Source organism: Lactobacillus intestinalis, from assembly GCF_024397795.1.
Taxonomy (GTDB): domain Bacteria; phylum Bacillota; class Bacilli; order Lactobacillales; family Lactobacillaceae; genus Lactobacillus; species Lactobacillus intestinalis.
In genome coordinates this window covers 57,672-115,342 of the sequence record NZ_CP072983.1, presented here as the reverse complement: position 1 = coordinate 115,342, position 57,671 = coordinate 57,672, and the positions used below count along the sequence as shown (strand labels likewise).

The following is a 57,671-nucleotide window of genomic DNA, read 5'->3' as shown; positions in this document are numbered from 1 at the left end:
ATATAAGGATAGCGGCGAAACAATTTTATCAAACATTCCACCATCCAAGTGATGCCCATGAAGCAGCAATAATGGCGCTCCTTTACCTAATTTATGATAATAAAGATCTACGCCGTTAACCTTTTCTTTCATTATTGTTCCCTTCACTAATCAAATTTTGATTTGTGTGATCTTGTTTGTGTTCTTTTCTTTGCTCAATTAAACTAGCAAAAATTGTCTTCCAAACATACCAATTGGCTTTTACATTATCTGGCACCATTTTTAGATTAAAGTGGTGAACCATGCTATCCTCACGCTGCCAGTAATGATAAAGAGGCACTGCATTATAATAAAAGCCATTAGTATTAGCAATGTAGTGAACGTTAAATATTTGATCTTCCATAAAAGCCAATCCTTCTACAAAAGTCATATGATATTTACGCACAACGGCAGTCTTATAGCCTTTATTCCATGTATAGCCCTTAACTGGTGAATTAAAGATGTTGGTCATCTTGCCATAAGTTCTCAATTTTGACAATACACCATCATTTGGACTTCCCACTACCTTATTATGCCGATGTGGTGAATCGATAAAATAGCCACAACTTACCATTGCTACATTAGGATGATCATGAAAAGCGCGCACAAAATAAGCGGTATATCCTGGCTCTACCCAATCATCTCCATCATGGAAAGTAAAATATGGCGTATCTACATTTGCCATACCAACATTGCGTGCGTCAGATAAACCACCATTTTTCTTATTTAGAATTCTAAAATAGCGAAATTTATCACGATATTGCTCTGCTACTTCTACTGTTTTATCTTTAGAACCATCATTAACGATCAACAATTTAAAATTAGGATCTTCTTGCTTAGCCAGTTGATCTAATGCCTTAGCTATATATTTTTCCATGTTATATACCGGCATGATGACGGTTAATTCAGGTTGCCCGTTCATAGCTTTCCCCCTTATATTGCTACTATTATAACATGGAACCTATTATTACGGGTTTAGTAAGAAATGCATCTTTTTCTAAACTAAATCTTTACCTTTCTAAACTTGACGTGTTACTTATTCCTACATGTATAATTAAGTAAATAAGGAGAAAAATTATGAAAAAACCGATATTTTTTACTATTTTAGCTACTTTTGTAGCAGGTATTTTTGCAATTAGCCAAAATACGGTCTATGCTGATGAAACTCCTGTAGTTACATTAGGAAGTTCTTTAACTGAATCACAAAAAAGTGGTACTTTAAAAACTCTCACTGCTCCTTTAAATGGAGCAAATTATCAAACTATTACAGTTACTGGAAGTGATTTAGTAAAATACCTCAATCCGTCAGGAGACAACTTTACTACCAATTCTGGTGTCTGGTCCAGCGCAATGATTCAAAAAACCAGCGCTGGTAGTGGAATAAATGTGAAGATTTTGGATTACGATGGCAAAAACAATATTACAACTATTACTGCCAACCAATACAAAAACGCAGCCTTAACTGCTGGAATTTCGGATGCCAATATTTACGTAACCAGTGCTATTCCAATCGATGGATCCGGTGCTTTAGCGGGAGTATATGCAGCCTTTGCCAAAAATGGGGATGCCTTAAACCAAAAACAAGTTAATGCTGCTCAAGACGAAATGAATACCCTTAGTGGCATCACAAGAGAAAACAAATCAAAAGATGGCTACTCAGATGCACAATTAAACAATGCAGTTGCTGGTGCAAAAAGTGATATGGCTAAAATTGGAAACAATATTTCTGATAGCCAAATCCGTGATATTGTTAATAACCAAATTAAAATTAATCACCTGGGAAATACTATTAACAATAACCAGAAAAATCAGATTGTAAATATTTTAATTGAAGTTCGCGATTCAGGTGCTTTAAAGAACAAAAATTTCAAAGCTCAAGCTGCTGAACTTTCTAAACAAATTGAAAAAAATGCTCAAAATATCTTTAATAAGTTCAACACTCCTGAAAACAGAAATTGGTTCCAACAAATTTGGGATAGTGTTGTAAACTTCTTTAGTCATTTATTTGGTACAGTAATTATTTCAAAATAACACTTTTAAAAAGATCTAGTGTGTACAAGCTACACTAGATCTTTTTTTGATTTCTTTTTTATTTTATAGATGTTTTTTATCAAAATTGGTCTAGTAAACTTTTCTTTTGCTTTCAATAACAAGTAATAAGCGTAAATATTTTTTGGTATAGATATTTTTGTGATAAAAATAACTATAGAAGCAAAAATAACACTAGCCATTACTATTTTTAAGACTTAGCAGTTGTTTACTTATTAACTAATATCAATAACATTTTTCCAAAGAAAGGAAATGCTTCTATATAAAGTTTGACAAGCAATGAAAGCGGTTTTATGATGAGCATACATTGTGAGTCTAAATCTATCAATCGAATTGGAAAGAAGGATTTTGAATGGATACTGATCAAAAATACATGGAAGTCGCACTAGAAGAAGCAGAAAAGGGACGCTATAACGCTTGGAAAGATCCTTTAGTTGGTGCAGTCGTAGTCAAAAATGATCAAATATTAAGCAAAAGTTACCATAAATGTTTTGACGGTCGTCATGCAATCATTAATGCTTTTGATAAATTGAATGATGATCAACTGAAAGGCTCTACCCTCTACACCAATTTAATGCCATGTGATGATTATTATCAAAAGCCATCCTGCACTAATCTTATCATCGACAAAGGCATCAAACGCGTCGTAATTGCTCAAAAAGATCCAAATTCTACTGGAAAAAAGAATCTTGATAAATTTAAACAAAATGGAATCGAAGTAACTTTAGGCGTTTTAAAAGATGAGGCAAAAGATTTGAATAAATTCTATAATTACTTCTACGAAAATGGTCGTCCATGGATTACTATTAAACAAATTAACAGTCTAGATCATAAAATTTGCGCCGCGGGTAAAAGAAATAAAATCAATAACCAAGCAGTTTCTGACCGTGTTCATAAAGAAAGAGCTGACTATCAAGCAGTAATGATTGGATCCTCAACTGCAATCATTGATAATCCAAGTCTTTTGATCAATGTTCCTTCTAATTATCCTCCGATTAGAATCGTAATTGATCGCCGTGGCCGTCTTCTCAACCACTCTGGATTAAACTTACTAAATGACAATAAGAGCGAAACTTGGATTTTTACTCAAAACATCAATTTGAAAAAACAACATTTTAATTCTAATGTTCGCGTTTTTGAATTAGACAGCGATGATATTAATGAAGTAATCGAAATTTTAGCTACTGAAGAAATTCAATCAGTGTATGTCGAAGGCGGTCCTACTCTTGAAAAAGTTCTTCTTGATCATGATCTAGTTAATGAGGTGATTAATTATTTAAGTCCAACTTATTTTGGAGATATTGGTCTTGAAGGAGCTGTCCCTTCTCACAATTTGAAACGTCAACTACCCCAGAATTAATTCTGGGGCTTAGTGGCTCGTTAGCTTGCACTAACGAGAACACTATCTTGCTTAGATACAGGCTTGACTTGCCTTGCGGTAGAGGTCGCCCAATTACCAAAGCCTTTTGAGTCCGTGAGTTGCTAACGGACTGCAGCCTTTCTAGACTGCTTTTTTTATTTTAGGATTTTGCCAATTGCCTAATCCTTTTTCTAAGATGTTCACTGCCGCATTCCAATCACGAATATGGTGCGTCTGACAGATTGGACAAGTCCATTCCCGATCCTTAAGGGTTAATTTCTTATAGCTATTTTGTCCCATAATACTGCCACATTGATGGCATCTTTGGGTGGTGTACTTAGGATCAATTGTTATAAATTCTTTGCCATATAGATCTGCCTTATATGCCAGCATGTTTAGAAAACGACGCCAGCCAACATCAGAAATTGCCTGAGACAAGGCATGATTCTTTAACAGGTTCTTGCTTCTTAGTTCCTCGGCAACTACTAAATCGTGGTTTTTGATTAATGCAGTTGAGAGTGCTTGCAAGAAGTCTTCACGCTGTCTGCGAATCTTGTCGTGTAATTTAGCGACTGCTAGTCGCTGTTTTTGATAATTCCTTGCCGTCCCCAAATTTCGTCCTTCTTGCTTAGCACGTCTTTGTCTGCGAGAAAGCACACGTTGAGCGTGAGCAAGCTGTTTTTTAGCTTTACGATAGAAACGTGGATTGGCCACCATTGATCCATTGGATTCCGTTAAGAAATTATCCAGATTAAGGTCAATCCCAATTTGACTGCTGGTTTTGGCATAAGGCTTAACAAAAGCAGTATCGCTGCCTAATTGCATAGACAGGTAGAACTGGTCATCAGCGGTCTTTTTTATCGTGACTGTGCCAATTCTAGTTGGAATCTGCTTAAGCAAGCGCTCTTTAATCAGTTTTCTAAAACCAGCAATGCGGACAATTCCCAGCTTAGGCAATTTAATATGTTTAGCATCAATAAATCTAGCTGTCCCGTTATCAAGATAGGCTTCTGACTGCTTAGGATATTGACAGTTGGTCTGATATGACCAGTCGCTGCGTTTTTTGTGAAAAGTCGGAATTCCGTGTCCCATCTTGCGATAATTTTTCCAAGCCTTGTGATAGTTTTGAATCGCATTGGCAAGAGCGAGACTATCGATTTCTTTAACACGTAAAAAGCTATAAGCATCACGAATATTCTTAGGCTTAGCCAATAATTCATGATTGATGACTACTGTTTCTGCCAGTTGGACTTCATAGCTATTAAGAGCAGAAAAAGCAAATGGCATTGCATTACTTTGCTTAACAGCTAAATAGCGTTTAGCATGATAACTAGTCCGATTGCGTCCTACATAAGAGTTGTAGACAAAGCGCTGCGCATCATAGTTTAGTTTAATGATTTTCTTTTGCTTAGAACTAGGATAAAAGCGAAGCTTAACGCCAAAATGATAGGCTAAACTGCTCATTCTTTTCATGTATTTCACCTCCTTGTATTATTGTAATTTGATTATATCCTATGTATATCTTATAATCAACAGTAAATAGATATATAATAGACGAAAGGATATTAGACTATGAATAAGAAGAGAGACAAAATAAAAGACGCAGGCTATGAAAAACACTACGTCTATAATGCACACTATCATTTAATTTGGTGTACTAAATATCGCAATCCAATCTTTACTAATCAAAACCTGGCACAAGAAATGCAAGGGCTGCTCAAACAAGTAGCCGCAGATAATCAAATCAAAATCGAAAAAATGGAAATAATGTCTGAGCATATTCATTTGCTTATTAGCTTTAGGCCATCAAAATCAGGCTCAAGCGTGGTCAAAGCACTCAAAGGAAGAAGCGCTTTTTTATTCTTCCAGAATCATCCCGAAATCAAACAAAGCAAGATGTGGGGCGGTCATTTATGGTCACCAAGTTATTATTTTGGCAGTGTAGGAAATATGTCTAAAGAAGTAGTAGAAAAGTATATCAATGATCAGATTTACAATGCCGTCAGAGATGGCAAGCCCTATCCATCCCCTCACTAAAGTAAGGGGATTTCCGGGCTGTTTTCATTAAAAAAGCGGCCTCAACCGATAGCAAGTTTTGACTAAAAGAAGCGTCTGGAAATCCAGGCGCTTCTTTTATTACATTTCTTCATCCATATATTGATTAAGCAAACCATCTACGAATTCATTCCCTGGGTGATTAGCATGACCCTTTACCCATTCAAAATGAGCATCAGGGAAATTAGCGAGGAGCTTATCAATTTTTTTCCATTCTTCTACATTAGCAAGTTCACCGCTAGATTTCTTCCAGCCACGTTTCTTCCAGCCTTCAAGCCAGCCTTCAGTAATTGGTTGTAAGACATACTTTGAATCAAGTCTGAACATCAGCTTCTTTTCATTGAAACCAAGTTCGATCAATTTTTCTAAAGCATTGATAAAACCAGTTTGTTCCATCTTATTATTAGTTGCACCGTATTCGCCGCCACTATTTGAAATTCTCTTGCCATCCCATTCGATTAAATATGCCCAAGCAGCCTTATCAGTTGGAGCAACTGAACCACCTTTTACACCAGCTCCAGAATTCCGAGTACCACCATCTGTATAAATGTAGGCAAAATAATCATCTGACTTTGGATTAAATTTGATGATTTTATTTGCGGCTTCATTTAATGCGCTTTCGTCTTTTTCCATAACTCTGTCACGCTCCTCTTTTCCAAAATTCATGTATTCTGTAGCATCAGTTACCTTATCAAAAGATTTATACTCCGCGCCAGAAAAGCCATCAACTTGCTTTTTAGCTTCATCCCAAGTTCGATAAATCCCTGCTTTGCGTCCCTTTTTTACTGCGTAAAATTTCACTCTGATCACCTCATTGAAAAAATTATCTTTGTCCATGATAGAATAGACTTAATAGTTCTATTTTAAGGTGGGGCAACATGTTCTTCAACTCTAAAAAATACACTCAAGAAGCTGAAAAAAATCGACGACATGACTTAAGCGATGAGCCAAGCATGTTTAACATGATTTCATTAGGAATATTAGCTTCATTTATACCTACGCGATTTCTTCTACGTTTACATAAGCAACATATTGAAAATAAAGCTACAATTGAAGAAAAAAGCGGAAGTTTTGAACAGACTCCAATTATTTACTTTCATGGTTTTCGCGGAGGAGATTATACTACCAAGGTCATGATTGAACAGGCCTGCAAAGACAAAGGAAACAATAAATTTTTAAAGGTAACTGTCGATTTATTAGGGAATTTCAAGCTTGAAGGAACTTGGACCGGCGATAAACAACCTATTGTACAAGTCGCATTTAGACAAAGAATTGTGGGAATTTACGGCATAGATTATTACATGAGCTTTTTACTGCCGTTTTTAGCAAAACGCTACCAATTTTCCACTTATACTGCAGTTGCGCACTCTTTAGCTTCTCCATGTATTGTCAGAACGGAAATGAAATATGCAAAAAAGAAAAAATTTCCCCATTTAAATAAATGTGTCTGTATTGCAGGACCTTTTAACGGGGTTACGTATTTAGGGGATATACCTAACGTCAACATTCTTAATGAAAAAGGACGTCCTAATTTGATGAACCCACATTATTTGTATTTACTTTTTAGAAAACGGCGTTTCAATCCTAATATTGCTTTTTTAAATATTTACGGTAATGTTTTAGACAATACCAATACGGATAAGTTTATTTCTGTCACATCCGCAAAAAGCATCCGCTACATCCTAGCTCCTAATGCTCATCTCTATCAGGAAGTTGAGATTCGAGGCAGAGATGCCGAACATAGCTGGATGCATGATAATCCTTTTGTAATTGACATTGTTAATAAATTTATTGGAATAAAGAAATGATGAGGTAATAAGAATGTTTATGCCAATGTTTTACGATCCTTATTTTTGGGTAATATTGATTTCTATAGCAATTAGTAGTTGGGCTTCAATTAATGTTAACTCAACTTTTGGGCGCTATGCTGATGTTAACAATCATAACGACATCACCGGGGCAGAAGCTGCCGAAATGATTTTAGCAAATGCCGGAATTCAAGATGTAAAAATTCAACCAATTTCAGGGCAATTGACAGATAATTATAATCCTCAAACTAAAATTCTTAGTTTGTCAGAACCAGTTTATAATTCAACTTCGATTTCAGCTGTGGGCGTTGCAGCTCACGAAGTAGGACATGCCATCCAAGACCATACTCAATATGCACCGATGACTTTTCGTTCTGCTTTAGTGCCCGTAGTTAACTTGGGTTCAAATTTAGCAATGCCTCTAATTTTAATTGGTTTATTTTTTGGTCTCAATCAAATTTTTATCAAAGCTGGAATTCTTTGCTTTGCGGCAGTCTTAGTTTTTCAATTAGTAACTTTACCCGTTGAATTCAATGCTTCCGCACGTGCTTTAAAGCAATTGAAGATAACTGGAATTCTAGACAATCAGGAGCTTAGTTCTGGTAGAAAAGTTTTAACAGCTGCTGCTTTAACTTATGTAGCGGCGGTAGTTTCATCCTTACTTCAAATATTCCACTTAATTTTGCTATTTGGCAATCATAATCAAGACAACTAAAACTAGGAGGATTTTAGGGTGCTTTGGCTTCACGACATAGCAAGAATCATCATCATTACTAATACCATTTTAGCCTTTTACATCGTCTTTCATAGAAGAAGATCGGTTTCTACAACTTGGGCTTGGCTGATTATTTTACTAGTTTTACCAATTATCGGTTTGATTCTGTATGCCTTTTTTGGACGTGGTATTTCCCAGGAAAATATTTTTGCAATTAATAAACAGCACCACTTGGGACTTCGCAACGTTCAAAAAGCCATCGCCAAAGCTCCTAAAAAAATCAGCCCCTCTGACACTTCTAATAAAGGAAAAATTGCCATTAATTTTTTCAATAAAGATGGCTATTCTCCAGTCACTAAAAATAATCACGTCACTTTGTACAGTGATGGAAAAGAAATGTTTAGGGATATGATCAAAGATATCAAAAATGCCAAAGAAACTATCAATGTGGAATTTTATACTTTCTATAATGATGATATTGGTAATGAGATTCTTGATCTTTTAATAAAAAAGGCTCAAGAAGGCGTCCAAGTGCGTGTAATCTATGATGCGTGGGGTTCTCAAGGAGCGACTAAAACTTGGTTTGATCAATTGCGAAATGTAGGGGGACAAGTTTTACCTTTTATCACTTCACGTAATATGATTACCAGATATCGAATCAACTATCACCTGCACCGAAAAATTGTTATTATTGATGGCCGTATTTCTTGGACTGGCGGCTTTAATATCGGTGATCAATATTTAGGTAGAAAAAAGAAATTTGGTTATTGGCGCGATAGCCAGGTAAGAATCGTAGGTTCGGCCTCCCTTCTACTTCAAGAACGTTTTGTAATGGACTGGAATGCTTCAATTCAAAACGATGAACAAATTATTACTTTTAACGAAATGTTTTTCCCGGATCTTGATGAACATGATATTACACCAGGAGATGTCGCCACTCAAATTATTTCTGATGGACCTGACCGCTATGAACCCTATATGCGAAATGGTATGATGAGATTAATGCTACTGGCTAGAAAAAGACTCTGGATTCAAACTCCTTATCTAATCCCAGATGATGCTATGTTTGCAACTTGGCAGACAATTGCTTCATCGGGTGTTGATGTAAGGATTATGATCCCCTCAATACCAGACCATCCTTTTATTTATCGCGCTACCCAATGGTACGCTAACGAATTAACTCGCTATGGTGTCAAAATTTATATTTATAATAATGGTTTTTTACACGCCAAAACGACAATTATCGATGATAAATATTCCACCGTCGGATCAATGAATCAAGATTATCGTTCATATGACTTAAACTTTGAAGATATCGTCGTCTTTTACGATAAAAAATTTACTCAGGAAATGGCGGAAACTTTTAAAAAAGACATGGAAAGCTCTACCTTATTAACTAAAGAAATGATTGCCAATCAAGGTCGATATTTACGAACTTTACAAAGCTTTTCTCGAATGCTCTCTCCAATCTTATGATAAAGCAGACTTAACAGTCTGCTTTTTAAATAATATTTTGTACTTCTATTCTGGCATCAGAACTTAGACGCTGACGCAAAACCCCAATTACCATATTTACTTCTCCATTAAAGCGTAAGTAATATTGGCGCTCTTTAACAGTTTGCAAAATACAAATTACCGTGGGCTTTTTAGGATTAGGCACACTAATCAAGCGCACAAAGCTAATATCTGAATAGCGAACCGTCCGTTTAAAGTAGCCAGAAACGACTGCCCGTTTATCTGCAAAACCAGTAAAGCCATCGATGATACTAATGAACAAGAATAAAGCCAAAAAGACGTTGATTCCAGGATCCCCTTTTTCAATATAATTCCAAGTAAAGGCTAGCCAAATAAAAATAATTGCCCAAATAATTGATGATAAACGATAGCGTCCTTTTACTTGCAAGCTAGCTTGCCAATACCAGCTATAGCATGCATAAACCAATAATAATAAATCGATAGTATAATAAAAAGTAGATAAGCTAGTCATAATAACCCTCCTTAAATAAAACACTATGTTAATTATAACAAAGGCAATAATCTATAATTGAGTTAGAAGTATTAGAAAGTGTACAAAAAAATGGATAATACAGAAAAAATTATCGAACTAAAAAATGATATCGACAATGCCAATCATATTGCCTTTTTGACTGGAGCCGGCGTGTCAACCCATTCTGGCATCCCTGACTATCGTTCAAAAAATGGAATTTACAATGGTGTAAAAGAAAGTCCTGAAACTATTTTAAGCGAAAACACCCTCTTTAATCGGCCCGAACTTTTCTACAACTTTGTAATGAACAACATGTATTTTCCAAATGCCAAGCCTAATCTAATTCATGAAAAGATTGCTCAAATTTGTAATCAAAAAGGCGATTTAATCACTCAAAATATCGACCAATTAGATAAAAAAGCTGGTAACGAACATGTAGTAGAATTTCATGGAAATTTATATAACATATATTGTACAAAATGCCATCAAACTTTGTCTTATAATGAGTATGCAGACAGTTATATTCATAAAAACTGTGGAGGAATAATTCGACCAGGAATCGTTCTTTACGGGGAAGGAATTAATCCTGAAAATCTATCAAAATCTATCAATATTATGCAAAAATCAGATCTCGTTATTATTTGTGGAACTAGTTTTGTCGTTTATCCTTTTGCGCAACTATTAGCTTACAAAAAGCCAACCGCTAAAGTTTGGGCTATTAACAAAACTGCTATTAACGCCCCTGAAATTAATGAAATCATTGCTGATGCTCTCGATATTTTTAAGAAATTGTAATTGAATTACTTGCGAGATATTGATATTCTTTACATAAGTTTTTATGATGGCCTTTTATACTCAGGTGGTGAAATAACATGACAGAAGTTTTTTACTATGATACTACTACTATTAATGATCAAGAATATTTTTTAGCTGCTACCAATTTAGGAATAGCTTATTTAGGATTAAAAAGTCAAGATAATTCTACCCCTATATTTGGCTTTTATCCGAATAAAATGCTTATTCATGATCCTAAAAGACTGGAACCTTATGTTAAAGAATTAAAAGAATATTTTGCAGGGAAAAGGCGAAAATTTGACGTACCCATTGATATTTCAGAATTCGGGACAGCCTTTCAAAGAAACGTTTTAGAAGTTGTTAAAAAAGTGCCCTATGGCACTACAGTAAGCTATGGGGATATTGCGACTTCTCTAGAAAATGCTCGGTCAGTTCGTGCCGTGGCCCACGCCGTGGCTCTTAATCCTGTCTTGATTTTTATTCCTTGTCATAGAATAATTATGTCAAACGGTAAACCAGGTGGATATCGTTTAGGACCAAAGGAAAAGATTCGTTTAATCAATTTAGAAAAGAGCTATTTACGTGAACATTCTTAAAATGTACGCACCTTTTTTTGATGGAAATAATTGGCTACATGTTTTAACTAGCAGTAACGACTGGGTAATCATTCTTACCCTTATTTTAATGGAATGCTTATTGTCAGTCGACAATGCGGTGGTGTTGGCTGCGCAGACTCAAGTACTTCCTAATAAATCAGAACAACGTAAATCTTTAGTTTATGGACTATGGGGTGCTTATTTGTTTCGTTTCATCGTCATTGGAATTGGAACTTATTTAATCAATTTTTGGGAAATCAAATTACTGGGAAGCATCTATCTATTTTATCTATGTATTAAATTTTTCTACGATCAGCGCCATCCTCAACAAGCTGCAGAACATGAAAAAGAAAAGAAAGCTGAAAGAGCTGCCCATCACAAAAATAAAAAGCCAAAAAAGCACGTACTTTCTTTATTTTGGCGCACAGTTGTCTCCATCGAAGCCATGGATATTGTTTTTTCAATTGACTCAGTTTTAGCAGCATTAGCTGTTTCAGATAATCCAGTTGTTGTTTTAATCGGAGGAATGATTGGAATTTTGTGCATGAGAGGTGTGGCCGAAATTATCATCAAACTGATGGATATTATTCCGGAATTGCAACCTATGGCGTATGTTTTAATTGGAATTATCGCTTTGAAACTGCTCTTGGAACTTCCACCATTCAATATTGAAATTCCTAATGCTGCTTTTGCAGCAATTGTTTTCTCGGTTTTAGGTTTAACGATTGCTTTCCACTTTGTTCGCGTTAAAAAGCACGGTCAAAAACATCTATAAAGAAAAAGTCCCACCTTGAATTATTGTCAAGATGAGGCTTTTTTATTCTCCAAGGATAATTTTCTTGATTTTGAATCAAATTTTAAGTTTTTTCTCTACATATTCTTTCAAAACAACTGCTTGATTGTGCTTCCGATTTTTTGCGCCATACAAAAACAACACATCTTCTGTAGCAAGTTGTGATTTTACATTTTCCACAAATTCAGGTGTAAACTGATTGTGGTTAAGCTCTTCAATGTATTTTTGCTTGAATTCTGGAAATTTCTCATCCTCATGATTGAACCACTTCCGCAATTCATTAGTAGGCCCGATTTCCTTATCCCATTCATTCAAATGGGCTTTAACCTTACTTACTCCGCGAGGCCACATTCGATCAATTAAAATGCGGTAGCCCGTTGGCTGCTCATGGTCATAGATTCTAACTAATTTAATTTCAGACATTTTTCTACCTCTTGAAAGGAAAAACATGGATTACAAAACTTATTTTACTACTCAACCAACCGATAAAATTGCTAAAGATTTGATTGGACGTCCGCTTTATTTTAATAATGGTGAAAAACTGGGTGGCTACATCGTTGAAGCCGAAGCCTACATGGGAAAACGGGATCGTGCAGCCCATTCTTACAACGGTCGGCGCAGCCAAGCAAATGAAGGCCTTTATGGTGCGGGTGGCACTTTATATATTTATTCTCAGCGTCAATATTTTTTCTTTGATGTTGCGTGTCAAGAAAAAGATGAGCCTCAGGGAGTGCTCATTCGTGCTATTGAACCAGTTTGGGGAATTGACACCATGATTAAAAACCGCAACGGTAAAACCGGCCCCCTTTTAACTAACGGTCCCGGTAAAATGATGCAAGCTCTAGGAATTACTAGTCGAAAATGGGATCTTCATTTTCTTACAGACTCTCCTTTTGAGATTGATCTTGATGATAAAAGTAAAAGAATTCCCCAGAAAATTGTTGCTTCAAGTCGCGTTGGGATTAACCAAAGCGATCCGCTTTGGGCCAATAAGCCACTCCGTTATTATGTTAAAGGTAATCCCTATGTTTCTAAAATGAAAAAACGTGATTTTGCTCAAAACAACGGTTGGGCTTGACAAATAGCCCTTTTCCCTTTAAGCTGTGTAACAGTTAAATATTTTCCAATGCAATAGAGGTTGCGACAAGCACAAGGATATTGTGAATACGCGAATATAATGATCAATATTTGAAGGATTGCCGCCGAAACGAGTTTATCTTTCGCGAGTTAAGTTTGTTGGGTTGCAGGAGAAGATCCTGCAGACTGTCTCGGTTCGTCCCCGAGGAGCGCTATAAGATTTGGTTTAATTACTGATGATTACGACCTCGCTGCATATGCGAGGTTTTTATTTACGCTTTTTATTGTATTGGCTTTACTTGAATAATTATTTGGAGGTTTTTTTCTGTGAAGTCAAAATGTAGATGGCTAGCTGCAATAATGGCAGTTGTGCTTAGTTTAATTATTGGAATTTCTACCAATTCTAAGGTTCAAGCAAAAAGTACGTCTGAGCCTTTAAAGATTGGTATGGAAGCCAACTATCCGCCATACAATTGGACTCAAACTACTAGTGCAAATGGTGCGGTTCCAATTGAAGGTTCTCACTCTTATGCAAATGGTTATGATGTTGAAATTGCTAAGAGAATCGGTAAAAGATTACACCGTAAAGTTGTTGTAGAAAAAACTGAATGGGACGGTTTACTTCCAGCATTAACTTCTGGCAAGATCGATTTGATTATTGCTGGTATGAGTCCAACTGCAGCCAGAAGAAAAGCGATTAACTTTTCTGAACCATACAGAAAAAGTACTTTTGTTGTTATCATGAACAAAGACAACAAGTACGCTGCTGCAAAGAAATTAAGCGATTTTAAGGGTGCTAAGTTAACTGCTCAACAAGGGACTTTGCACTATGACTTAATCAAGCAATTAAAGGGTGCTAAGAGAGAACCAGCAATGCGTGACTTCTCAGCTATGAGACAAAGTTTAGCTTCTGGCACTATTGATGGTTACGTTGCTGAAGACATCGAATTTGAAAGTTACCACAATGTTAACCCTAACATCGTTGCCGTTAACTTAAACAAGATGGCTGGTTTTCATGTAGATCACGATGATTCTGTAACTAGTATCGGTGTTAAAAAAGGCAACACTAAACTTTTAAATGAAGTTAATGCGACTTTAAGAAGCATCCCTACTAAAGAACGCGATCAATTGATGTCTAAGGCCATCAGAGAGCAACCAAAGGCTGGTAATAGTGCTAAGAAAGAAAACTGGCTTGTTTCAACTTGGAAGCAATATGGTCATATGATTCTTAGCGGTATCGGCATGACTTTACTTTTAGCTTTAGTTGGTACTATCGTTGGTTTCTTCATTGGTTTGCTCGTGGGTATCGTTCGTACTATTCCAACCCCTACCACTCGTGGCAAGCGTTGGGCTTTAAACTTTGTTAAGTGGTTATTATCAGTTTACGTAGAAATTTTCCGTGGTACTCCTATGATGGTTCAAGCAGCCGTGATCTACTATGGTATTGCTCAATTCTGGCACTTAAACTTGAACCGTACGGTTGCCGCTTTAATTATTGTTTCAATTAATACCGGTGCTTACCTTGCCGAAGTTATTCGTGGTGGCATTATTTCTACACCTGAAGGACAATTCGAAGCCGCTAGTGCACTGGGGATGACTCATAACCAAAGAATGTGGCACATCATTTTACCTCAAGCTATCAAGAACTGTTTACCATCAATTACTAACGAATTTATCGTAAACATTAAGGATACTTCAGTATTGAGTATTATTTCAGTATCTGAATTGTTCTTTGTTGGTACTACAATTGCGAGTCAAACTTTCCAATTCTTCCCAACATACTTAACTATTTCTGTAATTTACTTAATCTTGACCTTCACCATTACTCGTATTTTCAACTTGATTGAAAAGAAGCTTGAAGGCAACAAGAACTACAACTTAATGGCCAACCAAGTTCAAGTTGGTACACCTAAGGATACGGAGGCAAATAACTAATGACTGAAAGCAAGCAAACCATCTTAAGTTTAAAGCATATGCAAAAATCCTACGGTGATCACCAAGTTTTGCGCGACATTTCAGTTGATATTAATAAAGGTGAAATCGTAACGATTATTGGTCCTTCTGGTGGTGGTAAATCAACCACCTTACGTTGCATTAATTTGCTTGAAGAACCAACTGGTGGCGAAATTGATTTTCACGGTGAAAACATCCTTCATCCTGGATACAATCGTAATGAATTTCGTTCTAAGGTCGGCATGGTTTTCCAGCAATTTGACTTATTTGAAAACAAGAACGTTTTACAAAATTGTATGATTGGACAACAATTAGTACTTAAGCGTTCAAAAGAAGAAGCTAAGAAGATTGCTCTTGAAAACCTCAAAAAGGTTGGTATGGAACCATTTGTTAATGCAAAACCAAGCCAATTATCTGGTGGTCAACAACAGCGTGTGGCTATTGCCCGGGCAATTTCAATGGATCCTGAGGTACTTCTCTTCGACGAACCAACAAGTGCCCTTGACCCTGAAATGGTTGGTGAAGTACTTGATGTTATGCAAAAGTTGGCTACTACTGGATTAACGATGGTCATCGTTACGCACGAAATGGGCTTTGCAAAGAGTATTTCTGATAACGTTTTGTTTATTAGCGACGGCGTGATTACTGAACAAGGCCATCCAAAGGATCTCTTTGATAATCCTCAAAACGCCAAGACACAAAAATTCCTAAGAAATTTTAGAAAGATGGATTTCTAAAATAATAAAACACTTAGAAGCTGTAGCTTTTGAGTGTTTTTTGGTACAATGAAGCAAATCAAAGTGGGAGGAATTAGGATGACAAATCAAAATTACTACTTCGTCAAACCATATGACGAAGATTTAGCTAGACCACCTCACGAGAGTCTTGGTCAAATTCTAAATGAAACATACTTGCAGCCTTTTAACTGGAAGGGGCGCACAACTAGAAAATCTTATTGGATCAGCTTTTTAATCAACGCAATTTTAGCTTGTTTAGTAACTGGAATTACCAGCTACGCCTTAAACACTCATATTAACTTAGGGCTAAAATGGATCGATTTAGTTGTAAGTGTAGTCGTTTTAATTTGGATCTTTTTGGCTGGATTGGGACAACGAATTCGTCGTTTGCATGATGTCAACTACAGCGGGTATTGGTATTGGGCAACAATCGTGCCTTATGGTGCTTTATTTGTAAACTTTTACTTGATGATTCAACCATCAGTTCAAAGGCCTGTAAAATGGGGAAATTATCTTTTCTATAATTCAAATTCCCCAAGCAATAATTATTATGACCAAGTTTACAATCCTGAAATGGATCGTTCCAATATACCAGTTCCTACAATCGGTCAAATTCTAAAAGAGCACTTTTTTGATTGCTTCAAATGGAATGCCAGATCCACTAGAACTTCATATTGGGTTGGAAGCGCCGTTAATGTAGTTATCTCAATAATTGGCTTCATAGTTTACTACTTTGTTGCGTTCATGTTTTTCTTAGGAGCGCCATTTACTGAAATATTTAACAATAATCCGTTTCTTTTAACCTTTAGCATTATCTCTCTAATCGTCTTAGCCGCTTTTTGGATTTGGGCTACAATTGCGCAAATTGGTCATACAGTCCGTCGTTTGCATGATGCCGACTTTATCGGTTGGTGGTGGTGGATCGGCGTAATTCCATACATTGGTTCAATTTTGTTACCTCTCCTTCTGTTCCATCCAACAGTCGAAAAAGAAGTAAAATGGAATACTTACTTATTTGAAGAAACAGATAAAATCAAATAACTAAAAACCTCGAGCGTTTGCTCGAGGTTTTTTAAATGACATCTTTTCTTTGATTTAGCTGATATAGTTTCCAACCCGTATTAAAGTGATTCTCACGCGTTTTTCTTAAAGAGTCATAATCGCTCTCAAGACTGTCAATTGCATCTTGTAGCTTCTTATTTTGCTTTCTCATCGCATTTAACTCAGGATCATTGATAACTCCTTTAAGATGAGCCTTAGCAGCTAATTGACGACGACGATTTTCAAATTCTTCCTTCAAACTACCAATGCTATTTTCATAGCGAACCAGCTTTTTATTCACATCTACAATCTGATCGTTAAGCTGTTTAAAAAGTTTATATGGCATGTCAGATTTAATTCGATTACATTCACTACATGACAAGGTTAAATTATCTAAATCATTATTATGCGACAAAGAAACCGGGTCCTTGTGATCGACACTGGTTCCCTTGCGACCGCAATACTGACAGCGATAATGATACTTAGCCCGAATGCGCTCCCGATCAATATAATCAACCTCATTCAGTTGAAAGTTTACTGTAAGACCTAATTTTTCTAAATTATAGGCAAAATCACGCCCCTGATCTGGAATATAATCAATTTTACCTAATTCGCTCTTGATCACAGCATCATTAAATTCTTTACGTGGCAACTGCTGGAGTGCCAAGCGATTACCATCATAATCCTGAATAAAGGCTTCATAACGCTTGCGTAGTTGCTTCGTATTTACTAAATGATCTTCACTATCACCGTCATTATTGTTTCCAACATAGGTATACAAAAGAGCTTGGGCAAAAGTTTTCACAGTCGAATTAGCATAATCCTCAGCATTTTTCCCCATTTGTAAACAAATATCACAAATGCTCGTCAATTTAGGATTAATTAGACCTTCTTGTTTAAAATGAAGGGAATCAATCCGCAATCCACATGAACTACATTGAAATTTCACTTATTTATCCGCATCCCCCATCAACAAAATACTAAAGGCAATTCGCTGCATCTTGTCTTTTCCAGCAAAATCCCCCTTAAACAAATCTGGCAAAATATGCTTGATAAAGTATTGCACGCATACCATATCATCATACTTTTTAATAGTTTCCAAACTTTCCTTAAACATTTGCATAAAGACCGGATTAGGATTACCTAGTTCAATTTCACCATAGGCTTCATAGAGTAGATCCAATTTATCGCAAATTGATAAAATCTTTCCTTCCAAAGTATCATCTTTAGCTTCAGAAAGTCGCTTAGTATAGATAGCTTGGAATTCTTTGGGGATTTCCTCTTTGATAAACTTTTGGGTCATCTTTTCCTCCACTTCACCAATCATCTTTCGCAATTGAGGTGTGGCATACTTAACGGGAGTTTTAATATCACCGATAAAACGCTCGGTATAGTCATGGTTCAAGCTCTTTTCGTATAAAGCTTTCCAATTAACCTTTTGTTTTCCTACAACTTCTTCGATATCTCCCATCATTTGAGCCAATTCAGCGGTTCTATATGAGTGATCAGCCACTGAATGGTGTTGATATTTAAAGTAGCCCGGTGCACGATCGATTGACTCTAAACTATTGAATCCTTGAATATAAGCATTTAATCCCATAATTATCCCCCTTAGTAAAATGTCTAAAATTTTTACTATGTTATCAAAATTCAAAAAGTTATGCAAGACTTCTCTATTTACATTCTACCAGCTAGGGGGATTATGATTGCAAGCAAAAAAGCCAGAGCAAAACGCCCTAGCTTTCAGTTTCTATAATTCAAAGACTACTTGTTTTCGTCTTTTGCGGCCTTGTTAAGAAATTCTACAACAGCTGCTACGTGAGCAACACGCTTCTTAGCATTTCTCTTGTTCTTAGGTCTTTGGTTTGGTTCACAACCAGTGTTGTAATTTTCACCTTTACGCATAGTACTATACTTCCTTTCAGATTTTCGAAAATCTAGTTTAGTTTACCATTTACCCTTTACGAAATCAAGTCCAGTTCTAAACCCTCATATTTTCAAGCATCCCCGGTAGAATAATAGTATAGTTCAAAATCTTATTAGCATAGCTAGAATTATTCTTGAAATCCTTTATTGCCTTTTTAACTTCGGGCACATCATCGGTGATTATGCCATCAACGTGGTCATACATCAACCTTTTTATCAACCCCGACTGATTAACTGTCCAAGCATACACCGGATGATGATTCAGATGAGCTTGCCAAATAAAATCTGAATCCAAAGTTGAGTATTCCATTGAATAGCCTTTTGCGACACTTTCAGGATAAGTGAAATTATAAGGTTGAATATACAAAACTGGCAATTTTGGGTTGATTCGATGCAAATTTTCAACTACCCCATAATCTAACGATTGAACTTGATAATGCTTTTCAATAATTAATTTTCCATATTTTCGATTAAAGTATTCAAGCATCTTTTTTGAATCTTGAGGAGTGGTCTTAATTTCAATCAATAGTTTTTGATGTAGCTTTTTGGCAACTTTCAAATATTGATCAAAGCTTGCAACTTTTCCTTTGGACCCATTTTCTTTAGCAGTTAAATGAGTCAGCTCTTTCAAAGTTAACTCATTTGGCTTTTTATCTACGCCTGTAAGCTTCTTCAAATTTTCATCATGCATGACTACAAATTGCTTATCTTTAGTCTCATGCAAATCAATTTCCACATAATCAGGTTTTAGTCGAACTGTTTTCTTTAAAGCAGGGATAGTATTTTGGACTCCGTTTTCTTTACTTACCCCTCGATGAGAAATAATCAATGGTGCTGAAAAATTTGTTCCTAAATATAAAATATTGCTTATTGCAGCACCCATCACTAAAACAGCGATCATTATACTACTTAAACTAATAATAGCTTTATTAGTTTGCGTGTGACTGGATTTTTCTTGAATTCCAATTGGCTTAAACAAAAAACAAATTGCAATAACCGATGACCATATCAACACCACTTCACTGATAATCTGAATTATCGTTAAGTTAACAACAGCTATTATAAAAGATAATTTCCTAGGAAATATGTCACACGCAAGCTGCAATAAATAAAAACTACAATAAAAACCCAGCAGTATAATCGCAGCCAGTAAGGTTAATTCTCCTAAACGAATTAGTAAAGGACGCCATAATTTACCAGTTAATTTCCAACTTTGCTTCATTGCTGGCCATGTTTTCTGTTGCTTAAAAATCATCAAAGGCAAAGTTAAAATTAATCGCAATCCCAAGACTCCGATTACTAAGTAAAACAAAATTAAAATTAAAGCTAAAATCCAATTTTTAGTCATATAATCTAAGATAAAATCTGGAATTCGAATTTTAGATAAAAGTGGCGTTCTAAATATAATATCGGCAAAAGGAATAATAAATATAAAGTAGGCAATTAAAAGAAGTAGAGAACTAACTCGTAGAGTTTTTAAGCTGATAAAAGTTTCTTTAAAGACACTAGGTAATGTAAATGTAGCCTTTTTTATATTTTTTACACCAATCAATAAAAAGGCGAATTCACTATACACTATCAGCATCAATAAGATAAGCTCAATGATTAAAATTATAAAAATTGAGGTATGAGTGGTAATAATTGTGATCACGTTTTGATAAGAAACAAAGGGAATTGCCCCAGCTTGCAGTACAAAAGTTGTCACATATCGAAATAGCGGAATCACAATAAATTGACTAATTAAATCCAAACTTAAAAACAGTAGTATATACTGCAATAAATGCTTCTTAAATTCGCTAGTATACACTCTAATATCTTCAAATGCGCTTTTCACTTCAATCTTCCTCGCCTTCAAAATTCACCTTCCTTATTTTACAAAAAAAGCGCACTTCAAAGAAGTACGCTTAGATTCGATTTTAGCAAGTTTTGCCTTCTTGCATATCCTTTTCTGTGATTTCAGATGGCTTGAAGTTAACTACTCCAACTGCCCCATCAATAATTCCACTGTCATCAGACAAGCTTAAGGTGGCATTTCTAGCATTTACTACTAAATTATCTTCTAAAAATCCTGTTTCTGCTTTAGCAGTGTAAAGATCAAGACCAGCATTATTTTCAATTTTAATATCATAATCTGGATCTTTTTTGTCTAACACTACAAACTCAAAATTTGCTCCAATCGTACAAGTCCCACCTTGCTTTGAGTATTTAGTAGAACCATCATTCAAAGCCAAGAGAACAACTTGACCATCTTTAACATGCTTTTTGATGATTTCTGCAGCATCATCTTTAATGTTCATTTTTAAATCCATAATTTTACCCCTTCTTAATTAAACATCTTAGGAAAAATATACCAACTAACCCTCATTTGCACAATTTATCTGCTCAAAATACCAAACTATTTACTTTTTCTAAAATTTATTATTGCAAGCACCGCTAAAAAGGCTCAAAATGGTAAATAGAGTTTTTGGACGATTGTAATACGTGAGGGGGACCTTTTATGACCGTCTTAAAGAATATTGCTAAAGACAGAATTTTACAAATTACCGTACTGATAACAGTCGTCAGCCTTTTTTTTGCGCGACCAAGATTTGAAGATATTAACTTTCATACTTTATATTCAGTTGCTGCAATGCTGACGATTATTCAAATCTATGCTTATTTGCATGTGCTTGATGTACTTGCCTATAAACTCACTAGTATCGCTGATAATACTCGAAAGCTAAACATGTTGTTTACTCTTTTGGCAGTAATTTCAGGGATGTTCCTAGGCAATGACATTACAGCCTTAACTTTAATTCCGTTATATTTAAACATTGCAAAAAAATATAAATTACCGCAGATTTTACCAGTTACTTTAATTGGAATGGGAGCCAACATTGGGGCTGCCTTTACTCCGTGGGGAAATCCTCACAACATTTTCCTGGTAAGTAGATACGATGTTAACGCTGTGCAATTTTTTGCATGGTCTGTTCCTTATTTAGTTGCGTCACTAATCATTCTGGGTATCGTCTTTGTCTTTATCCCCAAAGAAAAGATCCCTGTCCAAAAAACTGAAAGCATTAAGATTAGCTGGCGTCCAACTTTAATTACTACTGCTGTATTCATCTTTTTCTTTTTTGGTGTGTTCAGAATCGTTAACATTGTATGGCCAATGCTTATTTCTATTCTTTTGGCCCTCCTTATTAATCCACGCATCATGCTTAAAATTGACTACGCATTGCTATTAACTTTCACTGGATTCTTTATTTTCATCAGTGATATTCAGCAAATTCCAGCAATTGTAGGAGCAATTCATATGATGGTTCATTCAGAAACTTCAACTTACTTTGCTTCTATTCTTTCCAGTCAAATTATGAGTAACGTTCCTTCAACTATTTTAGTTGGTAAGTTTACTACATATGTTGAAGCTTTATTCTTAGGATCAAACATCGGTGGTTTTGGTTCTCCAATCGGCTCAATGGCTAACATGCTAGTTTTGAAAACTTTCAACCAACACGCTAGTGTAAGCAAAGGAAAATTCTTCAAGGAATGGATTGTGATGCAATTCGTTGGATTGATTATCCTAACTGCTGTTGGTTGGCTACTTCTTAAAATCTAATTTTCACTAAAGATGCTGATTTTAGCATCTTTTTTGATTGCGGAAAATTTCTAAAATTAGTAAAATCTAAATAATACTTTTACCGTAACGGAGGGAATGCAATGTCACCATTATTATGGATAATTTTAATTATTGTAGTCTTAGTGATTGCAATTTATATTACAGCTTACAACGGTTTGCAAAGAGCTAAAATCTACACTGAAGAAAGTTGGAGCCAAATCGACGTTCAATTAAAACGCCGTAACGATTTAATTCCTAACTTAGTAGAAACCGTTAAAGGCTATGCCAAACATGAAAGTGAAACTTTTGAAAAGGTTGTTCAATTAAGAAACCAATTAACTCAAATTCCTGCGGATAATCATGAGGAAACTTTGAAGGTTTCTAACGAAATTACCGATTCACTTAAAACTATTTTTGCCTTATCAGAAAACTATCCTGATTTGAAGGCTAACGAAAACTTCTTGAAACTTCAAGAAGAATTAACCAACACCGAAAACAAGATTGCATATTCACGTCAGCTTTACAATTCAAGTGCTGCTCAATACGACCAACGTCTTTTAACTTTTCCATCTAATATCGTGGCTAAAATTCACGGTTTCAAGAAAGTTGATTACCTTGAAACACCTCAAGAAGAAAAAGAAGTGCCAAAGGTTAAGTTTTAAAGATGTTATACCAACAAATTGCACGTAATAAGCGTAAAACTGCGATTATTATGGTTCTTTTTGTGATAATTTTAACCTTAGTTGGGGCTGGACTAGGTTATATGTTTAGTAATTCTCCCTATGGGGGAATTATTATTGCCTTTTTAGGAAGCCTTATCTATTTATTCATTGTTATGCAAAATCCTGCCAATATGGTGATGAGTTTAAATCATGCCCAAGAGATCCATGAACAAGACAATCCAGAGTTATGGCATATTGTCGAAGATATGGCGATGGTAGGACGCGTTCCAATGCCTAGAGTGTTTATTATTGATGATCCTAGTCCTAATGCTTTTGCGACTGGAAGAGACCCAGATCATAGCGCTGTGGCCGTTACAAGCGGCCTGTTGAATATGATGAATCGTGAAGAGCTAGAGGGTGTTTTAGGACACGAAATTTCACATATAAGAAACTATGATATTCGCATTTCAACAATTGCTGTAGTGTTGGTCGGAGTCATTTCTTTTATTTCAGGAATGGCTAGTCGGTGGATTTGGTGGGGTGGCAGTCGAAGCCGCAATGATGACGAAGAAGACAACAACGCTTTTGCAATGATTATTAGAGTAGTCGCAATCTTATTCGTCTTGATTTTAGGACCATTGTCAGCGTCACTAGCTCAAATGGCCCTCTCACGCAATCGAGAATACTTAGCTGATGCTAGTTCAGTAGAATTAACAAGAAATCCACAGGGACTAATTTCTGCTTTAGAAAAAATCGAAGGTAGTCAGCCAATGAAGCAAGCTGATCGTTCAAGTAGTGGGATGTATATTGAAAATCCATTTAAACATAACGGAAGTTTATTTGATACGCATCCCCCAACAGCTGATAGAATTGCACGTCTTGAAAAAATGTAATAGAAAGCACCTAAAGATCTTTATTACCAATTGATCCTTAGGCGCTTTTTATTATTCTTCAATTTTCCTATAAAATTCTATAGATGCAGTTAAATTATCACTATTTACTAATCCTTGTAATTTGCCTATAAGATTCCCACTTTTAAAAAATAATGTTGTTGGAACGATAACCAAATTAAAATATTCGGCAAAGTATTTTACTTCACTTAATTCTACTAATAAATATTGTACCCCGATTTGTATTTTTGATAATCTTTCTTCAAATAATTTGCTTGAAAAATGATTACTGTCTATAACAAAAACAATACAATAATCATTTTTATTTATAAACTCAAGTAGTGACATATTAGCCATTTTGATCATTTGCCTTTCTATATTCTTCAAGTGTTGGTCTATCAAACCTAGTTAAGTTCTTTCTTTTTCCTACCGTGTATAATGCTGTCACTATTTCTTTATCAGGATCTAAATTTAAGTAAGAATCTATTTCTTTATCTTTAAAGGTTCCTATTACTCCTATTCCTAATTCTAAAGCTGACGCTAGCAGGTATAAATTTTGCATTAGAGCACCTGCTTCTAAATAAATTGCCCTATATCCTGCGGCATCTTGATATTTCCACGCTATTCTATCTATTCTTGATGTAGATATTAACATTAAACTTGTTGTTTTTACTTGCTCTTGATTCCCAGCAATATTAAACATTATTTTTCTAAAATTTCCTTTTTTTATTAATTCTAAAGAATTACTTTTTACAGAATAATGAAAAATACCATATGGAATACTATTTACTTCAAAATTTACTAAATATAGTTCACTCGAAGCTCGTCCACCAGGGGTTGGAATATATTTAAATATAGCTTCTCCCATTCCCATATCAAATGCATAGGACGCCTCTCCATTAGAATAATAAAGCAAATTTGATAGAGTTTGTAAGGAAATATCATTATTGTGGAGAGTATATCGTATTGATTGCCGATTAGTTATACTTTTTAAAAGATCACTTGAAAATTCTGTAGGGAAAGGAAGATTGATAGTTTTAGAAGAAGCATAATTTTTATATATTGAAGGCTGTAAATATCTTTTTTTATTTAGTTCCCAAAACTCATTATAAGTAGATTGATAGTTTTCATCTTTATCTTCTTTATTTGCCCAATAAAAATATTGAATTGATTTATTAAATGTATCAATAGAGTAATCATCTTTGGCAAAGTTAACTGGAACTAAAACTCCTTTATTTATAAATTCTTTAGTCACACTTACTAAATTTATTGACTCATCCTCAAGCTCATTAGTATTTAGTTTTTCAATATCTTTAGGAGAACTAAAGTATAACAATACTTTGAAAAACTTTTTATTAATAGCTAATTGTTTATGACTCTTATATAAGTCAAGAATTATCTTAGAATCTTTAAAAAATATAACTATATCATTATTAATTTGAAACAACATCATATTTCCTCCTTCAAAAATCTAATACAGTCTTGACTAATATTTTGCTTACTTTGTACTTCCAACCATCTCCAATCCCCATTTGTATTAACTTCTAAAAAGAACCATTTTCCATTTTCATTAATAAGGTCAATTGTACCTACTTTAAGTCGAGTATAAGATATAAATTTATTTAATAAATCTTGCAATTCATTTGGAATATTATATGGAATAATATTAAATCCATATATACCTTGATTATGCCAATCATCCATTTCTACATTTTTATAGGTTGCCGCTGAAAAATTCGAGCCAAAAAATGTCACTCTGACTTCCTGATTATTAGGTATATAATTTTGAAATATAGATGGAGTTACTTCCAGTTCTTCATCATTAATATTTTCTATCTTTACCTTTTTTCCATAAATCCGATTAATAATATTAGGAGTAATTTCTATATTATGACTCATAACTGCCTTAACAAATTGAACCTTACTAGTTTCAAATTTTTTATTTATTATATTAGTCTTTGGAATCTTCATTCCTATTGAACTTGCAATTTTTAATTGTCTTGGTTTAGGTAAATGTTCCCAAGATCTATATTTGTTTATTATATTTATTCCCCAGTTATTTAAACTTTCAAATATACTATTCCACTGCTCAACCACATATTCTTTCGCAACTTCATCATAATCTTTAGGGAATTGCAAAGACTGTAATGAAAAATGTCTAAACCAAATAGCATCTATTTCATTCAAAGATATTTTTTCACAATAATGTGAAATAAAGCTATCAGACTTTGAATCTGGAACTAAATTTATTACCGTATGTTTCAATAAGTCTTCTATATTTATTCTTAAATAATCTATTTTGTTCTTTAAAAATTCCTTACCTAAGTAATCAATTTCAGGATCATCGTATCGAGTAAAAATTATAATCCTGCGTTCAAACTGGATATCTTTTAATGCACTTTGTCCTAAAATTTTTTGCATATTATATCTATAATCCATATTTTTAGAATTATTACTTATATTTAACACATTATCATTTTCATTATATAAAAACGGTGTTTTCATATTTATTCCCTCGCTACTTTTACTACTTCCAATATAATTAATGCCATTATCAAGGCGACCAACCCGTTTACAAAAAACAATAGTTTGTAATCTACCATTTCAATCAAAGCGCTATAAGTTAGTATTCCCAGAGGAGTAAGAAATTGGACTATAGTATATAAATATGTATTGACCTGACCCAAATTTTCTCTAGGTACTACCGATTGAATATATGTAAAGAATGGGGGATCTGCTAATCCATTTAGCAATCCTAAAACTAATTCAAATATTGCAAAAATAATTATTGTATTTATTGAAGAGAATTTTAAACATATTCCTAAAATAGCTAACGCTCCAAAATTTAAGAAATATATTTTTTTCACTACTTTTAATTGACTCTTAAAAGTAATTAGAGTTATAAAGACTCCTCCTAGAAATACTCCCCAAGAAAAAAGTCCCTGTAAATTTCCACTCACTTCAGTTGATTTATCCAATTTATTCACTATTACGTAGGGAACTCCAATTTGCATTAAGGCATTCATAAAATTTGAAATTATAGCAAAAAAACCAAATATTACTATTTCTCTATAATTTTTGAAAAAATCTATTTTTTGAGTAGACTTAGTAATTCTCTTTACATTCGAGGAATCATTACCAAACGGTGTAATATAGACCATTAATAAAGTTAAAAGCTCCGTAATAATTTCTATACAAATTATGTAATTAAAATCTATTTTTGCTACTAAAACACCAGCAATTGGAGCCGATATAATGCTTGCAACTGAATTACTCATTGTTTGTATGGAATTCAAACGTTGATGGTAATTTTCATCAACCATTTCTGGAGTAGAAGATAAATATGTCAAGGTAAAAAATCGGGCACAAATTTCAGAAAAACTTATAAAAATTACTGCTACAACATATAAATATCTTGTATTTAATTCATTAAATACTATTAAAAATAAGACAATTACTATTATTAATGCAATTTCCGAAAATATAGCTACTTTTTTATGATTACTTCTATCAATTACTCGCCCTGTAATTGGAGATAGCAAGATGCCAATTATAGGGCCTACAAATAAACTCATTCCGTAACTAAAAGCGGAACCCGTAACTTTTAATAGGTAAAGAGATAAGGCATAAACAAAAATTGATGCTCCCAACGCATTTATAAATGATGTTGTCCCAACTTTAAATAATTGTCTTCTATTAATTTTTGCTGAGTACATAGTACCTCCTAATTTTATTAAAAAAGATAAGTCACTTTTGACTTATCTTTTTTAATTAATTATCCTTTTTATCAATAAAATGATGGATTCTTGTTTCGTACTCTGCTTTAAAGTTTTCCCATACTTTTTCAGCTTGCTTTACATCATCTAATTTTTCTTTTTCAGTACTATTCATATGACATTCTCCTTTTCATAATAGTCTAGTATCTAACAGCTTTATTAATTATTAAATTTTATATTATTTAATTATCACATCTCCTTAATGTTTTGTTAATGGTTATAATACTAGACTATTACAAATAAATCTTATTTTGTATTATATATAATACAAAAATTAATAAAATAAAGTGAGACGATAACCACACTGATTTATTATTTTTTCTATTTCTTTACTATCTGCAACCTTATAGTTAAAAAAAGCCTTGTAATAATTGCCTATAAGTTTATATAAAGACATTTTTTCTATAGAGGGTAATTGACACAAATAATTTACAACATCCTTTACTTGTGGAGCCATATCATCAAAAGTTGTATGTCTTTTTTTATAAATAAACAAATAATTATTAAATATGTTCAAATATATTTTTAACAAATAATCCATATTTACATTATTTTTCTTTATATTACTAAGTAATTGATTTATAAAGAAATCTAATCTTTCTTCCTCCCATAAAATCATTGTGCTCTCTAACAACTTCAATGATTGCATATTCATACTCCACTTTTCTGTCTTATGAAACTCTTTCATTAATACATTCTTAAGGGAAGAATCTATCCTACTTAAATTATTATTTAAATATGCAACCATCACTGTAGACCTAATCTTTAATAATTTTGCCTTTGGAAGTTGTAAAATTTTATCATAATAAAATTCGGCTCGGTTTATATCTCTAATGTTAATAGCGTATCCTATTTTCTTATCCAATACTTCTTCTTCAACTAAATACATAGGTTTGTATGTTTTTTTTACTAATTTTTCAAAATGATTCATATCTATTTTATGAATCAGTAATAATTGAATTAACATATTTGCACTAATATAACTTTTATCACTCTCTACCCGTGCATAATAAGATCGACTCATAATATCCCCACACATTTCTTTTTGAGTCAATCCGAGCTCACTTCTTATTTTTTTTAAGGCTTCTCCAATCGTCATATTTTCCTCCTAACAAATAAAGTTCAGCCTATATGCTGAACTACTTACTATCATTTCAAATTAATCTTAGCTTGAGCAAAGAGCTCATCTCGCATTACTGCTGGCGTCATGTGGTAATATTCATTGAACTTCTTATAGAAGAATGACTTACTCGAATATCCTACTCGTGAAATAATCTCCTTCAAGGAAATATCTGGCTGAGCTAACAAGTCCTTAGCTTCACGCATTCGTCTTTCATCAACATGATCCACAAAGCTCTTTCCGGTCTTTTGCTTAACCATATTAGAAAAGTAATTCGGATTAAAACCAAAATAGCGCGCAGTTTTAGCCAAAGTAATATCTACAAAATGATTATCAATATACTCATCTAGAGTCGCTTTTTCAAATTTAGTCTTATCCAGGCTAACTGGCGTAACAAGCTTTTGATTTCTAATTGAGATAATCAACATTACCGTCAGTTCAGCTCCAATTAATGCTCGAATAAAAAGTTCATTTCCAAGATAGCCATCAATGATATGATGCATTACTTGAGTAGGACGTGTCATTGCATTATTCTTCAACCAGAGAACATGCTCATTTTCCAAACTATCAACAAATTGTTCAATAACTGTATTTTCCTGTTTACTTTTAGAAGCGAGATCCTTAAAGAACTTTCTATACTTAAAGCCTGGTTGAAATTTCAATTTAACTAGTACTGCATCACGCGTTTGACGCATCACTTCATACTGATAATTTTCAGTAAGAAGAAGCACATTTCCAACTTTAAGCTCAATTATCTTTTGACCGCTTTTAATTGTGATTTGGCCACTAATCACAAACAAGATAGTTGAAACATCCATCTTATATTGATGGACACCATAGTTATGATTTTCAAGGTAGAGTGTAAACAGATCAAAATTTTCATTACCAGCTTTTAATTTGATCTCACTTTGATTCCCTTTATTGGCTCTTAAAACGCTGGTGAGATATTGATCCAAATCAACTGTTGCCATATGCCCACCTTCCTATTAACATAATGAAAACACTATAATCCTATTATAAAGCAAAAGCGAATATAATTATACGTAAGAGCTTACATTATTGTAAAATAGACATTTAAAAGCTTTTCTTGTAGAATGAAAAGCAATTGGGGTGCTAATTGGCTGAGAAATACCCATCGAACCTGAATCTAGGTAATTCTAGCGCAGAGAAAATGTAATGTTTTGTGCACCTTCTAGGTGCTTTTTTATTTTGGAAATATATTCATGATCACAATCAAAAATCTAACTTTTGCTTATCATACTAAACCAATCATTAAAGATTTAAATTTAACTCTTCCCTCTGGTTTCTCACTTTTCGTGGGACCTACTGGATGTGGGAAATCCACACTATTAAAGCTAATTGCAGGTCTTTATCCTAAATATGCTGGGAAAATTTTAAGTGGAAAAATAGATCTTCATCATCAAAAAACTGCCATGATGTTCCAAAATGCTGGCGAACAATTTACGATGCCCACTCCGCGAGAAGAAATCGTCTTTGCTTTAGAAAATCTTCAATTGTCAAATCCTGAATATAAAAAGCGTTTAGCAATGGCAGTAGATTTCACTCAAATTAATCATCTACTTGATCAAAAAATTTCTACGATGTCTGGCGGAGAAAAGCAACGCGTCGCTTTAGCAGTTTTAATCGCAATGGATGTAGATATTTTAATCCTCGATGAACCCTTTGCTAGTTGCGATCCCGAAAGTCGCCACTTTTTAATCAATAAACTTAAAAAACTTCCCTCTCAAGGCAAAACTATCCTGATCAGTGATCATGTATTAAGCGATTATCGAGGAATTTGTGACTATGTTTATAAATTTGAACACAGCATAGTTAAAGAATTATCTCAGACTGAAGCTGAGGAGCTCTTCACTCCGAAAAATAATTCTTCGCATACATTTTCTTTACCTAAACCCAATGAAGAAGCTATTTTTGAATTTAATAATGTTCAAATTAGCCAAAATCGTCTTCTGTTAGATCAAGCATATTTAAAGATCTTTGCCAATAAAGTCACTCTCTTAACTGGCGCAAACGGTGTTGGAAAAAGTTCTCTCTTTAAAGCATTATCCAAAATGCTCCCGTATACTGGAAGCATTCGTTATCATAAGCGCGAAGTGCAGAAGCTCAATTCACGTAAATATTTACGCCAAGTAGGGCAAATTTTTCAAAATGCAGATGATCAATTTTTAAAAGTGACTGTTCAAGAAGAAATTGAATTAGCTAAGAAAAACCTTCCTAAAAAATACTTTTCTTCTCAAAAAATTAACGATTGGCTAAAATATCTTGAATTAGATTCCCACTTAGATCAAGTTGTTTATACCCTTTCTGGTGGCCAAAAAAAGAAACTCCAAATTCTATTAATGCTTATGAGTGGACAAGAAGTTCTTTTAATAGATGAACCTTTGAGCGGTCTGGATTCTAACTCGATAAAAAAGGTTATCCATTTAATGAAAGAATGTCAAAAAGAACTTGGTCAAACAATCCTAATTATTAGCCATCAAGTTGATGAAATTGCTAGTTGGTGCGATTATCATCTTGAATTTAAAAATAAGCAATTAACTTATCTAGAAAGATAGAAAATAAAAAATGAATCCTAGTTTAGAATTTTTACTCGCCTTTATTATTTCCCTGGAAATCTCAATCAAACCTAGTTTAATTACCAATTTTTTGATAATTACTTTTGCATTAGTTTACTTATTAATTCGAAAAACTAGTTTCAAAAAAATAATTGAATTGATTACTATTCCATTTATTGCCGCCTTTACGATTTTTGCTACCTTGTATTGGTTTTCTACTAAGCCGGATCCTTATTATGCGTGGGATCTTTCCAGTCGTGTCTACGTCTACATTCTCACGATTGCCTGCGTTGCAGCCGATACAACGGCAGTTGAATTTTCTCGTTCTTTAGAACAAAACCTCCATTTACCAAGCAAATTTGCATACGGCGTTTTAGCAGCGCTAGGTATCATCCCGCAAATGAAAAACGCTATCAAGCAAATTCGCACGGCAGCGATGATGCGCGGAGTTTATCTGTCGTTTTGGTCTCCGCAATTATACTTTAAAGCTATCTTAGTTGCACTTAATTCGGCCGAAAATTTAGCACAAGGTATGGAATCACATGGTTTTGTAGAGGATCAAACTAGGTCCACGATTGTAGCAATTTCTATCAAGAAAGGTGATTGGATTGTCTTTTTTACCCTTTTAATCTTAGTAAACATTTCACTATTTTGTTTCAAGTGAGGCTTTTCATGGAAATTTTTGAAAACACTATTCCATTTTTAAATTATCAAACTTATTATCGGACAGTTGGAAAACGTGGTTCTAAGCCCCCTGTAGTTTTACTTCATGGCGGCCCTGGTTCCAGCCATAATTATTTTGAAGTTTTAGATGAACTCGCCGAAAAAGATAATCGGCAAATCATCATGTACGATCAGCTTGGCTGTGGCAATTCTAGCATCCCCGATGATCATCCTGAAATCTACACTCAAGAAACTTGGGTAAAAGAATTAGAAAATTTACGTCAGCGACTGCATTTAAACCAGATTCATCTCTTAGGACAATCTTGGGGCGGAATGTTGGCAATTATCTATATGTGCGATTACCATCCCAAAGGCATTCAAAGCTTGATCCTTTCTTCCACACTTTCCTCTGCTAGCCTTTGGTCAAAAGAATTACACCGTTTGATCAAATATTTACCTATCGAGGAACAAGCTGCCATTCATCGAGCAGAACTTACGCATAATTTTAGTGATGGCGCTTATCTTAAAGCAAACGAACACTTCATGGACCAACACGTATTTAAAATTACAAATGAATCTCCCGAACCTGTTCGGAGAAAAAAGATCGGCGGTACAGTCGCTTATAATATCGCATGGGGCCCCAACGAATACACGCCTGAAGGAAATCTCCATGACTATGAATATACGAAAGCACTTGCCAAAATCACAACTCCAACCTTGATCACAAGTGGCACTGACGATCTATGCACACCTTTAGTGGCTAAAACAATGAATGACAATCTTCCTAACAGCCAATGGGAGTTGTTCGAAAACTGCGGTCACATGCCCTTTGTGCAAAAAACTAACGAATATGTTGATTTACTTATTAATTGGCTTAATTCACGTGATTAACAAAAACCTCAAACTCTTTCAAGTTTGAGGTCTTTTCATTTACGATTTTCTACTAATAGCCATAACCCGACTAATACCGAAATTTCGGGAATAATAAGACTCCTTATTTCAATCGGACGATCCCATAAAGTAACAAAAACAATAATTCCAGCCAGTTCTAAGATAATTCCTAATTCTCTCAAAGCAGATTTGTCGTATTGCCGCGGCACTTTTACTACAAGCGCAATAATCAAAGTGATAATCCCCACGCCAGCCATTAAACTAGCCAAAAATAATAAAGTCGATGCTTCATTAAAATGATCTCTGACAGGAATCGAACTTAAAGTTAAAATTATTCCACAGGCAATAAAATCAACACTCATCGTCCATAAACTAAAACCGAACCCTAATCCCTTTGCACACAAGTATGACACAATCAATCCGATTATGACATTTACAATTACAATCACTGCCATAGTGTAGCCTCTTCTTATAAATAACCCTTCGCTCTTATTTCAATTATAACAAAAAACTACATCTTCTAATTGAAGATATAGTTCTTTACTTATGATATGGGCTACCTGAATTAATCATAAATGCCCGATAAATCTGCTCAATTAATACTACGCGCATCAATTGGTGAGGCATTGTTAATTTTCCAAAACTAATTAAATCATTGGCGCGTTTATTTACTGCTGAACTAGTACCAAGACTTCCACCAATTACAAAAGTAATATCCGAATGACCATAAGTACCTAAATCTTGAATCTCTTTAGCAAATTCTTCACTGCTTCTCTGTTTTCCTTTGATAGCAGTCACATAAACATACTCTTTATCCTTAATCTTAGAAAGAATTCGCTCTCCTTCTATTTCTTTAACCTGCTCATCTTGGGCCGCACTTAACTTTTCGGGTGCTTTTTCATCAGGTACTTGAACAATCTTAACTTTTGCAAATCGGCTGAGTCTTTTCTCATATTCCGCAATTGCATCTTTAAAATACTTTTCTTTTAGCTTTCCAACACATACTATTTTAATATTCATATTTTTAATTATAACTATCTTTCTAAATTACTGCAATTTTGTTATGAATTTATCCACAAGTGGTTTGGATAAAAGTCTAAATATAGTATAAAAGCATTTCATCACTACAATATATTGATATATACTGTAGAGAAAATATTTTTTTACCAACTTTTTACACATTATTATCTGGAAAAGTATCATTCACAAACAATATTTTTATTAAGCTCTAGTTACTTAATATATCTAAACTTATCGAGATTAATTTTATTTGTTAACCAACTATAGTAAAAAATATTTATAAAGAATAAAATTATATTTTTCATATTTTATCCACAATCCACAGGCTTATCCACATTTTTTAGATAAATATTAGTTCTATTTAAAATTTGACATATCAAAAGCCGAACATTTTAGTGTTACACAGATTTTAAATTAAGAAAAAGCATTATAACCTTGCCAAAGCTGATTATAACGCTATTTCTTATTTATTAATCTGTTAATTAATTGCCTTGAAGCTTAACCTTAACAGTCTTTTCACTACCATTTCTGTTAACAGTTACATCAACAGTATCACCGACTTTGTGGCTGTATAAAATCTTGTGTAACGATGCCACATCACTTACTGGCTTATTGTCAACTTTCACAATGACATCTTTAGTACGCAAGCCTGCTTTAGCAGCTGAACCACCACTCTCAATTTGAGCAATATAGATACCATTCTTCAACTTAGAATCAATATTCATTCGGCTTCTATATGCTTCGGGCACTCCGTCAAGTGCAATTACACGAACGCCTAGTTGTGGACGAGTAATCTTCCCCTTCTTAACCAATTCATTTACGATAGTAACAACCTCGTTAGAAGGAATGGCAAATCCCATCCCTTCAACAGAAGTACCATCAGTTGATTGAGAAAGTTTCATAGAATTAATCCCAATAACTTGACCGGCTGAGTTAACTAAAGCACCACCTGAGTTACCTGGATTAATTGCCGCATCTGTTTGAATTACAGTTTGTTGGTTAGAAGAAGTAGTGATTGTTCTGCTTGGTGCTGAAATAATCCCTTGGGTTACCGTAGAAGCGTATTCACTGCCTAGAGGTGAACCAACTGCAATTACACTTTGACCCGCTTGTAAGGTCTTAGAATCGCCAAATTCGGCTGTTTGAGTAACATATTTAGCATCGATTGAAAGAACAGCTAAGTCAGTAGCGCTATCCTTACCAACAATCTTAGCATTCACAGTTTTACCATTTTCAAGCATTACTTGAACAGCATCACTACCAGAAACCACGTGATTGTTAGTAACAATATAGCCTTTACCATTTGACTTCATATAAACAACACCGGAACCTTCACTATAAGTTTCCAATTTGTTGCTCTTAGAACTCTTACTGCTGTCACTACCTCCAAAAATACTGTAGAAATCAGTCGAACTAGAAGATTGTTGACGCTTTAAGTTAATAACAGAAACCACAGCCCCTTTAACACGGTTATAAGCCGCTGTCATTGAACCACTAGTTTTTGCACTAGTCTTTGAAACTTTCGAGCTGTTTGAGCTAATACTGGTTTGCGCTGCGTTATTATTCATTGAAGAATTATTGAGTTGATCTAGAGCTGCATAAGAAATACCGCCCCCAATCAATCCGGCGACAACCCCAACAATTGCCGTCTTCATCATGAGTCCTTTACCATTCTTATTTTTATTAAGTCTTTGATTTTGTCTATTTGGATCTTGATTTTCCATAAAATACACCCCTTTATGTTTTCCATATTACCGTTAAAATTTGAACTTTATATGAATAAAGTTTGGAAAAAATTTAAACTTCAAATAAATCTGTTGGCTTATCAGGCTCTGTATCAATAATTTTAACATCAGAATCCAGATTCGCATCCCCATCCACCAATATTTTTTCAGCAGTCTCATGAGCTAGTACTTCCGTGTTATTATGCTGGCTGCGATGGGCTAAAAATATATGTTTTGTTTTAGAACTTACCACATCTAAAAGAGCATTTCCAGCTTCTTCATTTGATAAATGTCCCACATCAGACAAAATTCTTGATTTAAGCGACCAGGAATAAGGACCATCTCTTAATAATTGAGGATCATAATTAAACTCCATCATGTAGGCATCCGCATCTTTAATAGTATCTTCAACCTTTTCAGATACATATCCCGTATCGGTTAAAAATGCCACTCTTTTGCCGCCACTACTAAATACATAATATTGTGGTTGCGCCGCATCATGACTTGTTGCAAAGGCAGTAATATCTAAATCCTCAAAAGTTTTCGTTTGCCCCGGCTCAATTAAATTTATTTGCTCTTCTGGTAACTTTCCAATTTTATTAGTATCGATTAAATATTTCCAAGTTCCCTGATTAGCAAAAGCATTAATTTGCGGATAGCGTCGCATCAAAACACCTAAGCCACTACTATGATCGGCATGATCATGACTTAAAAACGCCATATCAATTTCTTTAATGTCGACTCCTACTTGAGCAAGCAAATCTTTCGTCTTTTTTCCTGATAAACCTGCATCCATTAAAATTTTGTGCTTTTTTGTCACAATTAAACTAGTATTACCTGTTGAACCGCTTGCTAAAACTGAAACTTGCACTCTACTCTGCCTTTCTAATTCTTTTCCACATTATACGACGTGTTAGACTGCAACATTTGGGCTGTATAAGCATTTACACGCTTTAAGGTCACATTCTTAGTGGCTTTACTTTCTACCCATACAAGCCAAGTTGGTAATAAAATTGTGCTTCCACGAACTTCAGTTAATTTAGAATAACCCAACTTTACTTGAATGACGCGAGAGTTATTTGATATTTCACGATCAGTATACATTGCCCGAACCGCATGCCAAGGACTGATTGTAGATTGAAGTTCACGAACCGGATTAACGGGACCCATATAAGTGAGAGTATAATTTGAAATTTGACCATTTTGGACAGTGATGGTTAGTTGAGCGTCATTATCATAAATTTGGCCATATTCAGAAGATTGAACATAGGTATAACTATCATCTCCCGACATATCCGCCTCATATTTAAATTCTTTACCATAAGGAATATTCTTAGGATTATTCTTAAATTCTTCCAATCGTTTCAATTTTTCTTTATGAGATCCTTTTATTAGAACGGAGTTTTTAGGACTCGCTGTCAAAGAGTTATCTGCTTTTGAATAATGCGCATCTACTTGTGTGAGACTATTGATTTTATTAGATAAATAGTCTCTATTTTTTGCCGCTAAATAGTATCCAGAAGACTGAGTTTCAGATAACTTTGGCAATTCAATTCCATCACTTCTCATTTCACTACGGATATTTGAACTACTACTTGTATTAGTATCAGCATTGCTTAAATGGACTGGTGACCGCAAAATTTCAACAGCCAAGTAAATATCGATCAAAGTAAACACAATCAAAAATAACCATTCTATTCTTTTATGATCCATCTTTACTTCACCTCTTCTTTGCTCTTAACTTCCATGTCCTTATAAATGCTAATATTCTGCTTTTGCCATTCATCTTGGCTCTTCCATTCTCCATAAGCTTTAATATAGTAAGTTGGAATTAAATTTACTAAGCTATGATGGCCATTATCTTTTTCTACTTTGAATCCCACCATAATTCTTTCAATATCATTCTGATGGAGGCCATGTTTTTCTAGCGAATCTACTAAATCATAAGTAGATTCTAAACTCTGAGTTTGTCCATCAAATGGAATTGGGATTTGGAAATTAATACTGTTAAACTCAATATTGATTGCGTCTGAAGAAAAGCTATTGTTAACTTGTAGATCGTGATCGTTCAAGAAAACAGGAATGCCTTCAATATAATTGGTATAGCGAACTACGTTATTATCAGCATCAAAGAAACGCAAATCTTGTTCTGTCATACCAAGTTTATGCACATAATAAACACTATCTAGCAGACGATTATTCACACTTGGAATTTTTCCCTTTTCAAAATGAGTATACTGGAAATTATGATCATTTCTTTCGCCCGCAGCAGGGACTTTGAGTCGGGTGTAATAGTTGTAGGAATAAGTAGTGCGGCCATTTTTATTAGTTTTACTTGTAACGCCGGACGTTCCAAGCAGCCGGCTCACAAAATACGAATCTGATTGAGAAGTCGTAATATAACTATATACACTCCAGTTTACAGATTTACTATAAAAAGCAGAGTAACTTGATTTCAAACGAACAAAATTAACTGGCGTCTTATTCTTTGCCTTTTTAGCATATCTACGTAACCAATTAAAATTAGCATTTTTTAATGAGACTTTATAAATAGTATTACTCTGATCATTTCCCAAATATACCCATTTATTATTATCTGGAATAAAAATTCGATTGAATTCTCTATTTTTCTGCTTGCTATTGGCTAAAGGAGTAAACAAACCAAAAGTAACCTGATCAGGATAAGATAACTGAATAAAATTAGGGTTATTTAGTAATTCTTGGTATTGAGTCCGATTATTCCCTATTTTCTTTAGGTCAGTGGCTGTTACTTGACGCAACTCTTTAGTAAATTCAAAGGGTAAATTGTTTTTGGAATCGTATAGCCGATAGGGTTTCCCATCAATAAACCCATATGCATTCGTCGGGATATATAAATCATAGAGAGATTTATTATTTTTGGTTCGCGCTTGTCCTCGAGTAACTTGATTATTTGTTTGATTAATTCTACTAAAGCGCTGATCACTAGTCATTATAAATATCCATAAAATGATAGATAAAACAATAACTACAAAAGTTGCTAGGCCTAAAAAGAAGTCACCAAACTTAAATTTAAACTTCATCCCAGTCATCCTCCTCGCTCATCGGTTCATATGGTAGAGAAATATAGAAAGTAGATCCTTTTCCTTCGCTACTTTCAGCCCAAATTTTACCTTGGTGAGCTTCTACGATTTCTTTAGCAATCGCCAATCCTAAGCCGGTTCCTCCTTGAGCGCGTGATCTTGCCTTATCAACACGATAGAATCGATCAAAAATCTTATTCAAGTCCTTTCTTGGGATTCCTAATCCTTGATCTGAAATACTTAAAATTACCCGATCTTGTTTTTGAACCAATTTGACAGTAATCACACCACCATCAGGAGAATATTTAATGGCATTATTGATGATGTTATCAACCACTTGCATCATTTTATCCGTATCAATCTCCACCCAAAGAGCTTGATTGCACAATTCTCTCTTAATAGTGTATTTCTTTTTCTCGCCTTTTTTCTTATCGTTTTTTACAATCATATCAAATCGATTCAAAATATGGGCTACAAAATCATTTAGATTTACCCATTCAAGATCCATTCGAGAAACCCCACGATCCATGCGAGAGAGACTTAGCAGATCATTAATCATTCGAATCATTCTTTCAGTTTCTTCTTGAGTTACCTCTAAAAACTTAGGAGCAATGTTTGGATCTTTCCATGCTCCCTCACTAAGGGCATCAATATAAGCTCTTAAACTAGTTAGTGGCGTTCTCAATTCGTGAGAAACATTGGATACAAATTGCTTTTGCGAGTTTTCGTTTTTTAATTGCTCAGTCACATCATGAAGAACGCATACACTTCCGGAAACAAATCCTGTAACTCTTTTAATTAAAGAAAAGCTAGCATGGAGAATCATTTCATCTTGGGTTCCTGCATTCACTGTTACAACTATTTCCTTTTGATTAGAAATAAGGTCTTGAGAAGATTCATCAATTCCTAAAACTTCCGCAATCGGTTTATTTACAACATCATTTTCTTTTACATTTAGAAAATTAAGTGCCATTTGGTTAACAATAGTAACATTTCCATGGCGATCTGTCGCAATTACCCCATCAGTCATGTGAGACAGCACGCTATCTAGTCTTCGTCGCTCACTTTCCGACTCTTCCTGCGACTTTTCAATTCTAACTGATAAAGTATTGAAAGCTTCACCCAATTGTCCTAATTCGTCATTAGAATAAATTTTCACTTGACTAGAATAGTCGCCATCGGCAATACTAAGCGCCTGGCTTTTCATTTCTTCAATTGGCCTGGTTATCGCCCGGGAAATAACTAAAGCTAAAATTGCCCCTAAAATAGCAGCAATCAAAGACGCCAGCAAAAACATCATTGAGGTATTACGCAAATCTTGAAATACATTTTGCATGCTTGCCCGAACGTAGACTGCTCCCACAGTGCTGGTCGATCCATTTCCACTTCCTAATGGAGTAATTTGGATCATATAATTACTGCCATTATCATCAACAATTTTAGTTAATTGTCTCCCAGTTGAGGTAACTTGTTTAACATCATTATTGTTGACTCTTTGCCCAATTCTACTTCGATCATTTAAACTTGAGACTGCTCGAATAATATCTTTATTATCAACCACAATAATTTCACTAATTGAATCATTATTGTAATCATTAATAATTCTACTTAAACGATCATTAGTCCCTTTATTGTCTCGAGTTAATTGAGACGCTAATTGATTAGCAACAACATTCTGAATTTGAATTGAAGATTGAAAATTTTCAATACTATTTTGTTCAAGTTGTCTAGTAAAATAGGCCCCAATTACTTCAATTGTGGCAATTAACATCAACATAAATACAATTGCGAGTTTTGTACTTATGGAATTAAATGTCTTTTTTAGTTTATCTTTTATTCTCTTCATCTTTACTCTAAAAATAAAAACACAAAAAGAAAGCCATTCAACTAATTACAGTTGTGGCTTTCTTCTCTATTCATCGGTTGGTTGTTTTACATAATAGCCGACACCACGACGAGTTACCAAAATTTGAGGTTGGATTGGATTATCTTCAATCTTTTCTCTTAATCGGTGTACCGTAACGTCCACAGTCCGCACATCGCCAAAGTAGTCATAACCCCAAACAGTCTGAAGCAAGTGCTCACGAGTCATAACTTGTCCCATATGTTGAGCTAAATAGTATAAGAGTTCAAACTCACGGTGAGTCAACTCGATTTTTTTACCATTTTTTTCGATAATATAGGCATCTGGCATAATTACCAAGTTACCAATAGTAATATTTTTATCGGTTTCTTCTTGAGTTGCAGCTTCTGCTTTCTTTACAATATCACGACGGCGCAAGTTAGCCTTAACACGTGCAACTAGTTCACGGTTAGAAAATGGCTTAGTTACGTAATCGTCTGCACCCATTTCAAGTCCTAAAACTTTATCAATTTCAGTATCTTTAGCAGTTACCATAATAATAGGCATATCATGAGTTTGACGTACTTCACGTGCAACCTCAAGTCCATCTTTTTTTGGTAACATCAAATCCAGAATCATTAAATCTGGATCATATTCGTCAACTTTTTTAACAGCTTCTTCACCATCATAGGCGGTGTCAACGTCAAAGCCTTCCTTAGTCAAATTAAATTTAATGATATCAGAAATTGGCTTCTCATCGTCAACCACGAGAATCTTTTTTGGCATACCCGAATGCCTCCTTTGCCCCTATATTATACTGGTTTTTACCAATTTAGCCAAAAAAATAAAGAAATTTGTAAAAAATGCTTGCATTTTATTTTGATTCATTGCATAATAGTATCTGTCAGTTATGACATGGGTGGTTAGCTCAGCTGGCAGAGCAACGGACTCTTAATCCGTGGGTCCAGGGTTCGATCCCCTGACCACCCATAACTTTAACATCGCTTCGGCGATGTTTTTTTGTTGCTAAAAAATAGCTTCTCAATCAGAATTATTGGTAAAATGAAGATAAGAAATTAAGCAGAGAGGAGCTTTTTCATGAACAACGAAAATGTATTTTTTAATCCTGGGGATGCCATTGCTTCTTCTCACGACTTCAAAGAAGCTAGAAGAAGTGCTCAAATCATCAAAGCTGATAAACCAACCGCAGGGCAAATTGTAATCGCCCAAAATGCCAAAAGTGGCAAATACGCTATTTACTTCGCTGATAAAGCTAGAGATGATAAACATGGCGAGCCATACAAAATCACAGAAAAACTATGAAAATTTTTATAGCTTCTCCTCATGGGGAAGCTATTTGTTTTTGAGTAAGTCAATAATTACTACAACCAGTCAAATTAGAAACAATAATTAAAGCATTTGTTAATGTGTGGCATGTAAAATTTAATTGGTTTAATGATTTTTCAAATTTAGACTACGAAAAAAGCCACTTAAGAAAAGTTACTTCTGGTTGTTTTACTCACGAAGCATTAATGCTTAATTTTGTGGATCAATCGAGTGACTAAATCAACGAGTCGTGAAGCTTGGTACAATACTAAACCAATAGCAATTAAAGTATGTTGAGCAGACGCGCAACAAAGGTAAGCTGATCACTTGCCGAAAGACGTCTTGTTGGTGGTCATTGAACCACCTTTTTTGTTGCAAAATTATCATTTCAAGGTGAATATATCCAGTACTTTTTATCTTTTTTAAATTTTTCAATATTTTTTGTAAAAAAATACTTGTCAAAAGGCAAATTAATTGATAATATATTTAACTGTCAGCGGTTGAGAGCTGAACAAAAATTGGGTGGTTAGCTCAGCTGGCAGAGCAACGGACTCTTAATCCGTGGGTCCAGGGTTCGATCCCCTGACCACCCACCAAAATGAAAATGGCACTGCAAGTAGTCGGTGCTTTTTTTATACCTAAAGCCAAGTACCATATGGTATTTGGCTTTTATTTTTGCTTAAAACAAAACTACCGACAAATTAGCGTCTATTTCAACGTTAATTGTCAGTAGTTTTATATTTCAGAGGTTTTCTCTGCTATTTAATTTTTGAATAGGCTTATTTCTTCGAACTATATTGGGTCATTAATTCTTTGACTTCCTTAGTCCAGCTGTCCTTTCTAATTTTTACAAACTAGAATGGCAAAAGGATTAGTACTTTTACAAAATTTGTTGAAGTTTTTCTCCCATTGCTTTAGCAATTCCTTCAGTATAGAATTCAAAAGTCTTTGTATCATGAAGAAATGGCGTCATAATAGCAGCACGAAGCAATGTTACTGAGCCAACTTTTTCCCAGTCATCTTTAGTGAATCCCATTCTTTCAATAAATGGAACTGGAGAATCACCATATGTATCTTTCTTAAAGATGGTATGTGAGGTAAGGAACAAATTAGAATATACGCGACTATCATAGAATGAAGACATGTTAAACATCTTTTCATTCAATTTATTTGTCTTCTCCAAATCAGTTTCACCATCGACCTTTAAGACCCAGTCAACCATATTGAAATCAGGGTTATCTAATGGATAAACTTCAACTGTTTTACCATTAATATCAAACTTCAATTTCTTTAAGAATTTACGGAACCGTTGAGCAGTTTCAATAGACGAACCAATCAAACGCCCATATCCAGTAATATTAAGAGGTACGGTTTGATGAGCTGCCCATACACCAGCAGCAGTTGCACCACCTTTAGAGCCAGCAAGAATGTAAGAGCCTAACATATCTGGTGCTTCTGCGGTCTTCTTTTCAAATACATATGGAGCAAAGTAAGAAATCACATTACGCATACTTTGATATTTAATTGCGATACTTCCTGCACAATATTGAACATATCCCATCTTATGAGGATCAATAGTAGTTGATTCTGTATCTTTAATTGCCTTATATGCTTCATAAACGTCTTTATCAATATGTACATCAGTATTGAATACATGGTGCTTCTTAAACATATCTTTAAGTTGATCATATTCTACAAAATGATTATTTTCATCTCTAAATAAAGCACGAGCATAACCACCATAAGCAGCATCAACATGAATGTAGAAATAAACTCCTTGTTTCTTCATTTCCTCACGGAATTTTACAATTTTATTAACTTCATCCACTTGTCCTTCTTCAGTAGTCCCAACAACAGCCACTACACCAAGAATTGGGATATGTTTAGAAGCTAATTCCTTAACTTTTTCCTTAAGGATATCTACATTTTGACGGAAATCACTCTTTACAGGAATCTGTACCATTTGGTCTAATCCAACACCAGTAATATCAAGTGCTTTTAACCAAGAATAGTGTTTAGTATATGGAACAATTAATTTGCCAAGTTTTTGAATATTCTTACCACTTCTTGAGGAATGTGCTTTAACTTCATCAATTTGTTTTGGAGTCAAGGTCTTCAAAATATCAAGAACTTTTTCAACTGACATATTCAAAAGCTCCCATTCACTCAATCCCTTAACTTTTTCAGGAACCACTTCTTTAAATGCCAATGGCATAGACTTAAATTGCCGCATATACCAAAGTGCTTCTAGGTTAGCAATAGAACCATCGTGAGTAAGGTGTCCCCAGCCTTCTTTATATCCAAGAAGATCTGCAATTTCATCTCCAACTTCTGCTTCCATTTTCGAAGTAGCCATTGAACATTCCAAAGTAACATTGTTTGCATTCCAAAGCATAGCTTGTGAGTATGCAAGCATGGATGGTGTTAAAGTATCAGATAACATTTGACCCCAGTAGCGACCAGCTGACATCCAAGGAACACTACCTTGGCGCAAGCGGTGATCAACTTCTGTCAAAACATCATGTTGACGCTGTAATGTAGCTTGATATTCTGGTGAACGTTTATCTTCATCTGTAATTGCTGAAATATCACCAGGAATATAATTTTTCCGCCAACCCATATGACTTTGAAGTAAGCGTGATAATTCATTGATATAATTATCGCCATTCTCGGATTTATCTCCAACAAATAAAGCATTATAATCAATATCTTTATTGTCCATTTATATATTCTCCTTTCGAAAAAAATACAATAAGCTAATTTTAAAATCCTTTTTTAATCAGATAGTCATTAGCATAAAGTTCTATTCACAAATTGATAATACACCCTAAAACTTAACACACAAATATTAAAGCTTATCATTCTCTTTAAATATCTTTATATAAAAAACACTCCATAATGTTTAAACATTATAAAGTGTTCCAGCTATTATTAATGATTATCTTTTATTAAGTTATCTACTTCTTTAGCCCATTCTGGCTTCTTAAAGTGGAAGAAGATGAACGGTAATATAATGATAACTGCACTAATAACGGCCACTACAAGGAAATTGAACCATGTACCTACAACAAATGTAGCTACCATAATAACTCCGATGGTAATTATTAATACTAGTCCTATTAACCAGGCAACAAAAGTATTTCCAACTTTAAAGTCGGATGTCAAATTTGGTTTTTCGACTCTCATCTTAATAAAACCAATTGCCATGAATACATAGACAGTACAATAAATGACGTTAGTAGCATTAACTAAATCAAGAAATGCACTATTAATATCTGGAATTAATAAATAAGCACAAGAGAAAACAGAAACTACAACAGCTTGAACATACATAATTGATGGAGAATCACCAAATTTATCTTTCTTCCAGAATTTTAATTTTGGAGAAATATATCCATCCCTAGCAGAAGCTAACATTGTTTTTCCTGGACCAGATACCCATGCTGAAAGTTGAATACATACACCTACTGCAACCAAAATACTAAATACATTGTTAATCCATGAAGGTAAACCTAATATTTTATTGTAAATGATAATAGGCTGCACAATGTTGTTAAGATTAATTTCAGTTGGTGCGACTACAGCAGATTCCATAAAACCGTTAATTAAGTTTAAAATCAACATAAAGGCTAGTGTTGCTAAAACACCAATAGGATATTCTGATGTCTTCTTTAAACGAGTTATATACACAGATGATAATTCAATACCCACAAATATTAAGGCAATTGGAGAAAAATAAGCCAAAGACTTTGCACCTGAACCAAGGGGAATTATTTTTTCAGGTGAAAAGCTTTGTAGGATAGATGTTGGATGAATTCCAGTCTTAACCACCGCAGCAATACCAAGAATAGTCATAACAATAAATGGGATGTAAATTCCTATCCAATCTCCCCATTTACCAGTAATTTTTGCCATATCAAAGTGTCTATTTAAAATAGTCATTCCCCAAAACGAAATTAAAATAACTATTAAAGTAAAAATATTATTTGTACCCAATTTTGGCATATTAATTGCTGTAGCAATAAGTGGTGGCAATGCAGAAGCAACTACAACCATCCCTGGAAACAAAATAGTCCAAAGCAACCATGAGGTTGCAAACCCAAAATTATCTCCTAGAGTATTACGTACCCACAGTTCTGGACCACCATGTTCAGGAAAAGTACTACCAAATTCACCGGCAATCAAACAAATAGGTAAAGCAAATAGAAATGTCGAGATTGCCATATACAGAAACATGGGCCAGCCAGCAGCGGCAACATCCGGAATATTACGAATACTTGCAGCTAACGCAATTGTCATTCCTATAAATGTACCCAAGCTGACAGTGGATAATTTTTTATTCGACATATAGATCTAACCTCCCATATATAATATAAAAATTCATTATTGTAGTAAGACTAGAAAACATTTTTTACATTTAATCGTTATCTTTACATGAAAATAATGCTAGTCATTGATAATAATAAAATCCAAAAGTATTTAATCTAGGATGAAACTACACTGTCATTGTAATAGGAGGGGCCTCTTATAAGCAACTAATAAGATTTGAATTGTGTCATTAATTAAATCTATTTTTCTCAACTCGTTTTATTTGAATTTATAAATGCATTAGCGTACTGTGAAACTGTAATCACGTGATCACTAGTTAAAATAAACGAGAGGAGATTATATTATGGCTGTAGATATTCCATATAATGTTGATAAATGGCGTCCAAGCGATCAAAAAGCTTATAATGCTTGGTTACGTAAAGTTTTGGAGGAAGCCAAATCAGAAGAAAACCAAAAGCTTTTACCCCCAGTTCAAGCTTTGAAAGAATTAATTGAAAATGATCATTACATTTGGAATCTTGCTCAAATGATGTTTGATGAGATTCCAAAGAGACTTGTTGATGCTCCTGCTGACCTTCCACAAGTTCGTGATTATCACCAAATGTTATTAATGATTAACAGAGTAATTCAACGTGCTCCTGAATATAATGAAACTAGTTTCGTTGGTACTCCAATGGCAGCTATCTTTAACTATCCAATGGGAACCCGTGCTGGTTACGCATTCTTTATGAACGATAAAGTTAACGCTAAATTACGTGATATTCTTAATTACTGGGGAAGATACTTAAAGAGTGAAGCCTCAACTTATGTTCTTAATACAAGTTCACAAGGTTGGCTAGGTGAGGAAGCCCTTAAACGTATGGCTGAAAAAGCCTATGGTGATGACTTCCAAAAAGTTTTCAAGTGTGCTTCTAGTGATTTTGATAAACATTTAGGATTCAAATCATGGGATGATTACTTTACTCGTGAATTTAATCCTGGCGTTCGTCCTGTAGAAAACCCTGATGATCCAGATTCAATTGCTTGTTCTTGTGAATCAGCACCACTTAAGATTGCTCATAACGTTCCTTTACAAGCTAAGTTCTGGATTAAGAGTCAACCTTATTCTTTGTTAGACCTTCTTCAAAATGATCCATGGGCTGCTAAATTTGCTGGTGGAACACTTTATCAAGCATTCTTAAGTGTATTTAGTTATCACCGTTGGAATAGCCCAGTTGATGGAACTATTGTTAAAGCTTATAACTTACCAGGTGCTTACTACGCTGAAGATCTTTATAAGGGTTATGACAGTGTAACACCTGATGACAGTCAAGCTACTGCATCACAAGAATTCTTAACTTCAACTTCTACTCGTGCCGTTATCTTTATCAAAGCAGACAATCCTAAGATTGGACTTATGTGCTTTGTTGCTGTAGGTATGTCCGAAGTATCAAGTGATGAAATTACAGTTAAAGTTGGTCAACATGTCAAGAAAGGCGACCAACTTGGTATGTTCCACTATGGTGGTTCAACTCACGTAATGTTGTTCAGACCAGAAACTCAACTTGAATTCAATTTACACGGTCAAGAACCTGGTTTAGGTAGTTCCGATATCAAGGTACGCAGTGAAATTGCTAGAGTTAAGTAATTTTTATTAGTAAATCTAAGAATGTAGGAGATTAACAATCATTTGTTAATTTCCTATATTTTTTTGTCATTATTAGACAAACACAATACTATTGTCATGATGTATAATGAAAAAGACAGGACACAAGGTCCTGCCTCTAGTGCTTTGCTGAAGCTTAATTCTTAAAAAAGCTTTCTCAACTCGCGAAGAGTCAAGTGTACTTCATGCATGAGCGGAGCTACGGATAATATAATCAGAATCAATAGTAGCCAAGACATGAAAAAACATGCCTTGCGTGGGCGGTCTAGATGACCGTCTTTTTTATTGAACAAAAATATCGACCTTTAAAAGACCGTTATTTCAAGTTGAGTGGGCTTTTTGCTATTTACTGGTAAAAAAGACTTTGGTAATTAGGAAGAGTGCTGTTTGAGTTTTTACAATTCAAACAAGTCGGGCTCATATCTAAGTAAGTTGGCATTAGAGTGTTTTAAGTTATCTTAATTATATCTAATTGATATAGTAAGTCGTGCTTCTCGCATGATGAGAAACACTAACAAAAGTGTAAAAATGGCACGCAAGTATCAAGCTGGGAACTTGAGAAAAATGTCACCATGAGCAACCTTCAGGGTTGCTCTTTTTTTGTACCTTTTCTAGTATTCATTTCGATTATGACATTCTATGTAATTCCCTCTTATCCCTAAAATAAAGTCTAATTAATGATAAAATGAACATAATGTTATTTTAGGAAGAAAATTATGCAAAATTATTATTACACCAAGCCTACTGACGATGTAGTAGCCAGTAAAAATCAAAATTATAAACTTCCCAAGGACTATCAAATTATCCCTACTTCAATCAGCGCAAAACTTTGGAATTACATTGCTCGAACTTTGGCTGCTCTTTTTGGTTGGGGTTATTCTCGATTATTTTTAAAAGTTCATGTTAAAGGAAAGCACAAACTAAAACTCGTCAATCAAAGTGGATATTTTTTATATGGAAATCATACCCAACCCATGGGCGACGTCTTTACGCCACTAACCATTGCTTCGCCTTATCGCTTCTATGCAATAGCAGGACAAGCAAATTGGGGCATCCCTTTTATTGGCAAACATCTCGTACGCTATGGCGGCTTACCCGTCGGAGAAAACCTTCAAGAATCTGCCAAACTTATCCAAGCCATCAAAACACTCATTCATCAAAAAAAGGTCATTGCCATCTATCCGGAGGCCCATGTTTGGCCTTACTACACTAAAATTCGCCCTTTCTCTAACACTAGCATGCACTTCCCTGTGCAACTGAATGTGCCAAGTTTTACAATGACTACCACCTATCACAAACCCAAATTTGGCAAACGTCCAAAAATTATCATCTATATCGATGGACCTTTTTATCCAAATCAAGCCCTTTCTCACAAAAAAGCTCAAGATAAGCTTTACAATAAAATTAGGGAGACAATGATTGAACGCGCGCAGACTAGCGACTATCAATATTGCCATTATGTAAAAAAATAATTATGCGAGGATCTAATCATGAATATTCTTTTTTGCGGTGACAATCATGCAGAAGATGGAGTATTAATCACAACATTATCTTTACTAAAAAATACCACGGAAGAATTACATATTTATATTCTAACAATGAAAACAGAGAATAAAGACAAACAGTATCAGCCTTTTTCTAAAAAAGCCGCAGACTTTATTCGTTCTCTCTTAGTTAAGAAAAACGCTCACAATACATTGGAACTTATCGATTGCACAGATTTATTTGTTAAAGAGCCGCCAACTGCTAATATGGGGACGCGTTTTACACCATATGCCATGCTTAGATTATTTGCAGATCAATTACCGCAAATTCCAAATCGAGTTCTTTATTTAGATGATGATGTCATCATTCGCAAAGATATTAAAGACTTTTATCATCAAAATATTGAAAACGTCGAATTAGTAGGAGTACTGGATTACTGGGGTCGCTTTTTCTTTCATAATGTCCACGAGCATAAGATGCTTGATTATCTTAATTCGGGCGTTCTATTAATCAACATGGATGAAATCAAAAAGACCAACTTATTTGCTAAAGTTCGTCATATGATGCAAGTTAAGCGCATGTTCTTGCCAGATCAATCTGCTATAAATAAGCTTGCCACTAAAAAGAAAATTGCTCCGCGCCGTTTTAATGAACAATATCATCTCCGAGACGATACCGTAATCCAACATTTCACTACAAGTTTTCGATTTAAACCGTATTTCCACACACAAACCGTAAAACCATGGGATGTGGAAAGAGTGCATAGCGTTTTAAAATTGCATGAGTATGACAATATACTTAACGAATACCTCAAATTAAGGGATAATCTTAAGTAATAAAAGAATTATTTGGAGGATATTATGACAATTCCTGTTTTTTATACAATTAGTGATAACTACACACCTTACGCAGCAGTTTCTATTAAATCTTTAATTGACCATGCTGACAAAAACAAAGACTATACTATTACTTTATTAGTTCAAGATATCAGTGATGAACACAAAAAATCACTTGAAGATATGTCAACTGATAATGTACATGTTAATATTTTTCACATTGATGATGAAATGGTTAAACCTATTCACAAAGGGGAAGAAAATTACTTACGTGGTCAATTCTTTACTATGTCTATCTTCTACCGCTTATTTATCCCCGAACTCTTTCCTCAATATGATAAAGCTGTCTATCTAGATGCTGATACAATCATCAATACTGATATTGCGGATATGTACAATATTGATCTTCAAGATAATATGTTTGCTAGTTGTCCTGATTTATCAATTCGTTTTATGCCACTTTTGCAAGAATACATTAAAAAGTGCCAAGGAATCTTTCCCCCAGAAAAATACATCAACAATGGCGTCATCTTATTTAACATGAAAGAATTCCGTGACAAGAAATTCGTTGATAAGTTCTATTATTTGATGAGTAAATATCACTTTGACAATCCGGATCCAGATCAAGCTTACATGAATGAGATTTGTGAAGACAAGATCCTTCATTTGGAAAAAGAATGGGATGCGATGCCAAATGAAAATATGGATGAAATCCCTAATCCTAAAATTGTCCACTACAATCTTTTCTTCAAGCCTTGGCATTTTAAAGATGTTCAATATGGTGATTACTTCTGGAAAGTCGCAAAAACTACTCCTTACTACGATGAGTTAAAGAAACAATTGGAGGACTTTACCGATGAAGATCGTCAGCACGCTCGTGATGACCTTAAGAAAATGGCTGACAAAGTTAAATCTATTGAAAAAGAGAAATATACTTGGGCTAAGGTAAAGAAAACAGAAGATGTAAGAATTTAGAAGGTACAATTATGACAATTCCTGTTTTTTACAGTATTAGTGATGACTTTACTAAATATGCGGCGGTTTCATTAAATTCATTGGTTAAACATGCCGATTCGGAAAAAGACTATACAGTTTATTTCTTAAATCAAGATCTAACTCCTGAGCACAAGGAAGATCTAGCAGCTTTGGGCAATGAAAATGTTCATGTAAAGTTTTTTCATATCGATGATGAACTAGTAAAGCCGATCAAAAATCGTAAAGAAAATTACCTAAGAGCGGATTTTTTCACTATGTCGATTTTTTATCGTTTATTCATCCCTGATCTTTTTCCCCAATATGATAAGGCAATTTATATCGATAGTGACACAATCGTCAATGATGATATTTCTAAACTTTATGCCACAAATTTAGAAAACAACTTATTTGGTGCATGCACTGACCTCTCAATTCAATATGTTGAAAAAATGGTCACTTACATCAGAGATGTTTTAGCACTGGATCCTAAGAAATACATCAATTCTGGAATGTTAGTTTTAAATTGCAAAGCATTCCGTGAGGAGCATTTTATTGACCACTTTATGGATTTACTTGAAAAATATCACTTCGACTGTATTGCGCCTGATCAAGATTATCTAAATGAGATCGGTGAAGGACGCATTCTCCACCTTAATCCTAGATGGGATGCAATGCCTAATGAAAACACAGCCCCTATTTCTAACCCAGGTTTAATTCACTACAATTTATTTTTTAAACCATGGCATTTTAAAAATGTTCAATATGAAAAATATTTCTGGAAGAGTGCTCAAGAAACTAAATTTTATGATGAATTAAAACAGGAACTAGACAATTACACTGATCTGCAACGTCAAGAAGATCGAGAAAAATTAAATTATATGCTTGAAAAAGAGGACAAAACTTTCAATGATCCTCACAATTGGGCACAAATAAAAAAGCAAGGATCTGTAACTTTATGATTATTGGAAACAATCGCGAACAAGTCATTCAAAATATTAAAACAGCTGCTAATAACCGTGACTTTACAGCAAAGGTAGAAGTTGGAGATCCAGTCATGTCTTTGCAACAACGAACAGCTTTAGTAGATAATTTTTGGAAGAATCAAGCTACTCTTTCCAGCAAACTCAATAATGAAGTCGGAAAAATTCTCCTCGATACTTTAGCAAAAACTATTTCGGCGTCTACTGAAATAAAAGGTTTAAAGTATTTAAAAGATCTCCCTCAAGGAGGTGCCATTGTAACAGCTAACCATTTTAATCAGACTGATGCTTTGACGATTAAAAGATTAGCTCTAAAATGTCATCATCACCTCTCAATTGTGATTGAAGATACTAATTTAAAATTACCCGGATTTTTCCGTTATTTGATGAATTACATTGGGACGATTCCTCTGGTAAATAGTCCAAGTTACATTGGAAATGAATTTCCTAAGCATCTTCATAATGCTTTAGAACGTAATAATTGGGTATTAATCTTCCCAGAGCAGGAAATGTGGTGGAATTATCGCAAGCCTCGTAAGCCACAACGAGGAGCCTATTATTTTGCCGCTAAACAAAATGTACCCATTATTTCTACTTTTATCGAAATCCAAGACTTGCCCAAGCTAGAAAAAGATAATCCTGATTTTTATCAAACTAAATACATTGTTCATGTTCTCCCAACTATTTATCCAAATCCGGCCCTAAATGAAAATCAAAATTCCAAATTAATGATGGCGCAGGATTATAAACAAAAAGTAGAAGCTTTCGAAGCTATTTATAATAAAAAGTTGGATTACGACTTTACTCCCTGGGATATTGCAGGGTGGCGTCATAACAATTAATAAGAAAGACTAAAGAAGTTGAGGATTGGCCCTTTACCTGATGACACCATGTTACTATTGAGATAGACAATAACCAGAAAGGGGCAAATTACATGACTGAACTCAATAAAAAATTTACCGCAGAATCTTTAAAAAATTACGATGGTAAAAATGGTCGCCCAGCTTATATTGCAGTCGACGGGGTAGTATACGATGTTACTAATAATTCTCACTGGACCAACGGAGACCATCACGGCCTTACTGCAGGTCAAGCTTTAAGCAAAGATATCTTAAAATCTCCCCACGGCCATAGTGTACTTCACCGAATCAATAAAGTCGGAACTTACACTACGGATTAACATATTTATCATAAAAGCCCCAGATCAGTTAGATCTGGGGCTTTTATTTTTTAGGAATGATTAAAAATGATTTATATAATGGGTATACTAGTCTAAGCAAAAATATAGATTTTATAACAAAAATAACTTCGATTGATAATATAGTTTCAATTCTCATAAGTAATATTTATTCAAAAATAAATTAGCTATTTATCATAGTTATTTCAAGAGTGTAAGCGATCGCTATAAGTAAATAACAATTTTATAATAAGATTATAAAATGTGAAAAGATGAGGAAATAACTATGAATTTAAACCAACTTTACTATTTCAAAGAGTTAGCGAAAGAACGTCAATTTTCAAAAGCTGCAAAGAATTTATATATTTCTCAACCAAGTTTATCCAATTTCATCAAATCATTAGAAAAAGAATTAAATTGTCAGCTTATTAATCGTAATGGTGGACAAATCACATTAACAGAATATGGAAAAATATTTTACGAAGCTGCAATTACATCAATTAATTCTATTGAAAAATCCAAAATTGATATTGCTAACTATAAACGCAAAGAAGAAAATATTATAAAAATTGCTAGTATTCCTACTGCAATGAGCTCTTATTTGCCTCGCATTATTTCCGAATATAAACAAACCAATAAAATTCAACCCAAATTTTATTGTTACAGTGACTGCTCTAATAACATTTATCAAAATTTAGAAGAAGGAAAAATTGATATTGGGATTTGTTCTAAAAAAGTGACCACCTTAATCTAATATTTTTGCCCCTTTATAATGAAGAAATAATCGGCATTACTAGAAAGGATCATCCCTTAACCCAGTATCCACAGGTCTCATTAACTGACTTATTACCCTATCACTTAATAACTTATTTTTCTCAAACTTCAATTGGCAAAAAGATCACATCCACTTTCCTAAACTATAACTCCAACCTCTCTATTGCTGGAGAAGGAAATGACGAATTAAGTCTAGCAACCCAAGTATTAGCGAACGATGTAGTAGGAATTGTTGTCAACAACCATTTCTTGGATAGTTTTGATATTGCAAAAATCAAGATTAATCTTCCCAAAAATACTAGAACAGTTTTCCTCGCATACAATCCTAAAGTTAAGATGTCTCAAAGTATTCAACTTTTAATTAACCTTATGAACAAAAATAAGGCCTAGCAATTGCTAGGCCTATTTTTAATGCTTCAAGGCACTTGTATTCACATCAATTTTTTTATTTTCATTATTAGCAGTATCTGCCGCAATTCTACCAAAAGTAAAAATATCAGCTAAAGAATTACCACCTAATCTGTTTCCTGCATATAATCCCCCAGCTGCATAAAGTCCCTCAATAATTTTTCCATCTTTGTTTATTACATGGGCATGTGTATCAATCTTCAATCCACCCATAGTATGGTGAATCGCTGGTTTACGAGGAGTGGCATAAAACGGAGCAACTTCACATTTTAAATTAAATGCACTTTTACCAAAGTCAGGATCTTTACCTTGATCTACGTAAGAATTATATTTTTTAATGGTTTCTTGTGGAGTAGTCGGGGCCATTCCAATCTGCTTAGCCAACTCTTCTAAAGTATCTGCTTCAACCTGACTGTCAATTGACTCTTGAGTTGTATTATAGGCAGTTTCTTTAATTTTATCCTCTGCGATTTTTACCTTCATGGGCATATACGATGTGCCGTGTCCCTTTGCCTTTACATTATAAGTTCCTGATTTCATTTTTATATTTCCTTTCACTATCTACAAATTCATTCTATAAATAGCGAAAAAATAAGTGAAATACTATTATACTTAATAAGTAATAACATTTTTGCTATGAGGAGAAAATATGAATAATCCTGAAACTTTATTACATTATATTGATACTCTTTTAAGAACTAGTAATTTTACTCAAGCTGCTAAAGAGCTTTATAATTCTCAACCTTATCTTACTCAGTTAATTAAACGTATTGAGAAAAAATAGGAACTCAAATTCTTAATCGATCCCAACTTCCCTTTACTCTTACCGAAGCAGGGATGATTTACTACAACTATCTTGAAACTATTTCTTATAATGACCAGCAATTAGTCAGAAAACTAACGCGCTATACTTATCCAAATTCTAAATTGATTCGTATAGGAACTTTAGAAAGTTTTCTCCTCCCGAAACTTTTACCAGATTTTCTTAAAGAAAATCCTGAAGTTAGAATTCAATTATTTGAATCATTTCCCAGAATTAATGAAGAACGTTTATTAAATGAAAAAATTGATTGTTATATCGGTCAAAATCCAGAAACTATTACAAAAGGCGTAAAATTTTATATAAATGGTAATGAAAAATATTATGTAATCATTCCATCAACTTCCAAATATTTTAGCCCCAATCAAACTATTTTATCGCCATCAATGTATGATTTAAAAACTATTCTTAAATCGCCTCTAGCGTTAAGCGCCCCAGAATCTGCAGTTCGACATCAGGTAAACGGGCTTTTTCCAAAATTTCATGTCAAACCAAATATAATAGTGGAATCTAGTTGGTTTGACAATATCTTCGGCAAGCATTCTTAATAAAATTCACCATTCTTTACCCATCAATTTACTTCCAATTGATACTCAAATTTTACAATTACAATATTTTATTGCTATTAAGAAAAATCTCCCACTCTCACCTATAATGAAAAATTTGATTAATGTATTTAAAAATTTCTACAGAAATAAATTAAATGACTTACTCAACATAAAGATCTCAAAATTTATACAAATTTTCGAGGTCTTTATTTCTTATCATAGTTTCCTCCTCTATTTTTTAATTACAGAAATAAATATATTTTTCAACAATAAAAAAACTAGTTATAGTTCTCTAACATCAAGATTAGATAACTATAACTAGTTTCATAATGAGCACGGCAGTTGCCTACCCTCGCAGGCAGTTGCCCACCAACTACTCTCGGCGTTAAGAAGCTTAACTTCTGTGTTCGGCATGGGAACAGGTGTATCCTTCTTGCTATCGCCACCGCACTCTTTTTTGAGCTACTACGCTCAAAACTAAATACATTCCTCGCAAAAACCGTTTCGATTGCTTCGCTTTGGTCAAGTCCTCGACTGATTAGTACTGGTCCGCTCCAAGTATCACTACTCTTCCACTTCCAGCCTATCTACCTCATAGTCTCTGAGGTGTCTTACTGCTTACGCATGGGAAATCTCATCTTGAGGGGGGCTTCGCACTTAGATGCTTTCAGCGCTTATCCCTTCCGCACATAGCTACCCAGCGATGCCTTTGGCAAGACAACTGGTACACCAGCGGTGCGTCCATCCCGGTCCTCTCGTACTAAGGACAGCTCCTCTCAAATTTCCTGCGCCCACGACGGATAGGGACCGAACTGTCTCACGACGTTCTGAACCCAGCTCGCGTGCCGCTTTAATGGGCGAACAGCCCAACCCTTGGGACCGACTTCAGCCCCAGGATGCGACGAGCCGACATCGAGGTGCCAAACCTCCCCGTCGATGTGAACTCTTGGGGGAGATAAGCCTGTTATCCCCAGGGTAGCTTTTATCCGTTGAGTGATGGCCCTTCCATACGGTACCACCAGATCACTAAGCCCGACTTTCGTCCCTGCTCGAGATGTATCTCTCGCAGTCAAGCTCCCTTATACCTTTACACTCTGCGAATGATTTCCAACCATTCTGAGGGAACCTTTGGGCGCCTCCGTTACACTTTAGGAGGCGACCGCCCCAGTCAAACTGCCCACCTGACACTGTCCCTGGCCTGGCTTACAGGCCGAGGTTAGAGCATCCTTCAAACAAGGGTAGTATCCCAACATTGCCTCCGGTAAGACTAGCGTCCTACTTTCTCTGGCTCCTACCTATCCTGTACATGTTTAAAAGATACTCAATATCAAGCTACAGTGAAGCTCCATGGGGTCTTTCCGTCCTGTCGCGGGTAACCCGCATCTTCACGGGTATTATAATTTCACCGAGTCTCTCGTTGAGACAGTGCCCAAATCATTACACCTTTCGTGCAGGTCGGAACTTACCCGACAAGGAATTTCGCTACCTTAGGACCGTTATAGTTACGGCCGCCGTTTACTGGGGCTTCAATTCGAACCTTCGCTTACGCTAAGCTCTCCTCTTAACCTTCCAGCACCGGGCAGGTGTCAGCCCCTATACGTCGTCTTACGACTTTGCAGAGACCTGTGTTTTT

At 34.6% G+C, this 57,671-nt stretch carries 56 protein-coding genes, 2 tRNA genes, 2 rRNA genes, 2 pseudogenes and 2 riboswitches (2 of these 64 cut by a window edge); of the genes and pseudogenes, 32 read left to right on the top strand and 30 right to left on the bottom strand.

Translation table 11 applies throughout. The features are described 5' to 3' along the window. A protein-coding gene (locus KBW87_RS00590) for an alpha/beta fold hydrolase (RefSeq protein ID WP_057809360.1) crosses the window boundary here: on the bottom strand, positions 1 to 132 show its 5' portion. The gene continues 525 nt to the left of window position 1, outside the view; the window shows 132 of its 657 coding nt (coding positions 1-132); its start codon is at positions 130 to 132; its stop codon lies beyond the left edge, outside the window. Continuing rightward, positions 116 to 940, bottom strand: coding sequence for a glycosyltransferase family 2 protein (locus tag KBW87_RS00585; RefSeq protein WP_057809358.1), 825 nt, complete (start codon positions 938 to 940; stop codon positions 116 to 118). Before KBW87_RS00585 ends, KBW87_RS00590 begins: the two co-directional genes overlap by 17 nt. A 155-nt stretch (positions 941 to 1,095) precedes the next feature. On the opposite strand from KBW87_RS00585, the gene KBW87_RS00580 reads away from it, so the two are divergent. Then, on the top strand, positions 1,096 to 2,049 hold the full coding sequence (locus tag KBW87_RS00580) for a DUF1002 domain-containing protein (RefSeq protein WP_057809356.1): 954 nt from the start codon (positions 1,096 to 1,098) through the stop codon (positions 2,047 to 2,049). A 370-nt stretch (positions 2,050 to 2,419) separates the two neighbouring features. Beyond that, entirely contained in the window at positions 2,420 to 3,427 is a 1,008-nt protein-coding gene (ribD, locus tag KBW87_RS00575) for a bifunctional diaminohydroxyphosphoribosylaminopyrimidine deaminase/5-amino-6-(5-phosphoribosylamino)uracil reductase RibD (RefSeq protein ID WP_057809354.1), read from the top strand. A gap of 141 nt (positions 3,428 to 3,568) precedes the next feature. Here ribD and KBW87_RS00570 read toward each other — a convergent pair whose 3' ends face one another. Beyond that, the gene (locus tag KBW87_RS00570; RefSeq protein ID WP_255807115.1) at positions 3,569 to 4,900 is read right to left on the bottom strand and encodes an RNA-guided endonuclease InsQ/TnpB family protein; all 1,332 of its coding nucleotides are present in this window, start codon (positions 4,898 to 4,900) and stop codon (positions 3,569 to 3,571) included. A 99-nt stretch (positions 4,901 to 4,999) separates the two neighbouring features. Here KBW87_RS00570 and tnpA point away from each other — a divergent pair, with 99 nt between their 5' ends. Next, positions 5,000 to 5,464, top strand: a complete 465-nt coding sequence (tnpA, locus tag KBW87_RS00565) for an IS200/IS605 family transposase (RefSeq protein ID WP_057810388.1) — start codon at positions 5,000 to 5,002, stop codon at positions 5,462 to 5,464. Positions 5,465 to 5,563: 99 nt separating this feature from the next. Here tnpA and KBW87_RS00560 read toward each other — a convergent pair whose 3' ends face one another. Further along, entirely contained in the window at positions 5,564 to 6,283 is a 720-nt protein-coding gene (locus tag KBW87_RS00560; RefSeq protein WP_057809429.1) for a ribonuclease H family protein, read from the bottom strand. Between the two features lie 77 nt (positions 6,284 to 6,360). Here KBW87_RS00560 and KBW87_RS00555 point away from each other — a divergent pair, with 77 nt between their 5' ends. The 3 genes from KBW87_RS00555 to cls are packed head-to-tail and all read left to right on the top strand — an operon-like array spanning position 6,361 to position 9,481. Then, entirely contained in the window at positions 6,361 to 7,290 is a 930-nt protein-coding gene (locus tag KBW87_RS00555) for an alpha/beta hydrolase (protein WP_057809431.1), read from the top strand. Between the two features lie 13 nt (positions 7,291 to 7,303). Further along, positions 7,304 to 8,005: a zinc metallopeptidase gene (locus tag KBW87_RS00550; RefSeq protein ID WP_057809432.1), complete on the top strand. Its 702-nt coding sequence runs from the start codon at positions 7,304 to 7,306 to the stop codon at positions 8,003 to 8,005. 18 nt (positions 8,006 to 8,023) lie between these two features. Next, complete coding sequence (gene cls / locus KBW87_RS00545) at positions 8,024 to 9,481, top strand: cardiolipin synthase (protein ID WP_057809434.1); 1,458 nt, start codon at positions 8,024 to 8,026, stop codon at positions 9,479 to 9,481. 25 nt (positions 9,482 to 9,506) lie between these two features. Here cls and KBW87_RS00540 read toward each other — a convergent pair whose 3' ends face one another. Then, entirely contained in the window at positions 9,507 to 9,992 is a 486-nt protein-coding gene (locus KBW87_RS00540; RefSeq protein ID WP_057809436.1) for a hypothetical protein, read from the bottom strand. Between the two features lie 90 nt (positions 9,993 to 10,082). Between KBW87_RS00540 and KBW87_RS00535 the strand changes: the two genes are divergently transcribed. The 3 genes from KBW87_RS00535 (at position 10,083) to KBW87_RS00525 (ending at position 12,158) form a co-directional block, all read left to right on the top strand. Further along, the gene (locus KBW87_RS00535) at positions 10,083 to 10,787 is read left to right on the top strand and encodes an NAD-dependent protein deacylase (RefSeq protein WP_057809438.1); all 705 of its coding nucleotides are present in this window, start codon (positions 10,083 to 10,085) and stop codon (positions 10,785 to 10,787) included. A gap of 77 nt (positions 10,788 to 10,864) precedes the next feature. After that, positions 10,865 to 11,383 (top strand): methylated-DNA--[protein]-cysteine S-methyltransferase, encoded by a 519-nt coding sequence (locus KBW87_RS00530; protein WP_057809440.1) that lies wholly within the window; start codon positions 10,865 to 10,867, stop codon positions 11,381 to 11,383. After that, complete coding sequence (locus KBW87_RS00525) at positions 11,370 to 12,158, top strand: TerC family protein (protein WP_057809442.1); 789 nt, start codon at positions 11,370 to 11,372, stop codon at positions 12,156 to 12,158. The genes KBW87_RS00530 and KBW87_RS00525 overlap by 14 nt, the downstream gene beginning before the upstream one ends. A gap of 75 nt (positions 12,159 to 12,233) precedes the next feature. Here KBW87_RS00525 and KBW87_RS00520 read toward each other — a convergent pair whose 3' ends face one another. Beyond that, a complete protein-coding gene (locus KBW87_RS00520; RefSeq protein ID WP_057809444.1) occupies positions 12,234 to 12,599 on the bottom strand; it encodes a DUF488 domain-containing protein in 366 nt (121 codons plus the stop codon). 25 nt (positions 12,600 to 12,624) lie between these two features. On the opposite strand from KBW87_RS00520, the gene KBW87_RS00515 reads away from it, so the two are divergent. The 4 genes from KBW87_RS00515 to KBW87_RS00500 all read left to right on the top strand — a co-directional run bounded on the left by KBW87_RS00515 (position 12,625) and on the right by KBW87_RS00500 (position 16,984). Then, positions 12,625 to 13,254, top strand: a complete 630-nt coding sequence (locus KBW87_RS00515) for a DNA-3-methyladenine glycosylase (RefSeq protein WP_057809445.1) — start codon at positions 12,625 to 12,627, stop codon at positions 13,252 to 13,254. A gap of 46 nt (positions 13,255 to 13,300) precedes the next feature. After that, positions 13,301 to 13,476, top strand: a riboswitch (Lysine riboswitch). Between the two features lie 104 nt (positions 13,477 to 13,580). Next, positions 13,581 to 15,188 (top strand): ABC transporter substrate-binding protein/permease, encoded by a 1,608-nt coding sequence (locus KBW87_RS00510; protein WP_057809447.1) that lies wholly within the window; start codon positions 13,581 to 13,583, stop codon positions 15,186 to 15,188. Continuing rightward, positions 15,188 to 15,943 carry an amino acid ABC transporter ATP-binding protein gene (locus KBW87_RS00505; RefSeq protein WP_004039697.1) on the top strand — a complete coding sequence of 252 codons (756 nt, stop codon included), beginning with the start codon at positions 15,188 to 15,190 and terminating at the stop codon, positions 15,941 to 15,943. Before KBW87_RS00510 ends, KBW87_RS00505 begins: the two co-directional genes overlap by 1 nt. A 78-nt stretch (positions 15,944 to 16,021) precedes the next feature. Continuing rightward, complete coding sequence (locus KBW87_RS00500; protein ID WP_057809449.1) at positions 16,022 to 16,984, top strand: DUF805 domain-containing protein; 963 nt, start codon at positions 16,022 to 16,024, stop codon at positions 16,982 to 16,984. A gap of 31 nt (positions 16,985 to 17,015) precedes the next feature. Here KBW87_RS00500 and KBW87_RS00495 read toward each other — a convergent pair whose 3' ends face one another. From KBW87_RS00495 to KBW87_RS00475, 5 genes are all read right to left on the bottom strand, one after another. Continuing rightward, positions 17,016 to 17,933 carry an HNH endonuclease gene (locus tag KBW87_RS00495; RefSeq protein WP_057809451.1) on the bottom strand — a complete coding sequence of 306 codons (918 nt, stop codon included), beginning with the start codon at positions 17,931 to 17,933 and terminating at the stop codon, positions 17,016 to 17,018. After that, entirely contained in the window at positions 17,934 to 18,584 is a 651-nt protein-coding gene (locus KBW87_RS00490; protein WP_004039700.1) for a YfbR-like 5'-deoxynucleotidase, read from the bottom strand. 164 nt (positions 18,585 to 18,748) lie between these two features. After that, positions 18,749 to 18,889 (bottom strand): hypothetical protein, encoded by a 141-nt coding sequence (locus KBW87_RS00485; RefSeq protein ID WP_004039702.1) that lies wholly within the window; start codon positions 18,887 to 18,889, stop codon positions 18,749 to 18,751. Between the two features lie 76 nt (positions 18,890 to 18,965). Beyond that, on the bottom strand, positions 18,966 to 20,744 hold the full coding sequence (locus KBW87_RS00480; protein ID WP_057809490.1) for a glycerophosphoryl diester phosphodiesterase membrane domain-containing protein: 1,779 nt from the start codon (positions 20,742 to 20,744) through the stop codon (positions 18,966 to 18,968). A gap of 82 nt (positions 20,745 to 20,826) precedes the next feature. Continuing rightward, positions 20,827 to 21,219, bottom strand: coding sequence for an iron-sulfur cluster biosynthesis family protein (locus KBW87_RS00475; protein WP_057809453.1), 393 nt, complete (start codon positions 21,217 to 21,219; stop codon positions 20,827 to 20,829). 188 nt (positions 21,220 to 21,407) lie between these two features. On the opposite strand from KBW87_RS00475, the gene KBW87_RS00470 reads away from it, so the two are divergent. From KBW87_RS00470 to htpX, 3 genes are all read left to right on the top strand, one after another. Further along, positions 21,408 to 22,508: an SLC13 family permease gene (locus tag KBW87_RS00470; protein ID WP_057809455.1), complete on the top strand. Its 1,101-nt coding sequence runs from the start codon at positions 21,408 to 21,410 to the stop codon at positions 22,506 to 22,508. A gap of 101 nt (positions 22,509 to 22,609) precedes the next feature. Then, positions 22,610 to 23,170 carry a LemA family protein gene (locus KBW87_RS00465; protein WP_004039719.1) on the top strand — a complete coding sequence of 187 codons (561 nt, stop codon included), beginning with the start codon at positions 22,610 to 22,612 and terminating at the stop codon, positions 23,168 to 23,170. Positions 23,171 to 23,172: 2 nt separating this feature from the next. Then, positions 23,173 to 24,063 carry a zinc metalloprotease HtpX gene (htpX, locus tag KBW87_RS00460; RefSeq protein WP_057809457.1) on the top strand — a complete coding sequence of 297 codons (891 nt, stop codon included), beginning with the start codon at positions 23,173 to 23,175 and terminating at the stop codon, positions 24,061 to 24,063. A gap of 51 nt (positions 24,064 to 24,114) precedes the next feature. Here htpX and KBW87_RS00455 read toward each other — a convergent pair whose 3' ends face one another. The 6 genes from KBW87_RS00455 to KBW87_RS00430 form a co-directional block, all read right to left on the bottom strand. Then, positions 24,115 to 24,417 (bottom strand): thioredoxin domain-containing protein, encoded by a 303-nt coding sequence (locus KBW87_RS00455; RefSeq protein ID WP_057809459.1) that lies wholly within the window; start codon positions 24,415 to 24,417, stop codon positions 24,115 to 24,117. Beyond that, the gene (locus KBW87_RS00450; protein WP_057809462.1) at positions 24,410 to 25,510 is read right to left on the bottom strand and encodes a SagB/ThcOx family dehydrogenase; all 1,101 of its coding nucleotides are present in this window, start codon (positions 25,508 to 25,510) and stop codon (positions 24,410 to 24,412) included. The genes KBW87_RS00455 and KBW87_RS00450 overlap by 8 nt, the downstream gene beginning before the upstream one ends. Further along, positions 25,510 to 26,565, bottom strand: coding sequence for an ATP-grasp domain-containing protein (locus KBW87_RS00445; RefSeq protein WP_057809464.1), 1,056 nt, complete (start codon positions 26,563 to 26,565; stop codon positions 25,510 to 25,512). Before KBW87_RS00445 ends, KBW87_RS00450 begins: the two co-directional genes overlap by 1 nt. A 2-nt stretch (positions 26,566 to 26,567) precedes the next feature. Next, a complete protein-coding gene (locus tag KBW87_RS00440) occupies positions 26,568 to 27,776 on the bottom strand; it encodes an MFS transporter (protein ID WP_057809466.1) in 1,209 nt (402 codons plus the stop codon). 334 nt (positions 27,777 to 28,110) lie between these two features. Beyond that, the gene (locus KBW87_RS00435; protein WP_057809468.1) at positions 28,111 to 28,935 is read right to left on the bottom strand and encodes a helix-turn-helix domain-containing protein; all 825 of its coding nucleotides are present in this window, start codon (positions 28,933 to 28,935) and stop codon (positions 28,111 to 28,113) included. A 50-nt stretch (positions 28,936 to 28,985) separates the two neighbouring features. Next, positions 28,986 to 29,927: a helix-turn-helix transcriptional regulator gene (locus tag KBW87_RS00430; RefSeq protein ID WP_057809471.1), complete on the bottom strand. Its 942-nt coding sequence runs from the start codon at positions 29,925 to 29,927 to the stop codon at positions 28,986 to 28,988. Between the two features lie 125 nt (positions 29,928 to 30,052). Continuing rightward, positions 30,053 to 30,143, top strand: a riboswitch (TPP riboswitch). A gap of 36 nt (positions 30,144 to 30,179) precedes the next feature. Between KBW87_RS00430 and KBW87_RS00425 the strand changes: the two genes are divergently transcribed. The 3 genes from KBW87_RS00425 to pepI are packed head-to-tail and all read left to right on the top strand — an operon-like array spanning position 30,180 to position 33,086. Then, positions 30,180 to 31,532 (top strand): ATP-binding cassette domain-containing protein, encoded by a 1,353-nt coding sequence (locus KBW87_RS00425; RefSeq protein WP_083478840.1) that lies wholly within the window; start codon positions 30,180 to 30,182, stop codon positions 31,530 to 31,532. A gap of 10 nt (positions 31,533 to 31,542) precedes the next feature. Next, a complete protein-coding gene (locus tag KBW87_RS00420) occupies positions 31,543 to 32,196 on the top strand; it encodes an energy-coupling factor transporter transmembrane component T family protein (protein ID WP_057809472.1) in 654 nt (217 codons plus the stop codon). Between the two features lie 8 nt (positions 32,197 to 32,204). Then, on the top strand, positions 32,205 to 33,086 hold the full coding sequence (gene pepI / locus KBW87_RS00415) for a proline iminopeptidase (protein WP_057809475.1): 882 nt from the start codon (positions 32,205 to 32,207) through the stop codon (positions 33,084 to 33,086). A gap of 35 nt (positions 33,087 to 33,121) precedes the next feature. Here the strand turns inward: pepI and KBW87_RS00410 are convergent, their stop codons facing one another. The 8 genes from KBW87_RS00410 to yycF all read right to left on the bottom strand — a co-directional run bounded on the left by KBW87_RS00410 (position 33,122) and on the right by yycF (position 41,521). Further along, the gene (locus tag KBW87_RS00410; protein WP_057809477.1) at positions 33,122 to 33,541 is read right to left on the bottom strand and encodes a hypothetical protein; all 420 of its coding nucleotides are present in this window, start codon (positions 33,539 to 33,541) and stop codon (positions 33,122 to 33,124) included. A gap of 85 nt (positions 33,542 to 33,626) precedes the next feature. Further along, positions 33,627 to 34,106, bottom strand: a complete 480-nt coding sequence (gene rlmH, locus KBW87_RS00405; protein ID WP_057809479.1) for a 23S rRNA (pseudouridine(1915)-N(3))-methyltransferase RlmH — start codon at positions 34,104 to 34,106, stop codon at positions 33,627 to 33,629. Positions 34,107 to 34,588: 482 nt separating this feature from the next. Next, positions 34,589 to 35,830 (bottom strand): S1C family serine protease, encoded by a 1,242-nt coding sequence (locus tag KBW87_RS00400; RefSeq protein ID WP_057809481.1) that lies wholly within the window; start codon positions 35,828 to 35,830, stop codon positions 34,589 to 34,591. A gap of 73 nt (positions 35,831 to 35,903) precedes the next feature. Next, positions 35,904 to 36,701, bottom strand: coding sequence for an MBL fold metallo-hydrolase (locus KBW87_RS00395; RefSeq protein ID WP_004039745.1), 798 nt, complete (start codon positions 36,699 to 36,701; stop codon positions 35,904 to 35,906). Positions 36,702 to 36,715: 14 nt separating this feature from the next. After that, entirely contained in the window at positions 36,716 to 37,543 is an 828-nt protein-coding gene (locus KBW87_RS00390) for a two-component system regulatory protein YycI (protein WP_004039747.1), read from the bottom strand. A gap of 2 nt (positions 37,544 to 37,545) precedes the next feature. Further along, positions 37,546 to 38,892, bottom strand: coding sequence for a YycH family regulatory protein (locus KBW87_RS00385; RefSeq protein ID WP_083478841.1), 1,347 nt, complete (start codon positions 38,890 to 38,892; stop codon positions 37,546 to 37,548). Continuing rightward, entirely contained in the window at positions 38,882 to 40,738 is a 1,857-nt protein-coding gene (gene walK / locus KBW87_RS00380; protein ID WP_057809486.1) for a cell wall metabolism sensor histidine kinase WalK, read from the bottom strand. The genes KBW87_RS00385 and walK overlap by 11 nt, the downstream gene beginning before the upstream one ends. A gap of 66 nt (positions 40,739 to 40,804) precedes the next feature. Then, complete coding sequence (gene yycF / locus KBW87_RS00375) at positions 40,805 to 41,521, bottom strand: response regulator YycF (protein WP_057809488.1); 717 nt, start codon at positions 41,519 to 41,521, stop codon at positions 40,805 to 40,807. Positions 41,522 to 41,652: 131 nt separating this feature from the next. Here yycF and KBW87_RS00370 point away from each other — a divergent pair. From KBW87_RS00370 to KBW87_RS00360, 3 genes are all read left to right on the top strand, one after another. Beyond that, positions 41,653 to 41,725: transfer RNA gene (locus KBW87_RS00370), tRNA-Lys, on the top strand. 108 nt (positions 41,726 to 41,833) lie between these two features. After that, on the top strand, positions 41,834 to 42,058 hold the full coding sequence (locus KBW87_RS00365) for a hypothetical protein (protein WP_004039755.1): 225 nt from the start codon (positions 41,834 to 41,836) through the stop codon (positions 42,056 to 42,058). Positions 42,059 to 42,581: 523 nt separating this feature from the next. Then, a tRNA-Lys gene (locus KBW87_RS00360) sits at positions 42,582 to 42,657 on the top strand. Between the two features lie 284 nt (positions 42,658 to 42,941). On the opposite strand, the gene KBW87_RS00355 is transcribed toward KBW87_RS00360, so the two are convergent. Continuing rightward, positions 42,942 to 44,783: a pyridoxal phosphate-dependent decarboxylase family protein gene (locus KBW87_RS00355; protein WP_057809800.1), complete on the bottom strand. Its 1,842-nt coding sequence runs from the start codon at positions 44,781 to 44,783 to the stop codon at positions 42,942 to 42,944. A 209-nt stretch (positions 44,784 to 44,992) separates the two neighbouring features. Next, entirely contained in the window at positions 44,993 to 46,408 is a 1,416-nt protein-coding gene (locus KBW87_RS00350) for an amino acid permease (RefSeq protein ID WP_057809798.1), read from the bottom strand. Positions 46,409 to 46,733: 325 nt separating this feature from the next. Here KBW87_RS00350 and KBW87_RS00345 point away from each other — a divergent pair, with 325 nt between their 5' ends. From KBW87_RS00345 to KBW87_RS00305, 9 genes are all read left to right on the top strand, one after another. Further along, a complete protein-coding gene (locus tag KBW87_RS00345) occupies positions 46,734 to 48,017 on the top strand; it encodes a phosphatidylserine decarboxylase family protein (RefSeq protein WP_004043517.1) in 1,284 nt (427 codons plus the stop codon). A gap of 731 nt (positions 48,018 to 48,748) precedes the next feature. Further along, positions 48,749 to 49,507: a lysophospholipid acyltransferase family protein gene (locus KBW87_RS00340; RefSeq protein WP_057809796.1), complete on the top strand. Its 759-nt coding sequence runs from the start codon at positions 48,749 to 48,751 to the stop codon at positions 49,505 to 49,507. Positions 49,508 to 49,525: 18 nt separating this feature from the next. Then, a complete protein-coding gene (locus KBW87_RS00335; protein ID WP_057809794.1) occupies positions 49,526 to 50,356 on the top strand; it encodes a glycosyltransferase in 831 nt (276 codons plus the stop codon). Positions 50,357 to 50,380: 24 nt separating this feature from the next. Then, positions 50,381 to 51,331 (top strand): glycosyltransferase family 8 protein, encoded by a 951-nt coding sequence (locus tag KBW87_RS00330; RefSeq protein ID WP_057809793.1) that lies wholly within the window; start codon positions 50,381 to 50,383, stop codon positions 51,329 to 51,331. Positions 51,332 to 51,342: 11 nt separating this feature from the next. Further along, positions 51,343 to 52,290, top strand: coding sequence for a glycosyltransferase family 8 protein (locus tag KBW87_RS00325; RefSeq protein WP_057809791.1), 948 nt, complete (start codon positions 51,343 to 51,345; stop codon positions 52,288 to 52,290). After that, positions 52,287 to 53,153 carry a lysophospholipid acyltransferase family protein gene (locus KBW87_RS00320; protein WP_057809789.1) on the top strand — a complete coding sequence of 289 codons (867 nt, stop codon included), beginning with the start codon at positions 52,287 to 52,289 and terminating at the stop codon, positions 53,151 to 53,153. Before KBW87_RS00325 ends, KBW87_RS00320 begins: the two co-directional genes overlap by 4 nt. Before the next feature lie 92 nt (positions 53,154 to 53,245). Next, positions 53,246 to 53,491, top strand: coding sequence for a cytochrome b5 domain-containing protein (locus KBW87_RS00315; protein WP_057809787.1), 246 nt, complete (start codon positions 53,246 to 53,248; stop codon positions 53,489 to 53,491). 283 nt (positions 53,492 to 53,774) lie between these two features. Beyond that, on the top strand, positions 53,775 to 54,242 hold the full coding sequence (locus KBW87_RS00310; RefSeq protein WP_057809785.1) for a LysR family transcriptional regulator: 468 nt from the start codon (positions 53,775 to 53,777) through the stop codon (positions 54,240 to 54,242). 5 nt (positions 54,243 to 54,247) lie between these two features. Next, on the top strand, positions 54,248 to 54,652 hold the full coding sequence (locus KBW87_RS00305; protein ID WP_057809783.1) for a LysR family transcriptional regulator substrate-binding protein: 405 nt from the start codon (positions 54,248 to 54,250) through the stop codon (positions 54,650 to 54,652). 18 nt (positions 54,653 to 54,670) lie between these two features. Here the strand turns inward: KBW87_RS00305 and KBW87_RS00300 are convergent. Further along, positions 54,671 to 55,141, bottom strand: a pseudogene (locus KBW87_RS00300) (FAD-binding protein); the annotation flags it as partial. Positions 55,142 to 55,319: 178 nt separating this feature from the next. Here KBW87_RS00300 and KBW87_RS00295 point away from each other — a divergent pair. Continuing rightward, positions 55,320 to 56,171 (top strand): annotated as a pseudogene (locus KBW87_RS00295) (LysR family transcriptional regulator); the annotation flags it as partial. Positions 56,172 to 56,371: 200 nt separating this feature from the next. Here the strand turns inward: KBW87_RS00295 and rrf are convergent. Together rrf and KBW87_RS00285 are read right to left on the bottom strand one after the other, a co-directional pair. After that, positions 56,372 to 56,488: ribosomal RNA gene (rrf, locus tag KBW87_RS00290) — 5S ribosomal RNA — on the bottom strand. A 68-nt stretch (positions 56,489 to 56,556) separates the two neighbouring features. Next, positions 56,557 to 57,671: ribosomal RNA gene (locus tag KBW87_RS00285) — 23S ribosomal RNA — on the bottom strand; it runs 1,787 nt beyond the window's last position.

What these genes read in the sequence shown, in the direction of transcription:
- KBW87_RS00400 (WP_057809481.1), bottom strand. Translation starts at nt 35,830, where the DNA reads ATGGAAAATCAAGATCCAAATAGACAAAATCAAAGACTTAATAAAAAT.
- rlmH (WP_057809479.1), bottom strand. Translation starts at nt 34,106, where the DNA reads ATGAATATTAAAATAGTATGTGTTGGAAAGCTAAAAGAAAAGTATTTT.
- KBW87_RS00430 (WP_057809471.1), bottom strand. Translation starts at nt 29,927, where the DNA reads ATGGCAACAGTTGATTTGGATCAATATCTCACCAGCGTTTTAAGAGCC.
- KBW87_RS00580 (WP_057809356.1), top strand. Translation starts at nt 1,096, where the DNA reads ATGAAAAAACCGATATTTTTTACTATTTTAGCTACTTTTGTAGCAGGT.
- pepI (WP_057809475.1), top strand. Translation starts at nt 32,205, where the DNA reads ATGGAAATTTTTGAAAACACTATTCCATTTTTAAATTATCAAACTTAT.
- KBW87_RS00310 (WP_057809785.1), top strand. Translation starts at nt 53,775, where the DNA reads ATGAATTTAAACCAACTTTACTATTTCAAAGAGTTAGCGAAAGAACGT.
- KBW87_RS00420 (WP_057809472.1), top strand. Translation starts at nt 31,543, where the DNA reads ATGAATCCTAGTTTAGAATTTTTACTCGCCTTTATTATTTCCCTGGAA.
- KBW87_RS00450 (WP_057809462.1), bottom strand. Translation starts at nt 25,510, where the DNA reads ATGTTGTTTCAAATTAATAATGATATAGTTATATTTTTTAAAGATTCT.
- KBW87_RS00585 (WP_057809358.1), bottom strand. Translation starts at nt 940, where the DNA reads ATGAACGGGCAACCTGAATTAACCGTCATCATGCCGGTATATAACATG.
- KBW87_RS00330 (WP_057809793.1), top strand. Translation starts at nt 50,381, where the DNA reads ATGACAATTCCTGTTTTTTATACAATTAGTGATAACTACACACCTTAC.
- KBW87_RS00335 (WP_057809794.1), top strand. Translation starts at nt 49,526, where the DNA reads ATGAATATTCTTTTTTGCGGTGACAATCATGCAGAAGATGGAGTATTA.
- KBW87_RS00490 (WP_004039700.1), bottom strand. Translation starts at nt 18,584, where the DNA reads ATGGGATTAAATGCTTATATTCAAGGATTCAATAGTTTAGAGTCAATC.
- KBW87_RS00445 (WP_057809464.1), bottom strand. Translation starts at nt 26,565, where the DNA reads ATGAAAACACCGTTTTTATATAATGAAAATGATAATGTGTTAAATATA.
- KBW87_RS00440 (WP_057809466.1), bottom strand. Translation starts at nt 27,776, where the DNA reads ATGTACTCAGCAAAAATTAATAGAAGACAATTATTTAAAGTTGGGACA.
- htpX (WP_057809457.1), top strand. Translation starts at nt 23,173, where the DNA reads ATGTTATACCAACAAATTGCACGTAATAAGCGTAAAACTGCGATTATT.
- KBW87_RS00315 (WP_057809787.1), top strand. Translation starts at nt 53,246, where the DNA reads ATGACTGAACTCAATAAAAAATTTACCGCAGAATCTTTAAAAAATTAC.
- KBW87_RS00540 (WP_057809436.1), bottom strand. Translation starts at nt 9,992, where the DNA reads ATGACTAGCTTATCTACTTTTTATTATACTATCGATTTATTATTATTG.
- KBW87_RS00475 (WP_057809453.1), bottom strand. Translation starts at nt 21,219, where the DNA reads ATGGATTTAAAAATGAACATTAAAGATGATGCTGCAGAAATCATCAAA.
- KBW87_RS00390 (WP_004039747.1), bottom strand. Translation starts at nt 37,543, where the DNA reads ATGGATCATAAAAGAATAGAATGGTTATTTTTGATTGTGTTTACTTTG.
- KBW87_RS00325 (WP_057809791.1), top strand. Translation starts at nt 51,343, where the DNA reads ATGACAATTCCTGTTTTTTACAGTATTAGTGATGACTTTACTAAATAT.
- KBW87_RS00435 (WP_057809468.1), bottom strand. Translation starts at nt 28,935, where the DNA reads ATGACGATTGGAGAAGCCTTAAAAAAAATAAGAAGTGAGCTCGGATTG.
- walK (WP_057809486.1), bottom strand. Translation starts at nt 40,738, where the DNA reads ATGAAGAGAATAAAAGATAAACTAAAAAAGACATTTAATTCCATAAGT.
- KBW87_RS00455 (WP_057809459.1), bottom strand. Translation starts at nt 24,417, where the DNA reads ATGGCTAATATGTCACTACTTGAGTTTATAAATAAAAATGATTATTGT.
- tnpA (WP_057810388.1), top strand. Translation starts at nt 5,000, where the DNA reads ATGAATAAGAAGAGAGACAAAATAAAAGACGCAGGCTATGAAAAACAC.
- KBW87_RS00570 (WP_255807115.1), bottom strand. Translation starts at nt 4,900, where the DNA reads ATGAAAAGAATGAGCAGTTTAGCCTATCATTTTGGCGTTAAGCTTCGC.
- KBW87_RS00410 (WP_057809477.1), bottom strand. Translation starts at nt 33,541, where the DNA reads ATGGCAGTGATTGTAATTGTAAATGTCATAATCGGATTGATTGTGTCA.
- KBW87_RS00485 (WP_004039702.1), bottom strand. Translation starts at nt 18,889, where the DNA reads ATGCGTAAAGGTGAAAATTACAACACTGGTTGTGAACCAAACCAAAGA.
- KBW87_RS00320 (WP_057809789.1), top strand. Translation starts at nt 52,287, where the DNA reads ATGATTATTGGAAACAATCGCGAACAAGTCATTCAAAATATTAAAACA.
- ribD (WP_057809354.1), top strand. Translation starts at nt 2,420, where the DNA reads ATGGATACTGATCAAAAATACATGGAAGTCGCACTAGAAGAAGCAGAA.
- KBW87_RS00550 (WP_057809432.1), top strand. Translation starts at nt 7,304, where the DNA reads ATGTTTATGCCAATGTTTTACGATCCTTATTTTTGGGTAATATTGATT.
- KBW87_RS00520 (WP_057809444.1), bottom strand. Translation starts at nt 12,599, where the DNA reads ATGTCTGAAATTAAATTAGTTAGAATCTATGACCATGAGCAGCCAACG.
- KBW87_RS00530 (WP_057809440.1), top strand. Translation starts at nt 10,865, where the DNA reads ATGACAGAAGTTTTTTACTATGATACTACTACTATTAATGATCAAGAA.
- KBW87_RS00500 (WP_057809449.1), top strand. Translation starts at nt 16,022, where the DNA reads ATGACAAATCAAAATTACTACTTCGTCAAACCATATGACGAAGATTTA.
- KBW87_RS00555 (WP_057809431.1), top strand. Translation starts at nt 6,361, where the DNA reads ATGTTCTTCAACTCTAAAAAATACACTCAAGAAGCTGAAAAAAATCGA.
- yycF (WP_057809488.1), bottom strand. Translation starts at nt 41,521, where the DNA reads ATGCCAAAAAAGATTCTCGTGGTTGACGATGAGAAGCCAATTTCTGAT.
- KBW87_RS00365 (WP_004039755.1), top strand. Translation starts at nt 41,834, where the DNA reads ATGAACAACGAAAATGTATTTTTTAATCCTGGGGATGCCATTGCTTCT.
- KBW87_RS00470 (WP_057809455.1), top strand. Translation starts at nt 21,408, where the DNA reads ATGACCGTCTTAAAGAATATTGCTAAAGACAGAATTTTACAAATTACC.
- KBW87_RS00505 (WP_004039697.1), top strand. Translation starts at nt 15,188, where the DNA reads ATGACTGAAAGCAAGCAAACCATCTTAAGTTTAAAGCATATGCAAAAA.
- KBW87_RS00345 (WP_004043517.1), top strand. Translation starts at nt 46,734, where the DNA reads ATGGCTGTAGATATTCCATATAATGTTGATAAATGGCGTCCAAGCGAT.
- KBW87_RS00425 (WP_083478840.1), top strand. Translation starts at nt 30,180, where the DNA reads ATGATCACAATCAAAAATCTAACTTTTGCTTATCATACTAAACCAATC.
- KBW87_RS00355 (WP_057809800.1), bottom strand. Translation starts at nt 44,783, where the DNA reads ATGGACAATAAAGATATTGATTATAATGCTTTATTTGTTGGAGATAAA.
- KBW87_RS00515 (WP_057809445.1), top strand. Translation starts at nt 12,625, where the DNA reads ATGGATTACAAAACTTATTTTACTACTCAACCAACCGATAAAATTGCT.
- KBW87_RS00350 (WP_057809798.1), bottom strand. Translation starts at nt 46,408, where the DNA reads ATGTCGAATAAAAAATTATCCACTGTCAGCTTGGGTACATTTATAGGA.
- KBW87_RS00385 (WP_083478841.1), bottom strand. Translation starts at nt 38,892, where the DNA reads ATGAAGTTTAAATTTAAGTTTGGTGACTTCTTTTTAGGCCTAGCAACT.
- KBW87_RS00465 (WP_004039719.1), top strand. Translation starts at nt 22,610, where the DNA reads ATGTCACCATTATTATGGATAATTTTAATTATTGTAGTCTTAGTGATT.
- KBW87_RS00535 (WP_057809438.1), top strand. Translation starts at nt 10,083, where the DNA reads ATGGATAATACAGAAAAAATTATCGAACTAAAAAATGATATCGACAAT.